Raw genomic sequence first — 57671 nt, 5'->3', positions numbered from 1 at the left:
TAAATCAAATGCGTGCGTAGATACTTTTTCTAAAGCTATTAAACCATTCTCAGCACACTCAACTTTTATTTTTGTATCGGCTAAAAATTCTTTCGCAACTTGTTGGTTGATCATATTATCTTCAACTAACAAAACTTTATAAGCACTTAAATTGGGAATGATAAGTTCTGATTGGCTGTTTTCCACGGTGACTCTTTTACTTTTTTTGCTCAACAGTTCAATAATAGCATCAACTAATACTGACTGGTTAATTGGCTTTTCAAGAAATTCATCAATACCAGAATTAATGGCTAACGCTTTAGCTTCATCTTTATCATAAGCAGATACCATTAATATATGTGGGTGTTTGTCTTGTGCTTGTGCTTGAATCTGTCGTGCAGCTTCAATGCCATCCATTTTCGGCATTTTCCAATCCATCAACACAATATCATAAGGGCGACCATTCTTTTCTGCAGATAATACCGCGGTTAGTGCTTGTTCACCATTTTCCACACCATCAGCAGAAATCTCCATATAAGCTAATGTTTCAATTAATACTTTTCTAGCAATATCAATATCATCAGCAACTAACACTTTTAAGTCGGTGAGCATTTGACGATCAACCATCGGCATGATTTCTTGTGTTTGCTCAGCATGCTCAAAGTTGGCGGTAAAGCTAAAAGTTGAGCCCGTGTTTAGTTCACTGGTGAGTGATATTTGCCCGCCCATAAGCTCAGTCAATTGTTTGCTGATTGCTAAACCTAGGCCTGTTCCACCATATTTACGGGTAACTGAATCATCGGCTTGAGTAAACGATTGAAATAGTCCTCGCTGTTGCTCCTTGCTCATACCTATGCCGGTGTCGTGAATTGAGAATTTTAAACAACACTTTTCCGTACTCTCGCTATGTTTTTTAATACAAACACGAATTGCACCTGATTGAGTGAACTTAACCGCATTATTGGCTAAGTTGATGATAACTTGCTGCAAGCGCAAGGGGTCGCCGATCAATATTTTAGGTACGTCAGGTGCGATATCAATAACTAACTCTAAGTTTTTTTCATGCACTTTAAAAGCACAAATATTCACCACACGTTGAAGAATTTCATCTAATGAAAACTGAATTTTTTCTAATGTGAGCTTTTGTGCTTCAATTTTTGAAAAATCCAAAATGTCATTGATTAAACCGAGTAATGACTTAGAAGAGTCTTGTATTTTTTCTAAATAGTCTTGTTGTGTTGCAGACAGTTTTGTTCGTAAAGCGAGTTGACTTAAGCCAATAACAGCATTCATTGGCGTTCTAATTTCATGGCTCATGTTTGCTAAGAAATTAGATTTTGCCTGATTGGCTTGTTCGGCTTTTATTTTTTCTGCGGCCAACTCTTTAGTGCGCTCATGAATTTGATTTTCGAGATTGCGACTATAACTAACTACTTGTTGATATAATTTGGCATTATCGAATGAAATGGCTGTTTGATCAGCAAGTAATTGTAAAACATTAACCCGCTCAGCACTAAAAGCTCCTTCAATATCATAATGTTCAAGGTAAACGATACCTTGCAGATTGCCTTTAACAATACTTGGTACACAAATAACTGATTTTGGTTGATGTTCAGTAAAGTAAGGATCAGAAAAAAATTGCTCCTCAATACTGGTTTGAGTTAGTACCTGTGCTTTTAACGTACGAGAAACAAAATTAATGATTGAGTAAGGTAATTGTTGTGACGTGTTACTAATACCATCACGAGATAAAGCGATTTCGGTATTTAAAATTCCGTCACTTTGTAACAATAAGGCGCCATTTTGTGCACCCGCATTTTCAATAATAATGACCATCATTCGGTGCAGGAATGCGGTTAAATCAACTTTACCACTTAAGGTTTCAGAGGCTTTTAATACTGAAGCTAAATCAAGTACTTGTGCATTATTACTCTGTTGCTGATAGCTTGGCAATTTATGACTGTGATGGCTGGGTTTAACCAAAAGTGATTGATGTAACTCGAGTAATTGTTGAGCTTTATGGCTAGCGCCCCATATTTGATAGTCATTGCAGGCTTGTTGATAATAATCTCTAGCTAATGATTTTTTATTGGCGGCTAACCAGTAATTGCCAGCTAGCTCATTGGCAAGTGCGGCATGGTGGTTTGCAGAATGTTGCTTAGCAAGAGCTATGGCTTGATCGTAGTTTTGCCATGCTGCGCAATCTTGTGATAAAAATTGTAGCTCTGCGCGAATTAACTTTGCTTTATGCTGATAATTTTCGGGAGCGCTAAGCGCCCATTGTTCAATTAAACTAAGGCTAGTGTTTATTGCTAGCATGTTTTCATCATTATGCTGTTGGCCAGATATGTGCTGGCGTGCATATTGCGTACGTATCAGTGCGGCATAAAAGTGAAACTCACCAAAATGGTATAAAGAGACCACGGAGTTTTGGTATGACTGTGCTAATTTAACTTGCTCATAGGCTTGGGCAATATCATTGAATAAATAAGCTTGTATCATTCGGGCTAAATGATAGGTGAAAAGTGTGGTGACGTTTTCACTTTCAATGAGCGCGGGAAGCTGTACCGATTCGTTAAAATGTTGCCCTTGTAAATTATTGGTATGGGTCTTTTCATCTTGCAGATTTTTAATCAACTGTTGCCATATTTGCATAATGCCTAATTGATAATACTGCTTTTTATTTCTCATAATATCCGTATGGCGAGCAAATATTTTTTGGCATGTGCTAAGGCCTTCACCGCAGAGCAAACTATGCATACTTTGAAATAGTGCTGAATGAAAAGCGTACTCAATACTGCTACATTCAACACCATGATAAAAATTATCTTCTAATGGTTTTAATGTGCTACTTAACGGAGCAGTCCAATGGGCAATTGAAACATTGCGAGTGAATTCTACTTCAACATGAATAGCTTCAGATGGATAGAGTTGATTAACTTTAGTGGCTAAGGCGGCAAAAGCTAAGCCTTCTTCAAAGCGAGAAAATGCCCCACATAACAGCAAACCATGAGTGACAAAGACTTTCGCACTCAGCGCTGATAGCCCACCAAGTAAACACAATTCAAGTGAGGTATAGGCTATTCGCATATACTCTACTGGACTCAATAAGTAAGCCGGTGTTTGTATCGCATTCAGAATATCAAGCGCTAATAATTGACGGCTATCAGTCATGGCAGATAAATTAGCTAACTTAGCAATGTTATCTCGTTGATAATATTTCTCTATCACTAAGTAGTTAAGTGTTTCTGATGCTGGCGGTAAGGTAATAGAGATAGCTTGTAATGTTGCAATACCTAAATCAAAAGCTTTTTGCATTTCATTTTGTGCAATCAATGCAAGTACTTGAACTTTTGTAAAATGGGCTTGATCAATAATATTACTAATCAGTGCACTATGTTGCTGAAAGTGTAAGTTGCCCTGTTGATAATCTTGAGTTAAATACAGCACATTGGCTTTACCTAAGGCGATACTTAGGCTGAGTTTATATTCTTGCTGCCAATGCTGCTTGTCTAAATAATGCTCTGCCTGCTCGAAATAATAAAGAGCGCTATTGTAATCATTACTCTCTAGCGCTTTTTGACCGGCGATATTATTAAAGTGTGCTAATAATTTTTCGTTGCCTTGTTCGATATATAAAGACGAAGCTAAATTTAAATGTTCGATGTAATCGAAAATATTATCATCAGTGTATGAGTTTTTTATTAATGTCGAGTTTATATTTGATAAATAATACTGCGCTACTTTGTAATGAATAAGCGACTTTGGTACTGGGTTAGCTAACAAATAGGCGGCTTGTTGTATTTTGTCATGAGAAAACTTAATTTGCTCTAATGTGTCAATTTGTTGATTTTGTGAGTAAGCAATCAACAAACCATCAGCGATTAAAGGGCGCAATGCACGTTCAATGTCCTTATTGGTTAAGTCAACAACATAAGTTAATAAATCAATTGAGACCACGCTGCCAATACATGCTGCATGGTGCAGTATATTTTGCCCTAATGTCGAGACATGAGTTAGCCGTATTGCCATTAATTCAATTACATTGTCGGTTGCGGTGAGTCGATGTGTTAACTGTTCGTCCCAATGCCATTGATTTTTTTTATTTTTAGTTAAAATACCTTGTTCATTTAAAGACTTTATAAACTCTATGATAAAGAATGGGTTACCAGCAGTCTTTTCGATAACTATATCAATTAAAGGCTGGATTTCTTGCAGTGTTAAGGATAATGATGCGGCAATAAATTCGCCTATTGCCGTTGCTTTTAGCGGTAATAAATTAATTTGGCTATTAAACGTTGTTGTTTTTTTTATATCTTCTAGGAACTGATTTAATGGATGTGTGGTGCTGATTTCATTATCGCGATAAGCCAAAATAAGCAATAAGTTGTTGCTATTCTTACTTTCAACTAAATGCTGCAATAACTTAATAGTAGCCACATCAGCCCATTGCATATCATCGATAAAAATCGACACAATTCTATTTTGTTGTCCAAGTGCCTGTAAAAAGCTCGCTAGTGTTGTATTAAAGCGATGACGAGCTTCTTTGGGAGGTAACTCTGTTGGTATCGGCTGCATACCAATAATTAATGCCAATTCAGGCACAAGCTCTATGAGTAATTGTCCGTTACCTTGTAGTGCCGTTTGAAAAACTTTTTTCCAGTTAGTCAGGCTCTCTTCACTTTCTCCTAAAAGCTGTTCGACTAGATCGGTAATCGCTTGAATTAATGCAAAATAAGCGGTGGTTTTTTTATATTGCTCATATTTTCCGGAAACAAAATAACCTTGCTTCTCAATAATAGGTCGATGTAACTCTTTAATAAGGCGTGATTTTCCAACTCCAGAGTAGCCGCTAACGACACATATTTGACTGTTTTTTTGCTGTTCAACGTGACGGAAGGCTTGCAGTAAAATGTCTTGCTCTTTACTGCGCCCGAAAAGGGCTGCAGAAAAAGTCAGTTTATTGCTAAAGTCATTTTTACCTAATGAAAATAATGGAATATTGTTGAGTTTTTTTAAATCGGTTGCACATCGAACAAAATCTGCTTTAAGCCCTTGTACGGTTTGATATCGCTGGTGTGGCTCTTTTGCTAATAAACGAGCAAGTATATGGGCGACCGCTTCAGGTAATTCCGCGTTATATACGTTTGCGAGTTTTGGTTTTTTAGCAATATGGGCATGAACCAACTCCATTTCATCGTCATAATTAAAGGGGAAACGGCTGGTAAATAGTTTGAACAAACAGGCACCGATAGAATACAGGTCAGAATATACTTCAACAGCACGATCCATTCGTCCGCTAGCTTCAGGAGATAGTGTCGCTAAATATTGGCGATCAACGCTGGTATTTGAAGCCCTTTTGTATAGCACCGAAATTTTTGTCGCAAAACTTAAGTCATATATTAATGGCTGAAAATTTTCATCAATAAAAATATGATCAGGACAAATGTTGTTAACAATAAAGCCCAGTTGATGCAATTGTGCATAAAGTTGGCAAATATTAATCGCAATTTCGAGTTTGTTTTCTAACGAAAGTGAAGATAAAGATAGTGCTGCTAAAGATTGAGTTTGTTGAGAAAAAGGAAATACAGCATAACAATATTGTTGTTCATCAAGGCGTTCGACGGGGGAAATTAATTGCTCGATTGGCAATTTACTCTGTAAAGATAAAAACTTTTTAAAGCGAGTAAGCGACTGGGTGTTTTTATTCTTTTTAAGTCGTTTAACTAAAAAGGTTTCTTCTTTTTCATTTTTAACAATAAATAATTGCACCGAGCTGGAAATTTCTTGCTGCGCCTTAACGAAGGTATATCCTTGAAAATGTAACATTTATATTACTTCAACCTTTATGTTCAAATGTTGTTGATTCGAGATAAATAAAGCATGAGTGTAATCTATTTTTGATTTCCAACTCTCCCCACTCGGGGTTATGAATGCTGTATTTTAAATTACATACGTTAATTAATAATGCACTAATGAGAGCGTGTTGTGGAACATTTTTATTGTTTAACGCCACTAAAGTAAACGAATTGATTGTCTTACTTTAGTTATCCTGAATTGAAATTAACTTATTGCTGTATCTAACTTAGCTTAGCACCACCGTATTTAATGTACAGATGAATTAAACACCGAATTTAAAATTCTTATTTGAATACCGAAATACTGTTTAATTTTGGCGGTAGTTGCTATTGTCCAGTTTTACTTAGATAATGAATCAGTATGTTTTCGCCCTCAAACCGGAATTGATAATAACTTTAAGGACATTGGTGATGATAATGATGTTACTTCGATAAATAGCGAAATTCATCGTTATTATTAACGCTACAAACATTTTAAGCCATGATTACCATGGTTAAAAAACAGTATTCTTGAAGGGAATTAAATGTTCAGGTCAAATCCACCATCGGTTGCTATTAGTGCGGCTTGTTTTACCTTATTACCATTTTTTGTATTCGCTGAAAATGAACTTGATAAGCAATCAAGTCAGTTACAAGCAAATGAAAACAGCATGGAAATCATTGAAGTTTACGCGCAAAAACGTAAACAAAAAATAAATGATGTCACCGTCGCTGTCTCGGTTCTTGAAGGTGAAGATATCGCGCGCCAGCAATTGAAAGATACTACGCAACTTTCTGCATTTGTACCCAATTTAAAAATTACCAATAATGCTGGCGAAGGCACTCCTCCTGCTTTTAACATTCGCGGTGTAGGTATGATTGATTACAACACTTCGACTATTTCGCCTATTGCTATTTATTCAGATGGTGTGGTCAGTGGCAGTGCAAATAATTTATCGGTAAATTTATTTGATTTAGAGCACGTGGAGGTTTTGCGTGGTCCGCAAGGCTCATTATTTGGGCGCAATACTACAGGTGGTGCTATTTTACTGCGCTCAAAACAACCAGATAAGGAATTTGCTGGCTATATTAATGCTAGTGTTGCTCAGCATGATACGCTTTCTTTAGCAGCGGCGGTGAATGTACCTATTAGCGAAAGCACGGCGATACGCTTAGCGATGAGCCATCAAGATTATAACTTTTCGACAGATAACCAAATGGCTGGTCAGCCTGATGGTGGTTTAAAACAAACTAATGTGCGTTTAATGGTGAAATCTGAGCTTGATGACTTAACTATAACGAGTAAGTTTCATGCCGAGGACTGGTCTGGTAAGCCAAAGCCTATTGCTAGCCTAGGCATGAGGCAAGTGGACGGTAGTGGTAATTGTCAGGCCTCGCAGCTAGGTTCAAGCCTATGTGCCGATAATTTTGGTAATCAAATTGATGATAGTGACTTTTGGCACGTCAATGCTGATACCGCAGATCGAAAGCATGATACTGATAGTTGGGGCGCTAGCGTTAAATTTGAATGGCAATTAAATGACGATATGCTTTTAACGTCAACTAGTGGTTATCGCTCATTAGAGCGCTTCCATTCTTGGGATTCTGATGGCCCAGGTAACTTCATTGAAGGTACGATGGGGACGGATAATACTTTATTTAGTCAAGAGTTGAGCCTTGCTGTTGATTTTGGCGATAACCATTTAGTGAGTGGTTTGTTTTATGTCGATGAAGATATCCAACAAAATAATAGTTTTGATTTATTTCGAGACTTTCGTCCAGTGCCCGGGTTTGAGGCGGTTGCTGCTCAATATATCTATGACAATCAATTAGAAAATAGCTCATTTGCTGTTTATTCACAGCTCGAGCATCGGCTTAATGACGTGTTTACCGTTACTGCTGGCATGCGTTATACCGACGAAACCACTAAATATCATGTCAATGCCGATAAAGACACGGTGGCTTTTGGTTTTGAAGTAGATAAATGGAATGAAAAGGGGCAAGTTAAAGATGATGAGTTCTCTGGAAAATTAGCATTAAATCAAAAGTTAAATGAGCATTCTTCAGTATATTATAGTTATTCTCGTGGCTATAAAAGTGGTGGTTATAATGCAGGTTATGCCACAAGCCAAGCACAGGCAATAGCGTCTGAGTATGCACCTGAGAAACTTGATGCTTATGAAATAGGTGCTTACTTACAGTTTTGGCAACGCAATGCCCGTTTACACTTAGCGGCGTTTTATTATGACTATAAAGATCAGCAAGTTTTTGTGAACCAAACTCAAGGTATTGCTGTTGATCACGTGTTAAAAAATGCTGGTGATTCGACTATTTATGGTTTGGAATCAGAGCTTGTACTGACCCCTAGTCACGATTGGCAGTTGCGGTTAAATGTTGGTTATTTACCTAAAGCTAATATGGGGGAATTCAATCAAAACGGTGTAGTTGTTGCGGATAATCGCCTACCTTTTGCTTCTAAGTGGAATGTTAGTGGGGCAATTCTTCATGAAATGATAGTGATGGAGCGAGAGTTAACGGCTCAGCTTAGTTTTGATTTTCAATCAGACTTCTATTTTGATCAAGAAGAAAATCCTTATGTTGAACAAACCGATTTTGTTGTTATTAATGGCCATATTAGTTACGAATTAAATCAAGCATTAACGTTAACGTTATGGGCTAAAAACCTAACCAATACTGAGTATAGCGAACTGAGGTTTAATTCTATTGCAGCGTTGGGGGCGGTCACGGAATTAAAGGCGGAAGCTCGACAACTAGGCATTGAAGCGAGTTATAGATTTTAGTTTTCTATCTGCCCTATAAGACAATATTGAAAGCTGAGTATTACTCAGCTTTTTTTATGCCTAATGTGCAGGTTTGGTAGAGTTATCTGCCGAGTTAACTTTGAAAATAGCCAGTGAAAGCATCAAAGTGGATTGATTTTTAACCTCTACTTGTGTGTTTTTTTCTCGGTTTACTTTGCTGACACTGCTTGGTACTTTAATTGTACAGATACTCGTTGTATCTATTAGCTCAACAACAATAACAAAAAGAGTACATACTAATGAAATGGAAACTACTTTGGCCAGTTTTACTGACCTTACTTATCCCGTTAATGGTTGCTTGGCTTGTTTATCCAAGCCATTTACCCCCCAAATTTGGTGAATTTCCACCACAGTTTGTTGCTAATGCACCAGGCTTTAGTCTGCCTTATTTTCTAGCTATGCTTGCCGGCGTTATCTATATTGGTGGCTTGATTTTAATGCCACAATACTTTGGCTTTAAAGGAGCTCCTGTTGAACCAAGAGCAAAGTCAACTAAATCACTGCCGTGGTGGTTTTGGGCTGGTGGTATTGTTATGGGCTTTTTTTGGTGGCTAATGTGGACACGTATCACGGTCTTTGGCGACTTAGTGCATTGGGCTTTTACACCGCTATGGTGGGGCTTTATTTTTTTGTTAGATGGCATTGTTTATCAACGAAATAATGGCGATTCATTATTCTCCAAAAAGCCGGTCACCTTATTGATCAGTGCAGGTATTTCGATATTAGGTTGGGTCTATTTTGAGTATTACGACTACTTTGTTTTAGGTAATTGGTACTACCCCAATGCTGAGCAGATGCCCTGGTCAAAAACCGTATTAACCCTAGAGTTCCTCGTTACCTATTCAACTGTTACACCGGTATTATTTCAGTGGTTTAATCTCTTGCATACCTTCCCAAAAATGAAGGTTAGATATCAGAACGGCCCCAAAATGGTGCTCAATGGTAATCAGATGATTTTTATCGGTTCAGTATTGATAGCAGCGATGGTTTATTGGCCCTATGCGTTATTTTGGGCGGTATGGATCGGACCATTTGCTGTGATGACCGGGATCTTAATGCGTTTAAATATTTGGAATCCGTTTACCGATATTGCGCAAGGTAATTGGACGGCCGGAGTGCTTATAGGTGTGTCATCTTTGTTAAATGGTTTGTTTTGGGAAATGTGGAATTACGGCAGTAATGTCAACCAGTCGTTACCTATCACCAATCCAAACTATTGGATTTATGATATTCCGTATGTCAATGTTATTCATATTTTTTCTGAAATGCCGCTATTAGGTTATTTTGGTTATATTCCTTTTGGGGTCTTGGTATGGCAAGTGTTTATTTGGAGTGGAAAATTTGCTGGTTTTGATACAAATATCTTAATTAAGCCAGTGCCGTCTAATCATATTAATTAGCGATATTGCGTCAAAACACTCCAATACATAAATACGATTATAAGGATAAAGAATGCAATCAGTGCCGGTACACTTTACTGTCGTTATCAACTTTATTTTGGCCTTTATTCCTTTTGTTTTGGCATTCTACTTATTTAAAGTTAGCCATCATCGCAGCGTTTTTTGGTGGTTACTTTTAGGTGTGTTTATTGTGTTTTTGCCAAATAGTGCCTATGTCTTGACTGATATAATTCATTTGATTGCTGCGATTAAATCACCTGAGATATCAAGTCGCTATTTATTGTTTGTCTTGGTACCGTTTTATGTAGTATTTTTGCTGATTAACTTTGAATTTTATGTCATTTCAATTCAATGGGCTGATCAATATTTAGCACAAAGTAAACTCGGTTCTTTAAGGAAAGCATTTGTACCGGTAATACATTTATTGGCAGCTATTGGCGTGTATCTGGGGCGTTTTCAACGTTTAGAAAGTAGTGATATTATCCATCAGCCCATTATGGTTTTTCGTGATGTTTTGTTTGATATCAGTGGCGGTAAAAGCGTGCTAGTGATTATTGCTTTGTTTGTATTGTTTTATGTTCTTTATCAGCTGGTTAGTCGAGTAAATAATGTTATAACGGCTAAATTAAAAGTACATATGGCATCACAACCAATGAATGTATCGACTTTGTAAAGCGTGTAAGTTAGATATAAAAAAACCGCTATTAATAGCGGTTTTTTTGTTTAAGTTTTTCTTCGACATATTATTTTTTAAGGCTTTAGCACATCCATCTAGGCAATGTTACGCTGAGCTAGGTACAACAATTAACGAGTATCGCTCAATACTCTGACCTATAAAACTTTTGCGATTGACTGTGCTAAGTAATCAACGTTGCGGTTTGCAATACCCGCAATACTCATTCGACTTGAACCTACCATGTAAATACTGTATTCGTCTTGTAACTGCTGTACTTGTTCAGGTGTTATACCTAAAAATGAGAACATACCTTTTTGACGAGGTATAAAGCTAAAGTCGCGTGTAACACCATTTTCGATAAGCTTATCAACTAATAGTTGACGATTACCATTAATGCGATCTCGCATTTCTTTTAGTTCGGCATGCCATTGAGTACGTAACTCATCAGAATGTAAAATAGTTTCAACAATTGCTGCACCGTGTGCCGGCGGCATTGAATAAATACAACGAATCACAGTGAGTAGTACAGAGTTTGCAATATCAACGCTGTGTGAGCTTTCACCGATGATAGTACAAGCACCAATACGTTCACGGTATAAACCAAAGTTTTTTGAACAAGAGCTACAGACGATCATCTCTTTAACGCTATCGGCCATTAGTCGAAGACCATAAGCATCGTCATCTAAGCTTTCACCAAAACCTTGGTAAGCCATATCAACAAGCGGTAAAAAGCCAATGTCTTTAGCAACTTCAGCAACTTGTTGCCATTGCTCTTTATTTAAATCCATACCACTTGGGTTATGGCAACACGCGTGTAGTAATACGGCATCGTCAGCTTTCACTTCTTTTAAAGCGGCAAGCATGCCATCAAAATCGAGGTTCTTGTTTTCGTAATCGTAATAAGGGTAAGTTTTAACGGTTAAGCCTGCGGCTTGAAATAGGCCGGTATGGTTTGCCCATGTGGGGTTGCTTACCCAAATAGTTGCGCCAGCTTTGCATGAATTAATGAATTCAGCAGCAACACGCAATGCCCCCGTTCCCCCTGGTGTAGAAACAGTGCGTGCGCGATTTTCAAGCAACACTTTGTGGTGACCGAAAACTAGTTTACTCATTTCTTCGTTAAACAGTGGTGAACCCGTAGGGCCAATATAAACTTTGGTATCTTCGGTATCGAGTCGATATTTTTCTGCGGCTTTTACACAATCTAAAACAGCGGTGTGGCCTGCTTCATTTTTGTATACACCAACACCTAAGTCGATTTTTTGAGGATTTGAATCTTCACGATATTTAGCCAACAAGCCTAAAATAGGATCGGCAGGCAACGCCGTTAAGCTACCAAACATTTCTGGGTTTACCTTTTACGAAGAGAGGGAGTTAAGCGATTTAACATTTGTGTTGACCTCGCGGTATTAGTCCCTGTGATTAAAGGGCAAGCATAACGGCAATAAGGCTAAAATTAAAGCATAAACGTTAAATAAATCGAGAGAATTTTACCGGCAAAAAAAAGCTGAATAACTCAGTACAATAGAGGTGAAAACTTATTGCTATCATTTAATCAACAGGAGCACATACTTGTGCTGGAAATAGTCAGTCGAGCTATCTTTATTATACCCAAGCCACTTGAAAATGCAGTTTCAGAGTTAAGCTAGGAAATCAGCGCAAGGCACAGCACGCAGATAATGGTTATTCCCTTATCAAGTGCTGCAACGCTGCACTGGTTTTCTAGCTTAGCTCCCGCAGGGCAAGGCGATAAAGGGTCATCTCCGGCGTTATTGATTTCGACAATGGAACAACCATTCCTTTCAATCAATGCCTTGGTGCTAACCCTTTTTCGACTTGCTGAATCCTGCGTTTTCAAGTGGTTTGGGTGTAAACAGTATACTGTTGTAGCGATGGATAATAAGCGCCGCTATTAAGAGAGTAATAGTGGCGCCATTTTTAGGCTTGATTTTAAAAATGCTAAAAAGTTTTTGAAATTGCAGCAATAAAACCAATAATACCGCCAAAAACACCGCCCCAAACCACTAACCAACCTAAGTGTTCGTGAATCATTTTTTGCACGATTTCTTTAACTAACTGTGGCGTTAATTCATTTAGGCGTTTTTCAATGATATCACTGACCTTTTCACGCATTCCCGCCATGATATTCGGTTGCTCTAGTTCAGTTCGCAGAATGTTATTAAACTCTTCACTTTGACTAATTTCAATCACCGAAGCGCGCATTTTTTCAATAAAAGGTTCGCGCATAGGTTGTAGTGCTTCAGTACCTCCAACCATAGCTAACATACCGCCAAAAGAAGATTGCTCAACCACACTGACTAAGTTGTCAAAAGCTGGCGATAGATCCACTTTATTAATCACCGGTGCTAGATCGATGCTAGAAGCAGGATTATCACTTCCAGCTAAAAATCGGTCTATATTTTCTTCAGTAAAAAACTGCTCCATCATCAAGCTACGAATTGCGATTTTAAAGTCTTCAAAGCGTGCTGGAATAACGCCAGAACCATACAAAAACGGCACACGTTCGAATAACATGTGAATAGCAAGCCAATTTGTAATGGCGCCTGATAAGGCAAATAAACCTATAGTGAAAATAATGTTGTTTGCAAAAATGTACCCAAAAACAATAGCAATTAAGGCTAAAAAATTAGTGATAAAGCTCTTATTCACAAAAACTCCGCGCTGAGATTAGTAATTAATTTAGTTATGGTATCAATTGCTTGTGTTGTCGCCAATCATTCATTTATTTAGAGGGGCATTAAAAATGCTAGCAGAGGAATCTAAGTTCTGCTTTACTAACAGGCAGAAAATAATAGCTAATATCTTTGATTATAATAACAACAAAAATGAAAAGGAATGTTATGCAAGTTCGGAAACTACTAGTAACTTCATTAGCTGTTTTTGGCAGCTTAAGCTTGGCGTTTAGCTCAGCATTCAGTGCAGAGCAAAGTGTTCAGGCGCAAATAATGGCGAAGGTTGCCGCAGAAAATGCGCTTAAAAATCCAGATGAGTGGCGCACGGTTGATATTAACAACATGGTTTTGCTCACGTTACCTCACGGCAACGTGGTGATTGAATTAGCGCCACAATTTGCCCCCAATCATGTTGAGCAGTTTATCCGCTTAACCAAGTCAGCGCATTATAATGGCAATAAATTCTATCGTGTTATTGATGGCTTTGTTGCTCAAGCTGGCCCTGAAGATGGCAGCCTTGCTGATCGCTCTGTTACCGAATTGGCACTTGAAGGTGAGTGGCCAACAGATAAAAACTGGTCATTTACCTTAGTACAAAAAAATGATTTATTTGCCGAGCAGACAGGTTTTAAAGATGGTTTTGCTTTAGGTTATAATCCAAGCGAAAACCGTGCTTGGCTAACACACTGCCCAGGTATTGTTGCGATGGCGCGGGGCAATGAGGCTGATTCAGCTTCTAGTCACTTTTATATCACCAATGGCCAGGCACCGCGCTATCTTGATCGTATTATGACGATATTTGGTCGAGTACTCTACGGAATGAATCAAGTGCAAGCTATCACGAGAACAGTAACCATAGAAGGTGATGATGCTGTTGCAAGTTCAGCTCATACACCGATAGTATCAATGAGAATGATGTCAGATGTACCCGCAGCAGAGCAAATACACTTAGAAGTAAAAAATACCGAAAGTGAATTATTTACTCGTAAATTGCAAGAGCGAATTAAGCGTGATCATGCGTTCTTTTTTAAGAAGCCACCACCGGTGCTAGACGTGTGTCAAACACCGGTTTTAACGCGCATAAAAGCGAGCTAAGTAAGATATGAATTAAGCTAAGTAAGGTGTACGAGTATGCTACTTCGTATTACCTTGCTTGTATTGCTCTTTGGCTTTACGCCCTTTGCGATAGAGTGCTGGACGTAATGCGCTTCGCAGTGCTGGGAAAAGGTACGATATAGTCGTTAGCCAACCACTGACTTTAGGTAATGATATTTCAACAGCCTCACCACGTGCGCAGCTGACAATAGCGTCAGCAACTTGCTGGGCACTGCTCATTGGTTGTGAGAATACTATGTCTTCTACCTGATCTATTTCTGACATAATAAAACCAGTATCAATAGGCCCCGGTGACACTAACCCGACATATATACCGGTATTTTTTAGCTCATCAGCTAGTGAATAAGTAAAGGCTCGAAGTCCTGCTTTTGTTGCCGCGTAAGTTGCTGCGCCCTGTAAAGGTGTTCGGCCAGCTAGTGAGCCTACATTCACAATGGCACCACCACCGGCTTGACGTAAATATGGCAATATTAATGTTGATAGCTGGATAGGGGCTCGTAAATTGACATCAACCATTCTTGCAAGGTCTATCGCTTGGTTTTTTTCTACATCGCCGCGTTGATGAAAGCCAGCATTGTTGACCAGCACATCTATAGAGGTAAATGCATCTGCGGCTTTTACTAGCATGGCCTCATTCGCTATAGGGTCATTAATATCCATGGCAATATTGATGACCGATGTTATTGCTTGTAGTTCCTCAGTTATCTTGTCTAATGCTGCCTGACCGCGAGCAACCAGCACTAAATTTGCTCCTAAGTTAGCAAAGGTTCTGGCGGTAGCTGCGCCAACACCAGCTGATGCGCCCGTAATGATGACCGTTTTATTTTTAAAATCATGCTTCATACGATAATTTCTCTTCATTGCCAGTGTTCAAGCATTTGTTGTATGTAATTTGTTACAGAATATTATGTAAATTAATGCTGAAAGTGGTGAAAAATTACAACCAATTTCATAAGATAGCAGCATATCAATAAAGGGAACGATAATGAAAATAAAATATTTAGCAGCGGCCATTGTAGCGAGTTTGACTCTTTCGGCTTGTGTTGCCACCCAAACCAATCAACATTCAACCGCTGAAAGTGCTGCGGTAGAAACCAATACTAACAAGGTATTCAGCCAAAACTATGTCTTTAAAGAATTAGATAATGGTTTACGTGTATTGATTGTAAAAACTGATTACCCTGATTTAGTGTCTGTACAAATTCCTGTTTCAGTGGGCTCGCGTGACGAAGATGAAGCGGGTCGAACTGGTTTTGCGCACTTTTTTGAACATATGATGTTTAAAGGCTCTGAAAAGTTTCCACAAGATGTTTACGCTGATTTATTTAAAAATGCTGGTGTTGATAACGGCGCGTATACCACTAATGACTACACTAATTATCACTTAGACTTTTCTAAAGACCATCTAGATAAAGTACTTGAAATTCAGGCTGACCATTTCAAAAACTTAACTTACACTGATGCACAATTTAAAACAGAGGCATTAACAGTAAAAGGTGAATATTTAAAAAATAATGCTAGCCCAATTCGTAAGTTGTTAGCAGCGGTGCGCAAAGAAGCCTTTGATACTCATACCTATAAGCATACCACTATGGGCTTTTTTGAAGATGTAGAAGCGATGCCAGAGCAAATTGCTTACGGTGAGAAATTCTTCAAACAGTTTTATAAGCCAGAATATGTTTCTTTAGTGATAGTGGGTGATGTTGAGCCCGATGCGACCATGGCTATGGTTGAGAAACACTGGGGCAATTGGCAAAAAGGCAACTTTGTCAACAATATTGCACAAGAGCCAGCACAAACTGCACCGCGCTATGTGCATGAAAAGTTTGATGGTTTGCCAGGTCACTGGTTATTAGTGTCTTATAAAGGCGCTGATTGGCAACCAAAAAAGAAAGACCGTGCCGCGTTAGACTTGATTTCTGAACTTTACTTCTCTAATAACTCGGCGTTGTACCAAGAATTAGTGGTTGATAAGCAATTGGCTAGTCAAATGTTTAACTATAACCCTGAAACTAAAGACGCTGGTTTACGCCATGTTTTTGTTAAAGTTAATGAAGAAAAAGATTTAGCAACGGTTCGTGATGCGATTAATCGTACGTATGCGCAAGCGCGCACAGAATTAGTTTCAACAGAGAAATTAGACAATTTAAAATCTAACTTAAAGTATAGTTTTGTTAATAGTTTAGACTCTTCTGAGTCAATTGCGGCAACACTTGCCAGCTATATGCATTTTGATCGCGATCCAGAAACCATCAACTATTTATATAATAGTTTTGATAATATTTCAGCCGAAGATATTCAGCGTATTGCTAACAAATATTTTATTGATGAAAACCGCACTACGGTAACTTTGTCAGCACTTGATAAAATAGCTGATTTTGAACAAGAAGTTAGCCTAAATGCAGCGGTAACTCAATTAAACACTAAGTCAGTGCAACCACGCAAAGCCCAGTTTACGGTATTAGATAAAACCAATGATTCACCTTTAATTGATGTTAACTTTTTATTCTATACTGGCGCAGCAGCAGATCCTGAAGGCAAAAAAGGTACGGCAGCATTAATGGCACGTATGTTGACTCAAGGTGGTTCACAAACGCGTAGTTACAAAGACATACAAAAAGGCTTGTATCCTTTAGCAGGCCAGTTTTCATCTCAACTTGATAAAGAGATGATATCGTTTACCGGTCGTGTTCATAAAGATAATGCAACGCAGTGGTATCAGCTGATCAGTGATCAATTACTGAATCCAGGCTGGCGTGAAGATGACTTTAAACGTCTGAAAAAAGAACTTATTGACGGTATACAGTCAGGCTTAAAATCATCAAATGACGAAGAGCTAGGTAAAGAAGTATTGTACAGTGAGCTGTATCAAGGTCATGCCTATGAAAACTTCAACAGTGGCGATTTATCTGACTTAGCAGCGATCACCATCGAAGATGTTAAAGCTTTTTATGCTGCACAATTAACGCAAGCAAAACTACATCTGGGCATGACAGGTGCTATGCCAAGTGATTTAAAAGCACAATTAATGACTGACTTAACGGCTTTACCAGTAGGTGATGAAAAACGTTTAAACATTGCTAAAGCACCGGTATTAAAAGGTCATCATGCCACTATTGTAGAAAAAAATGCCCAATCAACAGCGGTTTCTTTTGGTTTTCCAATCGATACTATCCGTAATGACAAAGACTGGGCTGCACTTTGGTTGGTTCGCTCATATTTCGGTGAGCACAGAAGTTCAAACAGCTATTTATATCAACAAATACGTCAAGCACGTGGTATGAACTACGGTGATTATTCATATATTGAATACTTCCCGCGCGGTATGTTTCAAACTAAGCCTGACGCCAACTTAGGTCGCTCTAGCCAAATATTCCAAGTATGGTTACGCCCATTACGTTCAAATAATGATGCCCACTTTGCAACACGTGCTGCGTTATATGAACTCGACAAGCTAATTAAAAATGGTATGAGCGAGAAAGACTTTCAAGCCACACGTAATTACTTAACAAACTATGCACCACAACTCGTTGCTAGCCAAGATCAACAACTAGGCTATGCACTTGATAGTGAATTTTATCAAACAGAAGAGTTTGTGAAATATGTACGTGAACAATTTGCCAAGTTATCGTTAGCAGATGTTAATCGTGTCATTAAAGAAAACTTACAAACTGATGATATTCAATACGTATTTATTTCTGGTGATGGTGAAGACATGAAAAAACGTTTGTTGTCTGAGCAAGTATCGCCACTTAAATACAACTCAGAAAAACCAGCCGAGCTATTAGCTACCGATAAAATTATTGAAAGCTATAAACTAACATTACCAGCTAAAAACGTTGAAGTAATTGCGGTTGACGAAGTCTTTAAATAATTAACGTCATTATTGGTTAATTATTTACCTCATCATTTTTCATTTCAATGTGAATGTGAATTTGAATGAGATTGATAGGTATCAACAGGATAAAACACCACGCTAGTCGTGGTGTTTTTTTATCTCAACTATGACAACACAATGCTGTTATTTTTCGGTCTCAGTAGATATAAAATATAACATTTAGCCGCTATTATTGGTCTAAAGCTAGATTAACGATAGTATTGCTGATACTCGCATTACTTTATCTTTAAGGTCGATTACAGTTCAAATTATGAAAACAAAATTAATTACCCGAGCAGGTTACGTTTTACTGCAAAATGAACTCAATAAACTTTGGCGTGAAGAGCGTCCAGAAACCACACGTAAGGTTTCATGGGCAGCAAGCCTGGGCGATCGCAGTGAAAATGCAGATTACCAATATAATAAAAAACGTTTACGCGAAATTGACCGCCGAGTGCGTTATCTGCGTAAAATTCTTGAAGAGCTGAAAATTGTTGATTATGGCCCACAGCAAGAAGGTAAAGTATTTTTTGGTGCTTGGGTGAGTTTAGAGAATGATGACAATGAAACACTAAAGTTTCGCATTGTTGGCCCTGAAGAAATCTACGGCCGTAATGACTATTCCTCAATTGATTCACCAATTTCGCGTGCGTGTTTGAAAAAAGAAATTGATGATGAAGTAGTGGTGAAAACACCGGCCGGAGAAAAGCTTTGGTATGTTACTGAAATTAATTATGAAAAATAAATATCTAGCTATAAAAAAAACCAGCGTTTTTTTGCGCTGGCTTTTTATGTTTATCGTCTCCCGTCCTGAAATGTATATACACATATAGGACGTGACATCGCGTTTAATTTATTGTGCGATTTTTACACGAATTTTATTGTTAGCTACTTTTGTTTCATGCAAGTTAGCTAGAGCTAATTTCGCTTCTTTTTCATTTGGCATTTCTATAAAGGCGAAGCCTTTTGATTTACCAGTTTCTTGGTCTAGCACTAAGTTACATTCAGTAACGGTACCGTGAGCAGAAAATAAAACACGAAGGTCTTGTTCTGTAGTTGAGCGAGAAAGATTGCGGGCTAAAAGTTTCATCATGAACCTTAGGTAGGTGATTGCTTAAGTGAATTGTCTCACAGTTTTGCTTTAGACCAAGCTATTTTTTTATTTAGCAAAAATAACTTGGTTAATTTAGTTTACTGTCAGTTAATGAACCTAATACCTTATAAAATTAGCTGCTGCAAGGCGACGTTATCAGCTCGATCGTTGACTTGTGCTAACAGTAATTCTGCTGTTGCAATTGCATCATTAAGCGCGTTATGGGCATAGTGATCGGGCAATTGGTAAGTTGCTCGCAAAGCAGAGAGCCTTAACTGTGAAGGGTCGTAAGCTACATCCCTTTTATCTAATCTTTTTTTAGCGACCACTAAGGTATCAATTATGGGTAGCGGTGGGGCCATACCATAAAGCTCTAAACAAGCTTGACGTAAAAACTGGCGCTCAATACGCGCAAAGTGCACCAGCATGACTTTACCGGCAAGGCGTTTAAGCAATTGTTCTATGACTTCGGCTAGAGGCTGTCCTTGGTCTTTTTGATCGTCGGTAATTTGGTGGATCGTAACATTATCGGCTTTTAATCGGCCTTTGGTGTTAATGATTTGATGGTAACTGCTGCCCAGCTTGATTTGATTGTGGCACAAGTCAACGCAACCAACACTGAGTAGTTTATCTTGCACGGCGTCTAAGCCTGTGGTTTCAAAGTCTACCGCCAAAATAGGAATTTGATCAAAGGGCGTATATAGCGCAGGAAATGGCACACGAAGAAAATCGCGTAAGGGGCCTTCTGGGGCTTTTTTTAGCATACGTTTTCTTTGCGCCTCATAGCCGAGTAACCAGCGAGTTAGAGGGTGATGATTAAACATAATAGTGGCTTATCGCTAGTAGGTGGATTGACGGCTGTCTTGCATAGTTTTGATCACTTTAAAGGCATCTTTTAAGTGTTCGCGCTCGAGTTTAGAAATTTCTTTTGGAGATAAGTAGTTATTTGGCTGCTTGCCCTGTTGTAATTTATTGGCTTGATGCATCATGCGTAGCATGCTTAAAAACTCATAAGCGTCGATTAAATTCGCTGCAGAGGCTTTTGTTAATGAAGGTGTGCCAGCTGCTTGCTGTAGGCGCTCTATGGTATTTACTGAAGCGATGCCCTCAGATAGCGCATAAATACGAGCAAGATCGACAATTGGCGCAATACCGTTATGTTTTAAATCGAGAGTTGCTTTATTTTCGCCATCTTGAATTAAAACAAAGTCACGGAAAAAGCCGAGTGGTGGCCTTAAGTTTAAGGCGTTTCGTGATAAGTGTGCGATAAACAGTGTGCTACGTTGCGTGGTTTTTAACATGTTTGTTTGTACTTGCTCGAGTAAGCTACTTTCGCCATAAACAGTGGTTAAATCAAAAAATATACTGCAATGCATTAATGCTTTCGGTTCAGGAGTATTTATCCACTTGGCAAAATACTGTGCCCAAACATCTTGTGTTTGACACCACTTGGGGTTGGTGGCCATAACATCGCCAGGACAATAGATAAAACCACAAGCCGCGAGACCATCAGAGACAAAGGTCGCAAGATCTTTAAACCAATAGCTATGTTGTGGCTGCATGTCGTTTGAGATAATCAGGGCATTATCTTGGTCTGAATGCGCAAATTGCTCTTGCCTTGCTTGCGATCCTGCTGCTAACCAAGCGTAGGGTACGGGTGGAGGACCTAATAACTTTTCTGCCATTTCAATTAATCTAATGGTGAAGGCCATAGTGATTGCGCTGATGCTTTTGCCGACATGATCAGCCGTTGTGCCCAATTTTGCCATGCGAATTTGTAACTTAGGTATCATTTGACTGATATCAGTTAATTCACTGACTGATTTTGCTTTATGGATCACGCTAGTGATATTGACGGCATTTTGTCCTTCGTTATTCATTAAGTCAGTGACCGTTACCATGCCTTTAAGCTGGCGGTTTGATGTAACAGGTAAATGATGAATATGCTTTTGCGTCATCATCATCAAAGCATCATAAGCGGTACTTTTAAGGTCGATGGTGGCCATATTGTCAGTCATAATGGTACTGACGGGCTGATCAATAGCTAGGCCTTGTGCGACGCAACGTCGACGAATATCTTTATCGGTAACTATACCTAAAGGTTGTTTATGGTTTGCGATGACTAAGCATGAAAAGCCTTTTTCGGTCATCAAAATTGCCGCTTGCTGAATACTAGCATCTGGCGCGATGGTCACGACAGGGCTGTGATAGAAGTTTGCAATTGAACTATTTAGTAATGAGGCATTTAATATTGCATCTTCATTGACCTGTAGCATTTTTTTATTAAGTCTTTGCTCCGAAGTGTGCTGAAAAAATGCCATTACATCAGAAAATTCACCGACGAGCTGATGGAAATTATGGTAGTTAATACTATAAAGTAAGGTATCTTCGTCAGTGGTTACTTTGATATTGTCATCATTGTTAAAGCAAAAAACGGTACATATTTCACCCTCACCATAGCGGCCTAATAGCTCATCATCAGCACTAACATAACTTAACGCACCTTTGCGAAGTATGTAGAGATTTTCATCAATAACACCCTTCGGGGGAAGAGATTCTCCTCGCCGCACATAGCAAATACTGATTTCTTTAACGACCTGCTCAAGAATATGACTCGGTAATAAATCCATGGGAGGAATCGCTTGAATAAATTCACTGATTTCGGTTAATGCTGAGTCCATGGCGATATCTCGAGTAAATAGTGTTCTTGTATTTAGGGGAATTACGATGCTTAAGTCAACTGTTTCAGTGGTGTCCTAGACTAAAGTTTAATAGGAGCGCTGAAAAAAGGTTGCTAGTGTGTACCTTAGAGTAGGTTAAGTATTAATTTATCCACCGGTTGGATTGAATGAATACTTAACCTCTCTTTAAACAACAGGTGAAAGCGTATAAAAATCATAAAACGCTGTGCCTATTAAGCTAAATAGACTTAATAGGAATAATTGCTAGGAGAGAATGATGGAAGGTAATGCAACATATTGGTCAGAGAATCTGCGCTTAATATTTATATGTCTTGCTATCTGGTTCGTAGTTTCATTTGGTTTTGGTCTGATTTTGGTCGAGCCACTAAATGCGATACGTCTAGGTGGGTATAAACTAGGTTTCTGGTTTGCACAACAAGGTTCAATTTACACATTTGTCGGTTTGATTTTTTGGTATACCAAAAAAATGAACGACCTTGATAAAAAATATAACGTGGAGGAATCATAATGGATGAGTTAAAAATCTATACATACATAGCCGTATTTGGTTCTTTTGCTATTTACTTTGGTATTGCTTGGTGGGCTCGTGCGGGCTCAACCAGTGACTTTTATGTTGCTGGTGGTGGTGTAACGCCAATGCAAAATGGTATGGCTATTGGGGCTGACTGGATGAGTGCCGCGTCATTTATTTCAATGGCAGGTATGATTTCATTTTTAGGATACGGGGGCTCTGTATTCCTAATGGGTTGGACCGGTGGCTACGTACTATTAGCTATGCTATTGGCTCCTTACATGCGTAAACATGGTAAGTTTACCGTACCAGAGTTTATTTATGATCGTTATTATTCTAAAACAGCGCGTGTCGTTGCCGTTGTGTGTTTAATTATCGCTTCTTTAACCTATATCATTGGTCAAATGAAAGGTGTGGGTGTTGCTTTCTCTCGCTTTTTAGAAGTTGATTATGACTTAGGCTTATACATAGGTATGTTTGTGGTATGGGTTTATGCTGTACTTGGTGGTATGAAAGGTATTACGTACACGCAAATCGCTCAGTATTGTGTCTTAATTTTTGCTTACACTATCCCGGCAGTATTTATTTCACTGCAATTGACGGGTAATCCAATTCCACAACTTGGTTTAGGTTCTACTTTAGCTGACGGTAGCGGTGTTTACTTACTTGATAAGTTAGACATGGTAGTAACGGATCTTGGTTTTAAGGAATACACTACAGATAACATGGGCGGTACAGTGAATATGTTCGCTTATACCATGTCATTAATGATCGGTACGGCCGGTTTACCTCACGTTATTATGCGCTTCTTTACCGTTCCTTCTGTGAAAGCTGCTCGTCAATCAGCAGGTTATGCATTAGTTTTCATCGCATTGTTATATACCGTTGCTCCTGCAGTTGGTGCTATGGCTCGTTTGAACTTAATGAACACTATTGAGCCAGCCGCTGGTCAAAACATGGATTATGCTGAACGTCCACAATGGTTTAAAGATTGGGAAAAAACTGGTCTATTACAGTTTGAAGATAAAAACGGTGACGGAAAAATTCAATACAATGCTGACAAAGCAACCAATGAAATGGTGAAAGTTGACCGTGACATTATGGTATTGGCGAACCCTGCAATTGCTAACTTACCAAACTGGGTAATCGCGTTAGTTGCTGCTGGTGGTTTAGCTGCCGCATTGTCTACCGCTGCTGGTTTATTGTTAGCAATATCGTCCTCAATTTCTCATGATTTAATGAAAGGTATCTTAACGCCAGATATGTCAGAGAAAAATGAATTACTTGCCGGACGTGTGGTGATGACCTTATCTATTATTGTTGCAGGTTATCTTGGTTTAAATCCGCCTGGATTTGCCGCAGGTACGGTAGCATTAGCCTTTGGTTTAGCTGCATCGTCAATATTCCCAGCCTTGATGATGGGTATCTTTGCTAAGAAAATGAGCGGTAAAGCAGCTGTAGCAGGTATGGTATCGGGTATCGGTGTGACTATGCTATATGTGTTCCAACACAAAGGTATTATGTTTATTCCAGGTACATCATTCTTGGGTGATATGGGACCAAACTGGTTCTTTGGTATCTCACCGAATGCTTTTGGTTCAGTAGGCGCATTGGTTAACTTTGCTGTAGCATTTGCAGTATTAAAAGTTACGGGTCCAGCACCAGCACATATTCAAGAAATGGTGGATAACTTCCGTACGCCACATGGTGGTGTGTCGGCAGCACATGATCACTAGAGTGTTGTAACGGTATTGAATACCACAGGAATAAAGGCTCCCCTTGTGGAGCCTTTAATTTTTTATTAACTCGATTTGAAAAACCAGTAAGTGTTGTCGTGATAACCACGGTAATATGCAGTATTGAAGAATAATTTTTACATTTGGATACTAAAGAAAATAAGGATGATTATGAACCGTCATACAAAAGTCGCTTTAATGGTGGCACCGTTTCTTATCTTAGGTGGCTACATAGCGTCAGATTTTTACCTTGAAAAACAAGCCGAAGAAACAAGAATATTTAAGCTTGTGCCTTTTGGTCATTGTGATGTTATCAATCAAAAATGTATTCTTAAATCAGGTGAGTTTGAGGTTAATATTTACGATAAAGCTGGAACAACTACAGTCAACTCAACTTTTCCGCTTGATAGCGCGACTTTATTTTTAGTTGATAACAGCAATCAAGCCAGTGCGTATCCATTGGGGATGATTGATAACCCTTATTATTGGCAAAGTCCAACACCGTTACGTGAGAGCATCAGTGCTCAAGGTGAAAAATACAAATTACGCGTTATTGCCAATATTAAAGGTGGGCAATATATTGCAGAGTTTTACACTCAAACCGTTAAGTAGCTTTAAAGGCTAATTGTTCAAATTTTAGCGGTGGCTGCCACCTATAAAGGCACTTTTTACATCAGTATACGTGCGCTTATCAGCGAAAACTTTTAAGCGGCGTATACAATATCAAGACCTTTCCCGTAGCATGTTATGCACATTTTCTTCCTATCACGGAACATTTTATCTAGAATAACCAATATCTATATCAAACGTTTTGACGTGACCAACTTTAATGACCAACATTTCTATTAAGCAAAAAGTAACACTCGCTCTAATTCTCTTTGTATTGTTAACTGCTAGTTTAGTGGGGGCGCTAAGTCAGTGGAGTGCTCGCAGTATTATTGAAGACAGAATGCTCAATAAAGAACTGCCCAACACCATTAAACAAATTAATGGTGAAATAGATAAAGAAATTTCCACCATGCGCGTTATTGCTCAGCAAATTGCTACCGATCCTTTTATAAAAGATTGGTTTGCGCAAGGACGTTCAGCAGAGGGCGAGGCGCATTTGTTAGCCAAGTTAAGTGCTATTTCAACTAGTCATAACTTAAGTAAAACTTCTTTTGCCGATCGTCTGTCAGGCCATTACTGGAATCAAGACGGGTATCTTAGACAGTTAAAGAACGATAATGTAGATGGTTGGTTTTTTGCTTATCGTGAAAGTGGTAAAGCAAGCTCTGTCAGTATTTATGCTTATCCAGATTCTGATCAAATTGATTTATTTGTAAATTATCAAGAGGTGAACGGCAAAGGATTAGCAGGCATTGCGAAATCATTTGAAGATATCGTGAACTTGCTAAGTCGTTTTACACTTGAAGAAACCGGTTTTGTTTATTTGGTTAATCAAGAAGGTATTATTCAATTACATAAAGATAAGTCGTTGGTCGGTACGTCTATTAATAGTATTTATTCGAAAAATATTACCGATACTATGCTTGATAAGTCGGCATTTAGTCTTGATGAAGCACAAGATAATAAGGTTGATGTTTTTGTTGCTGCAAGCTTTATTCCTAGCGCAGATTGGTATGTGGTGGTGCAAGTGCCAAAAGCTGAGGTTTTTGCCTCATTAAATGAGACCAATGTGCGCATGATCACATGGTCTTTGGTCGTGATAATTATCGCTATTTTTGTGGCACTTCTGATTGCTAAATCAATTACTCGTCCTATTGATTTATTGGCTCGATTATTTCTTCAACTTGGCCAAGGTAAAGCGGATATTGCTTATCGTATACCTGAAAGTGGCCAACAAGAATTAGTCAATGTCGCGCATGGTTATAATCAGTTTATTACCAAGCTTGAAGATGTGTTTTTGCAAGTGTCAAAAGCAACATTAACGCTTAAACAAACGGCTGAAGCATTGCAATATAAAGCTAACGAAACTATTACTAGTTCAGTAAGTAATGATGAAAACTCTCATCATATTTCGACAGCCCTAAGCCAGATCAGTGAAACAGTATCTGACGTAGCGCAGAATGCTATTCAAGCCTCTGATATTGCAGGTAATATTAAAGATAATAGCGATTCAATCAGTCAAGTAATACATAGCGCTAAGTTAGAAGTTGAAGAACTAGGTAATAAAATACATGACGTATCTAATGTAATTAATACCTTGGCAACGAATAGTGAAACAATTGCGGGTGCGTTAGGTGTTATTCAAACTATTTCTGATCAAACCAATTTGTTAGCATTAAATGCTGCTATCGAGGCTGCACGCGCTGGTGAACATGGCCGCGGATTCTCAGTAGTTGCGGATGAAGTAAGAACACTTGCCAGTAAAACGGTTGAATCAACGGCTGAAATTCAGGCTATTATGAATATATTAAAAGACACTTCTGCAACAGCCTCAAAAGAAATAACCCAGATTATTGAGCAATCAGAGAGCACGAGCCAGTCAATTGCCAAAGCAGAAGAAATTCTGCAAGTAAGTTTGACACTGACAGATCAAATACTCGATTCAAATCATTTGGTTGCAACTGCTACTGAGGAGCAAGCGTTTACCATTAATGATATTAATAATAATATGAGCAGTATCACTGATGTGGCTAAAGCGAATATGAATAATGTGCAAGAGATCGTTGATAATGCTGCTAATTTGAATCAATTAGCGGAAAACTTAGATAATTTAATTGTGCAATTTAAAGGTGGTAAAAGCTAAATTTTTTGCCACCAATAACCGTGATAATGATGGTTAGCTCAATATCGATAAGAAAAAACATGTTGAGCTACTGTTATTGTTACGTACTCGCTTCAGCTATATTCGATGTCTTGCGACTAAAGTATAGGCTTGGATATTTTCATTCGTTTGGCTAGCTTGCTATCGTAGAGTTGAAAATCACCATAACCAATCAATAAGAATAAAATAGAGAAATTTTATGTTTCCAAACTGGCAATTAGCAGGCTTAAGTTTTGCTTATATAGGCTTATTGTTTTTTATTGCCTACATGGGAGATAAGTATCGTCATAAATTAGTCAGAAAAAGTCAGGCAATAATTTATGCGTTAACCTTGGGGGTGTATTGTACTTCTTGGAGTTTTTTAGGTACCACAGGGCAAGCATCAAGCAATTTTATTTCTCATCTGCCGATATACCTAGGGCCAATCATACTGTTTACGTTTGCTTGGCCTTTTATTCAACGCATTATCCGTGTCAGCTTAAAATTAAACCTTACCTCAATTGCTGATTTACTTGCGGCCCGTTTTGGTAAATCACATAAGCTTGCTATTTTAGTTACTATCGTCGCATTAGTAGGGACCATGCCTTATGTTGGCTTACAATTAAAGGCTATTGTCTATTCATTTCAACAACTACAGGCAGAACAAAGCCTCGCCAATTGGCACTTTGGTTTGGTTGTTAGTCTAGTTTTAGCCGGTTTTACCATTGTCTTTGGTGTGCGTAATATTGACGTTACTGAACGCCACCCTGGCGTTATGTTAGCTATCGCTTTTGAGTCTTTAGTCAAACTATTTGCTTTTCTTGCGGTGGGTATTTTTGTTACTTATGTTTTATTTGACTCTCCGATGGAAATTTGGCGGCGTTCATCTGCTAATATTGAACTAGATCAACAGCTTAATTTTCCTAATGTTATGTCAATGTTTGCCATGTTAGTGATCACCATGGCAGCTTTTTTATCCCTACCTCGGCAATTTCAAGTAATGGTGGTCGAGCTCAAAGATGAAAGAGACACTTGGCTTAGCCGACGTATTTTTCCGCTGTATTTATTAGTGTTTGCCATATTTGCCGTGCCTTTAGGCTTAGCAGGGCACTTATTGCTGGGTGAAACTGTGCCATCAGATGCTTATGTTTTATTTTTACCTTGGTATCAGCAACAGCCTTGGTTGACACTCTTAACATTTTTAGGGGCTATATCGGCGGCGAGCTCTATGGTGATCATTTCTTCTATTGCCTTAAGCACCATGCTCAGTAACGAAATTGTTTTTCCTTGGTTATACCGTGCGAATAAGCATAGCCAAAGTCACAGTGATTACGATAACTTTCGTTTACGGTTGTTAACTATTCGTAAGGTGTTGGTATTATTTGTGATTTTATTAGGTTATGGCGTATTTCTTATGGCGTCACCTGATACTTTAAGCTCTTTAGGTGAAATCGCTTTTGGTGCTTTTGCCCAGTTAACCCCGGCCTTAATAGCTGCTTTTTATTGGCGTAGAGCAACGCTAACAGCAGTTTATGGCGGTATTCTTATTGGTTTTGGTGCTTGGTTGTTTCTTAACTTCATTCCACAGTTTGGGCTGTACCCTAACCCTTTTGAAGGCGGTTTTTTGCCAGCAAGTTCAATGGCAAGTTTGCTGTCTTTATCAATGAATATTATTTCAATGTGGTTGCTATCCCATGTTAGCCGTCAGAGTGTACAAGAGCGCATGCAGGCGTCTTTGTTTATGGAGTATCAAGCTCCTAAAGCGTTACAGTTGCAGCGAAATAAACAAATAAATATTCAAGAGCTTGAGCTATTGGTTTCACGTTTTGTTGGTGAAAAAAAATCAAGTATCAGTTTTACGCAGTTTCAGCGTTTAACGGTTAAATCTAAAATGAGTAATGTCGCTTATAACCAAAAATTATTACAACATACTGAAAACACCTTAGCGAGTGTTATGGGGGCATCGTCTGCTCGATTAGTATTGTCTTCAGCGTTAGAAGGGCGTGATATTGCATTAGATGAAATTGCTGTATTAGTTGAAGAAGCATCCAGCCAACGCCAGCAGTATAGCCAAGATTTATTGCAAAGTGCGATCGAGAATGCCAGTGAAGGCATTTCGATTGTCGATAGCGATCTCAACCTTGTGGCTTGGAATAAAAAATATGTCGATTTATTTGATTATCCACCTGAGCTTGTTTACCAAGGGAGCCCTGTTAGTGATTTAATTCGTTATAACGTTAAACGTGGCTTATGTGGTGTCGGTAAGGTGGATCAGCAAGTAAATAAGCGTTTAGCGCATTTACGTAATGGCAGTCCACATAGCTCTGAACGCGAGCATAGTGATGGTCGAGTGATACGCATTGAAGGCAACCCCTTACCTGGTGGCGGTTTTGTGATGCTGTTTTCCGATATTACGGCTTACCGTCAGGCGGAAAGAGGCTTAATTGAAGCTAATGTTGATTTGGAAACTCGTGTACTAGAGCGAACAAGAAAGCTAGAGCAAACCAACGATGCCTTGGCATTAGCGCGGGAAAAAGCTGAACAAGCACATGTGAAGAAAAGCTTATATTTGAAAGCCTGTAGCCATGATCTTATGCAACCATTAGAAGCCGCACGTTTGTTTACTTCGGCGTTAGCTAGCCAAGGCAATTTGACCGCTACACAACAACGACAAGTTGATAATATTGATCATTCTTTAAAAGTAGCCAATGATTTGGTTGCCGATTTGGCGGAAATAGCGCGTATTGAAAGTGGTAATATCAGGCCGAATATCACCACTTTTTCGATTAAGTCATTATTTGATGATCTGGCGAAAGAGTTTTCTGCCAGTGCGCTTGAGCTTAATGTTGAATTTCGTGTGCATAGTAACTCTTTGTGGTTGCGCTCTGATCGGAGCTTATTGCGTCGAATATTACAGAACTTAATTGGTAATGCCTTTCGTTATGCTAGCCCTGGTAAAGTGTTATTAGGAGCAAGAGCAAAAGGGTCATTGGTTGATATTCAGGTTTTGGACAATGGTCCGGGAATTCCGCTTGATAAACAAAGTATGGTTTTTGAACAATTTACTCAGTTAGATAATCAGCAAAGTGCTTCAGCAGGCGGTTTAGGTTTGGGGCTCAATATTACGCAAAGTTTAGCTAATTTATTGGCTCATCCTTTAGCATTACGATCGGAAGTGGGTATGGGTTGTAAATTTTCTGTTGGTGTTGACCGAGCGCAAGCCCAACAAGAAATGTCGGTGTCGAAACCTGCTGTTAATGTTGGTTTAAGCGATGTTACCGTCATGTGTATTGATAACGACTCAGACGTGCTTAGCGGCATGGTGGAGTTACTGTCGGCATGGGGCTGTAATGTTTTAGCGGCTGACTCATATGATCAAGCGATATCGCTTTATGACGACCACAAAAGTGACATCGAAATTTTACTGGTTGATTACCAACTCGATTATGACTTTAATGGAATTGGGCTCATTACTGAGCTAAGAAAGCTGAGTAGAAACTATGTGCCTGCGATCTTAATTACCGCTACCACAGATAGCGATTTAGAAGAAAAAACCTTAGCAGCAGATATAGGCTTTATGCGTAAATTGGTTAAACCTGCAGCACTTAGAGCAATGATGAGTGCGATGCTAACGAAAAAACTGCAAGAAAAATATTTACAATAATACTTTAGCAAATCATCAGCTAACTACTTTGTAGTTGCACATCAGCAATATCAAGTTGTGAAATAGCAATCACGGCTTGTGTGCGGTTGCGAACATCAAGTTTACGAAATATTGCTGTGGCATGAGCTTTAATCGTTGCCTCAGAAACATTGAGATCATAAGCAATTTGTTTATTAAGCATACCTTGAGCAAACATCATTAGAATGCGATATTGCTGTTGTGTCAGGCTTGCAACACGCTCGGCGATATCATTATTATCTTGCGTCGGTGCTGACTCATTGTAAGCCGCAGGGGTCCAAATATTACCTAACAATACGTGTTGAATAGCATTGTAAATATCTTCAACAGGTGTCGATTTAGGTATAAAGCCTGACGCGCCATAGCCCATTGCTTTATGTATAACTTCATGATCTTCGTGAGCCGAAACAATAACAACGGGAATTTGTGGGAAGTGATTTCGAACATGAATCAAGGTATTAAAGCCATGTGCGCCGGGTATATGTAAATCTAATAAAACTAAATCACTGTCACTGTTATCGCTGAGTTGTTGTTCTAATTCTGCAATCGTTTGTGCTTCTAACCACTGTGTTTGTGTGAGTTTTAATTTTAGTGTGGCCAATAACGCCTGTCTAAATAATGGGTGATCGTCAGCTATTATAATTTTTTCTGGCTGAATCATGTCATTTTTTCCTATAAAAACCCCAAGTTTAGCTTAGGTGGTTAAATCTAATTTAATAATTAGATGAGTGTCGACAATATGTGCTGCTGATTGTCTTAAGCATAGTTTATTGCAGCAGAAAGAAGAAGTAGCGCGTTATAAAAATAACGCGCGATAAGTGCAACTATGCCTTTTCAGGAATATTTGCTAACACAGCGATTAAAAGCTGCCAATATTGTTCAACCGTGGCTATTTGTACTTTCTCATCAGGTGAATGTGGGAACTTGATGGTTGGGCCAAATGATACCATGTCCCAGTGTGGGTAGGCTGTTTTGAATAATCCACATTCAAGACCGGCATGAATAACCATAATTTCTGGCACTTTATCAAAAAGCGACTGATAGGTATCTCGCACAGTTTGCATTAATGCTGAGCTTGTATCTGGCTTCCAGCCAGGGTAAGCCCCTGAAAACTTAATTGCAGCGCCTGCCAATTCAAATACCGATTGCACCATGGTTTGTGCATCTAAGCGGCCATCATCATGTAAACTGCGAATTAACGTCATAGCAACAAATTTGTTTCCTTTGCTGCGCATAACACCTAAATTTAATGAGGTTTCAACAATGCCTTCAATATCATCACTCATACGCAATACGCCGTTAGGGCATGCGCTTAACGCACGTAAAATGGTATTTTGTGTGTCGAGTGTCCAGCACTCATCAAAGGTTTCAGGTGAAATTAACAACATGTCAATATCAGTCTCAATTGCACCTAAAGACTGACGTAGTGTGGTTAAATATTCTGCCAATTTAGTTTTAAAGGCTGCTACTTGGGCTTTATTAATAACAAAACTCGCATCAGCTTCACGTGGTATGGCATTGCGTAAACTTCCGCCATTTAATTCAGTTAAACGCAACTCAAACTCGTTACTTGCAGCCAGGAGAAATCTAACTAATAGTTTGTTGGCATTAGCACGGCCGGTATGTATATCAACACCAGAATGACCGCCTTTTAAGCCTGAAATAGATAAGTTAAAAGACTCAACATCAGCAGGAGCATCTTCATTGGTAATCGCGAAGGTAGCTTCACCATCGATGCCACCAGCACAGCCCATATAAACTTCGCCTTCCTGCTCTGAATCGGTATTGATCAGTAATTCACCGTCTAACCAACCTGCTTCAAGACCAAAAGCGCCAGTCATGCCGGCTTCTTCATCAATAGTGACTAATACTTCTAATGGCCCATGAGGCACGTTGTCACTAGCTAAAACCGCTAATGCTGAAGATAAACCTATGCCATTATCAGCACCTAAAGTTGTGCCTTCAGCGGTAACCCAATCACCGTCAGCTTCAGTGATAATATAGGGTTTAATCGCATCAACAAGAAAGTCATGCTGAGTGTCGGCATTTTTTTGTGGAACCATATCCATATGGGCTTGTAAAATAACGCCTTTTTTATTTTCCATACCCGCAGTAGCAGGCTTCTTGATAATTAAGTTGCCAACTGCATCTTCTTTAACACTTAGACCTAATTCGCTAGCCCAAGATTGTATCCAAAGTGATATTTTTTGTTCATGTTTCGATGGATGTGGAATGCTACAGATTTGCTCGAAAATTTGCCACAGTTTATTAGGTTTTAGTTGTGCTAACTTGCTCACGATGCTTCCTTAGAGGTTTCATTGGCCAATACAGATTGGCGTATTGTCGAAAATGGCGTTAGACCGTTACTTATCAGCCATTAAAAATTGCCATTGTTCATTAAAGTCATTACTGGGTTTTTTGGTAAAATCAGAACGGACATACTGATTAATTTTACCTTCTGCGAAAGCCATTAAAATATTGGCTAAAGCTGGCTCTGAGATAGTAAAACCTTTACCTTCTCTGAGCTTGCGTTCGCGTAACACTTGTTTAAATTGTGATTCTAGCTTCTCAAAAAATTGATTAACCCGTGCTCGTAAACGTTCGTTTTCGCCCATTAAGGCATCACCCGCTAAAATACGGCACATACCAGGGTTACGTTCAGCAAAGATGAGTAAAACATGCAAAATATGGTGGCATCGAATCAGGGCTTCTTTATGGTCGGATAATATCAAATTGACACGAGAAAAAATCGACTCTTCAATAAACTCTATTAAGCCCTCGAACATACGTGCTTTTGATGGAAAGTGACGGTAAAGTGCTGCTTCAGATACGCCAACTTCTACAGCAAGTTTAGCTGTTGTGATCCGTTGCCCTGCGCTGGTTTGTAGCATATGAGCAAGGCATTCTAAAATTTGTTGTTTACGATTAGGTTTTTGAGTCGCCGACATAAAACTGATTCTCTTGTTTTTGTTATATTTTCAGTAGCACTTAATAGTAGAGCTACTGAATAATTAGCATGATTGTATAGCGTTATTTAGTTGATATTCAATAAAGAACTTAACGGCTACTCACTTATTTTTTGAGTGTATTTTTCAGCGTATGATGAATATGTTGCACCAGTTTCTTGGCCAATTCATTTTTGTTCATCAAGGGCAGCGCTTTTTCATCATTGGCAGTGAATACGGTTAAAGCATTGTCATCACTATTAAAGCCCTGACCTTCAGCCGCAACATTATTTGCGGCGATCATGTCGAGTTTTTTACGGGCTAATTTATCTCGAGCATAATGCTCAACATCTTGCGTTTCAGCAGCAAAGCCAACGGTAAAAGGTTTATTTGTCATCGCAGCCACATCTGCAACAATATCTGGATTTTTTATAAGATTGAGTTGCATGGTGTCGTGAGACTTTTTAATTTTCTCATTGGCGATATTGTCGAGGCGATAATCAGCCACAGCAGCGCAAGCAACAAAAACATCTGATGTAGCGGCGTGTTCTAAAGCTTGTTGATGCATTTCAATCGCACTTGTAACCGATATTTTATGACAATTTTCTGGTGTGGTTAAATTAACCGGGCCAGAAATTATCGTCACATCAGCCCCTAGATTTTGTGCTGCTCTGGCGATAGCAAAGCCCATTTTTCCAGAGCTGTGATTTGAGATATAACGTACTGGATCAATGGCTTCACGTGTTGGCCCTGCGGTAATTAACCATTTTTGGCCAGCTAAAGGCTGCTGCTTGCTAGCAGCCATCTCAAAATTGTTGGTAATGTATTGACGCGTTAGCTCGACTAATTCCGGTACGTCTAACATGCGTCCTAAACCAATATCTCCACAAGCTTGTTCGCCAGCGCCAGGGCCAAAAATAGCATAATGGCGTGCGATTAATGTTTCGATGTTTTTTTGCGTTGCTAGGTTATGCCACATCTGCTGGTTCATTGCTGGGGCAATGGCAACGGGTGCAGCTGTCGCTAAGCAAAGTGTGGTTAATAAGTCATTGGCCATGCCGGCAGCAATTTTAGCAATTAGATCGGCTGTCGCGGGGGCAATTAGAATAAAATCAGCCCATTTGGCCAGTTCAATATGGCCCATAGCTAATTCAGCTTGTGTATCTAATAAGCTATCAGATACCGCATTAGCAGAAACGGCTTGTAAGGTGAGTGGCGTTATAAATGCTTTTGCACCTTCGGTCATAACAACACGCACATCGGCACCCTGATCTTTAAGTCGGCGCACTAGCTCTGGCGTTTTATAAGCGGCAATACCACCACTAATACCTAATAGAATTTTTTTACCCTGAAGAATCTGCATAAACTGCTAATCTTAATAACAACAATGGGCGATAAGATAGCATTATTCACACTTTTTTTAAAACCACTTTGCAAGGATGCACTTATGTTAAAAGACTGGCCTACCGATGAAAAACCACGTGAGAAGTTATTACAGCAGGGTGCACAAAGTTTAAGTGATGCTGAATTATTAGCTATATTTCTACGAACTGGTGTTAAGGGCTGTCATGTTGTTGATCTATCGAGAAAATTGTTAAAAAGCTTTGGTAGCATATCTCAAATATATCAAGCTGATTTAACAAGCTTTTGTCAACATCATGGCTTAGGTGTAGCAAAGTATGTTCAGCTGCAAGCCTGTTTGGAAATGTCGAAACGTTATTTGGCTGAGCAAATGAACACGGGGCAGGCCTTAACATCTTCAGCAATGACACAAAATTTTTTGAAAGCGGAATTACGCCATGAAACTCGAGAAGTTTTCGCGGTGTTATTTTTAAATACTCAACACCAAGTCATTAAGTTTGAACGTTTGTTTCACGGCACTATTAATGCCGCTGCGGTGTATCCACGTATTGTGGTGGAGTTTGCAATAAAATATCAAGCTGGAGCGGTTATTCTGGCACATAATCATCCATCGGGCATAGCAGAACCCAGTATCGCTGATAATCAAATTACTACGCGCTTAGAGCAAGCGTTGGCGTTAATTGATGTTAAAGTGCTTGACCATATTATTGTGGCAGGTTGCTATTGTTACTCGTATGCAGAACATGGTCGTATTCACTTATAAGGTGTGGTTGTTTTTAACCTTAAGAGCTAACTATGTTTAATGAGAGCATGCTAGTGTTTAAAGCCAATAATGACCGAAGTTCGAGGTAAGCTAAACTATCAATGCTAAGGTTGTGGGGAAATCAGCATTGATGCAGGTAAAACTTATCATATTGACAATAAGCTATGCGGTAAATGTTATAAAAAAGTGACTAAAGTGATTATAAGCATTGCACTATACTCATTTCTTCACATATCCAGAGCGCAGGTAATAATAAGTAAAAAGTGCTTTAGCGACTGAAATAAGCGTTATTTTACTATTTTCGATATCACCAGTATTTTGCATTGCTAGTGCGCTTGAGTAGCGAAAAAGACAAATCAATGAAATGTTCGGTTGCTAAAATAGCCAGCTAATGATGGATTATTGCTCTACTCGGATAATAATACAGCATATAATCACCAGTTTTAGTTAGTTTTTTGAGTTTAACCTATTGAAAAATATGTGAAATAAAAACTCCTTCCTTAATTTTTGATTAATGCTGGTATTCGTTTTTCACTTTCACTATAATATGCCACCTTTTTCAGGATCCCGAGGCGACGGTCTTGGGGAAATACAGCATGACCTGAAATTAATTTTGGAGTACTCAATATGTCTAAAGTCTGCCAAGTAACAGGCAAAAAGCCAATGGTTGGTAACAACCGTTCGCACGCAAGAAACGCGACTCGTCGTCGCTTTTTACCAAACCTTCAAACTCACCGTTTTTGGGTTGAGAGCGAAAATAGTTTCGTTAAATTACGTTTAACTCCGAAAGGAATGCGTATTATCGATAAAAAAGGTATTGATGCAGTATTAACTGACATCCGTGCTCGTGGCGAAAAAGTTTAAGGAATTACAATGCGTGATAAAATTCGTTTAGTTTCTAGTGCTGGCACTGGCCATTTTTACACTACAGACAAAAACAAAAAAACTATGCCTGAAAAAATGGAGATCAAAAAGTTTGATCCTCGTATCCGTCAGCATGTTATGTATAAAGAAGCTAAAATCAAGTAATTGATAGCCTCTTATTTAAAAGCCCAGTTTTATACTGGGTTTTTTATTGCCTAAAGAAAATAACGTAGCCCTTCCTTACCTTTATACGGTAATACCACAGGTAAATTTATATTTGCTTACTTTTCTCTTTTTGGTGAAAGTTGCCATGACATTTTTATCTGATATACACTGAGAGCAAAGAATAAAGCGCTTTTAGCCAGTTTTTAAGGGGTTATTAAAGCCAATATACGTTTATTTCGGAGTTATTATCAGTACTTGTCAATCTATTCCAAGCATTATAGCCGGACCTATTGTTAGGCACGTTAGCCAACATCAATTGACCTTTTGGTTAGTGACTAGGCAAGCTTATCAGCTGCAGTTTCAATTATATGCTGAAGATGAACGGACGTTATTAGCTGATATGGCGTTAGATTGTCGACAAAACCAGCAAGTACGTATTGGTGAACAAGCTTTTATAAACTTAATCTCAATAAACTTTCAAGACGCTTTACCACTTAATACTTTACTCTCTTATAACTTTATTTTTGGTACTGGTGAGCAGCAGCAATTGTTGACTGAGTTAATGCCTGAATTGCTGTATGCTGGGCAGAAATATCCTAATTTTATGATTAAATCTGACCTTCAGCAGATACTACATGGCTCTTGTCGAAAGCCGCATTTCGATAGCGCAGATGGTTTAGTTCAAGTGGATAACGTGATTGCAAATTCAATTAATGATGGGCAATTACGGCCTGCGATGTTAATGATGTCAGGTGACCAAATTTATGCTGACGATGTTGCTGGCCCTATGTTGGTGGCTATTCATCAGGTTATTGAGCTATTAGGGCTATATGATGAAACTTGGCAAGGTACGGTTGTTAGCTCAAGTGATGAGCTGTTTGCTAGCCCTTTTTGTTACTATCAACGAGATCAACTACTGCCGAAAAATGATGTCAATAAAGCGGTTTATGAAAAAATATTCTCTGCCAGTAAAAAGCCGATATTTACTTCGGTTAATGCTAAAAATCATTTAGTCACCTTAGCAGAAGTCTTTGCAATGTATTTATTAACGTGGTCACCAATGATGTGGCGTTTGGTGGACTTAACCTCACATCGCGTGGCAGAGCCCTTTGCCGAAAAATATGGTATTGAAAGCAAAACTATTGAACAATTTTCGGCGGGCTTATCAGCTGTTGGGCGAGCATTAGCGCATATCCCAAGCTATATGATTTTTGATGACCATGATATTACCGATGATTGGAATTTAACCCGAGGTTGGGAAGAAGCCGCGTACCAGCACCCGTTTTCTAAGCAGATTATTGGCAATGCCTTAATCGGTTATTGGTTATGTCAAGGTTGGGGTAATGCCCCCGATAAATTTATTGAATTAAATCAAGAGGCTAACAATTACTTCACTGATAATGGTTATTTGCAGCAAGAGCAATTGATTGATGTCCTGTTGGCTTGGGATCAGTGGCACTATAGCTTAGCAACTAGCCCTAAAGTTATTGTCCTAGATACGAGAACTCAACGTTGGCGCTCTGAAAGTAATGCTAACAAGCCCTCAGGTTTAATGGATTGGGAGGCATTGTCTGAGTTACAGCAAGAGTTGATTAATGAGCCAGAGGTAATATTAGTTTCACCTGCGCCTATTTATGGTGTCAAAATGATTGAAGCCATTCAACGAATTTTCACCTTTATCGGCTTGCCTTTAGTGGTTGATGCTGAGAACTGGATGGCACATTCTGGTACCGCTAATGTCATGCTCAATATTTTTCGCCATCATAAAACACCACCAGATTTTATTATTTTATCTGGTGACGTACATTATTCCTTTTTTTACGAAGTTACCCATAGGTTTAGACGCAATAGCTCGCGAATTTTTCAGATCACGGCTAGTGGTATCAAAAATCAATTTCCTAGTGGCTTACTGAAATGGTTAGAGCGCTTGAATCGTTATTTATATGGTAGTCGTTCACCATTGAATTGGTTTACTAAACGCCGCCGTATGAAAATACAAGTGCGTAAGCCAGATCAGGCGCAACGAAATACTTTAGTCAACCAAAGTGGTATTGGCTTGATCACTCTAACGCATGATGAACAAGTGGTAAAAGCGGAACTGCTAACGGCAAATAATAAACGAGTATTGTTTCATCCCCTGAACACAAGAGAGTAGTAATGCAACTTATCTCTTAAAGCTCAACATGATATTTCAAGGAGGTTTTAGCCATTAAACAAGGAGAAAGTACGGTAGGCATTTTCTCCGGTTTGATGACTATCGATGCTTTGGACATTATATTTTTTGCTGTTTTATCCAATCCATTGTTAACTCTTCAAGTAAAGCCATTGGCAGGCTACCATTTTTCAGCATTTGATCATGAAACGCTCTAATATCGAACTTACTACCTAAGGCTTGTTCAGCTTTAGCACGCAGTTGACGAATTTTTATTTCGCCAATTTTGTATGACAATGCTTGTGCTGGCCAAGTAATATAGCGATCAATTTGACCAATAACGTCAGCCATACTAAGTGCCGTATTCTCGGCTAAATAATCAATCGCCTGTTGTCGAGTCCAGCCTTTAGCGTGAATACCAGTATCAACCACTAACCGACAGGCTCGCCAAGCTTCGTAAGTTAAACGACCAAAATCACTGTAGGGGTTTTGGTAAAAGCCCATCTCTTTAGCTAAACGTTCTGAATATAGTCCCCAGCCTTCACCATAAGCTGAATGGTAGAGGGTTTTACGAAACTCAGCCATTTCAACTTCTTGAGCGATGGCACTTTGTAGATGGTGACCAGGTTCGGCTTCATGAAAAGTCAGTGCTTCTAAGGTATATAGCGGCTGGCTGCTTAAGTTTTGGGTTTCTAAAAAATAAGTGCCGGGTGTTGTACCACTGCCATCAGAGGCAACATAATAAGCACCGCCGTTCGGGCTTGACTTAATATCAAAGGTAGAACGTGGCAATACTGAAAACCATTTGGGCAGCTGAGCAGCCATTTTACGAGTGATATAGCTGGCCTTCTCTAACATATCCATTGCACTATCGGTATAAAACTGCTTGTCGGTACGCAAAAATTGAATAAAGTCTTTAAACTCGCCTTTAAAGCCAGCTGCGTTGATAATTTGCTGCATTTCTTGGCGAATACGGCCCACTTCGTCTAACCCGATTTGGTGAATTTCGTCTGCTGATAATTGGGTTGTCGTGTAATATTCGATTAAGTATTGATAATAGTCATCGCCACCTTTAACGCTACTGATGCCCGCGGTTGTTCGACAGTTAGCCATATATTCTTGGGTGAAAAAGTCATAAAAAGCTTGGTATTGGGGTAATACGCTATCAGTAATTAAGGTTTTAACTTGCTGACGATATTTTGTTTGTTGCGCCGCTGAAATGGCTTTTGGCATTGTTAACATTGGCGCGTAAAAAACGCTGTCTTCAACATGTTCAACTAGGTGCTTGCTGATCGATTTTTCATAACCTTTAAAGCTTTCACAATAGTGGGTGTGGCCTAAAGTAATCGCTTGCTTGAGATCGATAATATGTTCTTGATTGTAACGTGGATAATCAGCAAGACTGAGTAAGTAATTACTATAATCTTCTTCGGTTAAAAAAGACATATTTGCTGGTGCGCCAGCAAAATAACTATGAAAGCCAGCATAGTAAGTTAACGGATATAAATGATCTTGAAATTGGTAGCTTTTTGCTTCGGCTTGACGCTCATATTTAAATAGGCGATAGGTTACTTGTTCAGCCGGCGATAGTTCATTAACATCAATAGTGGCAATACGCGTTAACAATTCACTATTGTATTTTGCTCTACGCTCTCGGCCTTTTTGTGACATTTCGGGCAACTTTCCATTCATACGAAAAGCATCGGGGTCTTTACGAAAGAATATTTGTTCTTTATTGGCTGTTTTCCAATGCTCATTAAGGAGTTGATTCAATTGTTTACTGGCGGGTTCGGCAGTTGCATTAATTGTTGTTAATAAGCTGCAGAGCATTAATGCGCTGATAGTGAATTGTTTCAGTTTCATAGGTAGCCTTATGCTAAGTGCTTTTTATTATTGCGATTAGTGTAAAGCTAAGTACAAATAAGCTCAATTTTTTCGTATGATAATCCCCTATTTAAAAATCTAGTGTTGTCTCATGATTAAATTATCAAAATCCGGTTGGAATAATGTCATTATTTTTGTGGTTATGGGCTTCATTTTACTTATTAATGTGGTGAATAAAAATACCTACTCGCCCGATGCTGAGCAAGTGGATATACATGCCAATCAAGCGTTGGCTATCCTTGGGGAAAATCAAGTGGTACTGACGTTGTCGATAGAGAATGTCGTACTCGTTGAGCGCATTGCTCGTACATGGCGAGCACGTCCAGCGAGTATTGCTGGCCAAGCATTGGAGCAAATGATGATGTCGTGGCAGCAAAGTAGTGGAGAGCTTATGATGCAAGCCCCAGAAATTGACCGACAATTTGCCTTGAATGTGACCTTAGATATTGCCGGACAACCACAACCTTTGCAGTTAAATGTCTATGCTACTGAACAGCAACTACTGGTTTTTAATCAAAACACACAACAATGGCTGGCGTTACCTATCGAGATGTATGGTCAGCTATTTCCACAAGAGATTTTTGCTAATTAGCCGGTTTAATAGCTATTACAGCCCAATGAGAGCGTAAAATTATGAGAAAATGTGCAATTTTATCCATGGACAGCTTAGCTGACTTTGAAGCGTATGATGACTTAATTGATCAGCCTATGTTAGCGTTAGGATGGCAAACAGAACTTGTGTCGTGGCGTAACAGCGCGGTGCATTGGTCAGATTATGACGTGGTGGTTATTCGTAGTCCGTGGGATTATCAAGACGATATGGCGAGCTTTGTTAAGGTACTTGAGAGCATTGAACAGTCAAGTGCTCGATTAGAAAATAGCTTAGCGGTTGTGCAGTGGAATATTAATAAAATTTACTTAACGCAACTAGAGGCTGATGGCGTGACTATTGTACCGACATTATGGCCAGAGACTTTTAATGCTGACAACCTTGCCGATTACTTTTCACATTTTTATACTGAGCAAATCGTATTAAAACCACGAGTTAGTGCTAATGCTGATAATACCTTTTGGTTAACTCAGGACAATTATCAAGATAAAGTGGCCGAGCTAAAGGCGGCATTTGCTCATCGTGAGTTGATGGTGCAACCTTTTATGGCGGATATTTGCCAAGAAGGTGAATTCTCTTTGTTCTACTTTAATGGTGTATTTAGTCATGCAATATTAAAAACACCAGCTAAAGGTGATTTTCGAGTACAAGAAGAGCACGGCGGTGGTTTGCTCTCTGTAATACCTGAGCCAGTATTGGAAGCGGCAGCAAATAAAACGATGCACGCGATTAGTAAACTCCATGGTGAGTTACTGTATGCGCGTATAGATTTTGTTCGCTATCAAGACAGCTTCGCACTGATGGAAGCTGAATTAATTGAGCCATCACTATATTTCAATATGGATGCCGCTTCGCCACAACGTTTTGCTAATGCGCTGGTAGCGCGTATGGCGAGTGCAGAAAACTAGCCTCAATAGGACTTATTTTAAGATGCCAGAGTTACCCGAAGTAGAAGTGTGTCGTTTAGGCATAACACCGCATATTGCTGGGCAGAAAGTTGCAGACGTAGTGGTGCGTAATGCCAAATTACGTTGGCCGATACCTGATGAAGTACATAGTGTGGTAGGAAAAACCTTAGAAAAAATAGAGCGTCGTTCAAAATATCTGCTGTTGAGGTTTTCTAACGGCACCTTATTACTGCATTTAGGTATGTCAGGCTCGGTGCGTATTTTAGAGCAAGATACTCCCGACATTAAGCATGATCATTTTGAAATGCTGTTCGATAACGGCAAAATGTTGCGGCTTAATGATCCTCGCCGTTTCGGCGCGGTACTTTGGTTTCCAGAACATCAGGATTTGCAGGGCCTACTCACCAAATTAGGCCCAGAGCCGCTGACCGATGATTTTGCCTATGGGCATTTATTTACTAAAGCAGGTAATCGGAAAGTGCCAATCAAGACTTTTTTAATGGATAACCATGTTGTGGTGGGGGTCGGTAATATTTATGCTAATGAGGCGTTATTTATTGCCAGTATTCATCCTGCAACCTTAGTGAATAGTATTAGCGAAGAAAAGTTTAACGAACTCACTGATATTATTAAGCAAGTATTAGCAGCGGCAATTGAACAAGGTGGCACAACGTTAAAAGACTTTACTCAAGCTGATGGTAAGCCAGGCTATTTTGCGCAAAAGCTTTTTGTTTACGGCCGAGCAGGTGAAAAGTGCGATGGTTGCCAAAGCGTATTGGAAGAAATTCGTCAATCGAATCGCAGTTCAGTATTTTGCCCACAATGTCAGGTTATGCCGGTAGTAAAACCTAAGAAAAAATCACCAACTAAAAAAGCGCCTAAAAAATAACAAAGCTGCTAAGTAACTTTAATGTTGGCGTATACTCTGACTACTTTTTTTCGGCATTTTGTACAGGTAAATTGGTGATTTATAAAAGTCATCTAAGGTGATCTTTTTACTTGCCTTCGCTGTCGGTAAAGCAAAGTTATTACTGATCAAAAAGTCTATTTGGGGTTGTTCTTGGCTAAGTTTTTCAGCTACTTTCGTCATCGCTTCAGGGTGTAAGTAGCATACTAATACTGACGCTTTTGCTAAGTTTTCACTAAAAAAGTCTTTTCTGTACAAATGTAAATTTTGTAAGCGTAACAGTTTTTTTAGTCCGACTGAGACAATCCAAGGCATAAAAGAAAGCTCATAGCCAATGACCTGCCTTTGTGGTTGAGACTTGGCTAAACGAACAACAAAATTTCCCCAGCCACTGCCTAAATCAATAACCGTTCCTGTGCCCGTGTTATTAACAAGCGCTAGCATTGCTTGATAAGCCGTATTTGAGCTTGGCATCGGCGATATGCCTAGCTTCACGGTATGGTAAATCAATGAAAGGGCGATAATGGCGACAAAAATCAGTAGTAAAATATCGAACGTTTTCAACGTTAACTCCAAGGTAGTAGACAGGTAAGAATGAAATGAGAATTTTACATTACTTGTTGATATTACTTTTATTATTCTTAGCATATTGATAAAAAATGTAATCACTACTTTGTTTTACATGATAATAGAGCCGCTGTATTGGTGGTGTTATTTAAGCTGAGTAAGCATTAACTGTGTTTAAAGCTAGCTAAACATCGGCACATTTTTCATCTCAAGTATTAATGATTTTTTCTTGATGCCAGCAAACCGATAATGAATCAGGGGCGATAGCAAAAGCTAGCGCTATTTACTCTTTAGCATTCACGTTATAATAAACCCTTAAATCTGATGAAAACAATAACGTTGGCTTTTTGGTCAACGTTTTTTGATATTATCAGCCCCTATTTGTTAAGAGCCAAACAACAGTATGAAACCCTACGAAAATATTGCCGAACTTATTGCGAATTTAGAAGCTGAAATTGCCGCACTGACAAAAGATATTGCAACATTAAAAGAGCAGCCGCAAAGCTTTAATGAGCAAGTTATTTTTAAGTATATTGACACCTGTAGTACCGGAAAAACTAAAGATTTTGTTCGTTCACTTGGTGTTAAATCAGAACGAGGTTCATTTTTCTCGTCTGGCGATGTCAGTAAATTAATTAAAGATGGCGCTGATGATATTTCACCAGAGCTATTGGCTATAGCGCGTAAAGTGGCGAGCATGAAGAATAAGCATGGCAAACATCGCTAGCGTGTAGAAGGGGATTTTTGCAGGTATGCCATCAGCGCTCACCGCACAGAGTGAGCGCACTTTTGGTCATTTATCTAGCTTTATAACCTCTACAATTTATATAGCTAACGTTATATTTTACGCTGAGATATTGCTAACTAGTCTTGTTTACGGTAATTATTTTCCTGTTTTTATTTGCATGCTATTCTCAAGAGCTTGCTTAACAACAGGGTGAACAAACTGCCCAACGTCGCCATTATGCAAGGCTACTTCTTTGACTAAGGTTGAAGAAATAAAAGAATTTTTTTCCGCAGGGGTTAAAAATACTGACTCTAAATCAGGTGCTAAACGGCGATTCATGTTCGCTAATTGAAACTCATAATCAAAGTCAGAAACCGCACGTAAACCACGAATTAACACTTGTGCTTGGTGTTCACGGGCAAAGTCTATTAATAAGCCAGTAAAGCCAACTATCGTAACATTAGGTAAGTGCTGAGTAACTTCTTCCAGTAAAGCAACGCGTTGTGCTAAGTCAAAATGTGGTTTTTTGCTTGGACTAGCAGCGATACCAACCACAACCTCACTAAATAAGCGACTTGCGCGCTCGATTAAATCGGCATGACCATTGGTGACAGGATCAAAGGTACCCGGATAAATTGCTTTTACTGACATAATTTTAGCGCTTTCAATAGTGTAAAGATCTTATTGTAAATGCCCCGCAACCTAAATTCAAAGCTATCTTACTTGACGGCTTGTTGTTGTAGCGTTGCCAACATGGCGGTCATTTGGTCATTAATCATATTGAGTGCCTTGTATGGGCGGATCATGACTTTAAACTCGGTAATTTTCCCCTCTTCATTCCACGTGATCATGTCAATACCGTTGATATCGATACCGTCGATGTTTAAGGAGAACTCTAATACGGCAGCATTATCTGCAATAAATTCTCTATCGTAGTTAAAGGTACCATTTAAAAAAGTATGAAAAGCTGCGGTTAAATACATGCTGACCATCTGTTGACCTTGTATCGGTGTATGAATAACAGGTGAAAACAAGGTCACGTTGTCTGCAAGTAACGTTGATACTTGATCAACTTGCTTGTTTTTAATCATGGTGTGCCAATTATTAAGCATTTTTCTCGTCCTTTTGATTGATTTTTATTCATTGTTAGTTAAGATGCCGTCAAATCTGACAGCTGTCAACATTAATGTTACTTAAAGTATTTACTCGAAATACTTTAATGTTAGTTAATTTTGATAGTATGATGTGAAAATATATGTCGACAAATACAAGAAGTAGTATCAATGAAAACTCGGGATAAAATAATTCAAGCCAGCATTGCATTATTTAATGAACAGGGAGAACGTAATGTCACCACTAATCACATTGCTGCCGATCTTGGTATCAGCCCTGGTAACCTCTATTATCATTTTCGCAATAAAGAAGACATTATTCTGTCTATATATGAAGAGTATGCACGTAATTTATTGATCGATACTATGCCTGAAGTCAGTCCTGACGTGAAACCACTTGATGCTATTATTTTATATATGGACGCGGTGTTTCAAACCTTAATGAAGTTTCGATTTTTTTACAGCAACTTACCGGTATTGTTGGCAAAAAACCCCTTATTGCATGATAAATATGTTGAAGTACAGGGCTTTATTGCACAACGCGTCAGTGAGTTATTAATGTCTTTACGTGATGCTAATATGATGGAGTTTTTAGACGAAGACTTACCCGATATTGTTAGTATTTTGCGTTTAGTAAATACCTTTTGGTTAAGCTTCTATCAAACGCAAAATAATGAAAATGAAATTAATGATGCTGTATTTTATCAAGGCGTACTGAAAATTTTAGTGATTATCCAACCCTATATCAGTGACTCTGCAAAAGAAGAGTTTTTAGAAGCACGCGCAATGTATCGTCAACGCTGCCAAGACAGCTTAGCAGCGCAATAAGCCTTCTTGTAATGGTATTTTAAGCGTGTTGTAAGCGCTTAAATGTTAAGACTGGTAACCGTTTAATAGCGCTTGCCAGTTTTTTTCAGCCCACTGAAAGTTCGTTACTCTTTGCTGTTCTTTGCGAAAAGATCTCAGTAACCTGGCCATATTCTCTTCAGGCCATTGATTTTGCTTTGCTCGTTGCTCACCTTGATCAAAGTCGATCAACCAAACCTTATTTGCATCATCAACTAAAATGTTATGAGCATTCAAATCATGATGGTAAATTCCCCGTTGATGGAAAGATTTAATTACTTTGCCTATTTCCTGCCAAAGGCTACCACGAATTGGTGCTTTACTAAGCATGCCGACTAAATCCTGAGCATTATCGATACGTGATGACAGCAAATCAGCACGGTAAAATAACCCCTGTCTCATCACACGAAAAGCGATAGGTTTGGGCGCTGGCAAACCTAAGGCACGCATTGAGGTTAACAGGGCAAACTCACGCGCTGCACGAGTATTTTTGTATCCAGTAAATAAGTATTGATCATGAATAACTTTGCCAATTAAGCCCCCGCGATAGTAATGACGCAAGACCCAGTGACGCTCAACGTTATCGGCATTTTTGCTCGCGATAAACCATGTGGTACCGCGTCCTTGTGCACTGCCAACAATGGCATTTTTCTCTTGCCAATATTCACTGTTAAGCATGTCTGGTAAAAAAGAGGTTATTTCATCGCTGTCATATTGGCAGTAAATATTGCCTTGTTGAAAAGTTTTTTCGTGACAGGGTTTTACAATTGCGGGCTGGTTCAAGATAATAGGCCTATATTATATTTCTGCTCCTATTGTGGTGAATCCTTTATGCTGGGTCAATTATCTGCTCCGAAAAATTTATGTTTATTGCGATTATCAGCCATTGGTGACGTATGTCATGCCGTAGCTATGGTGCAAAATATTCAACGACAATGGCCTGAGACTAAAATCACTTGGGTGATAGGTAAAATAGAAGCTAGCCTGTTACTTGGTATGGAAGGTGTCGAATTTGTCATTTTTGACAAAAAAGCTGGCTTAAAAGGCTACCGTGATCTGCGAGAACAGCTTAAAGATCGACAATTCGATATTTTATTGCATATGCAAGTGGCGTTGCGTGCCAGTCTTGCAAGTTTGTGTATTCCAGCAAAAGTAAAAATTGGCTTTGATAATCAAAGAGCCAAAGAAGCACAGGGGTTATTTACGAATAAAAAAATAGCTGCACAAGCTCAACCTCATGTTTTGGATGGTTTTATGGGCTTTGCCGAAGCTCTCGGCTTAATGGTAACTGAGCCATTATGGCATATGCCATTGACCGATAGTGAGCAACTGTGGGCGAGTGAAAAGCTTAGTGCAGAAAATGCTGCAGGTAAACCGATCGCGGTTATTTGCCCAGCTGCCAGCAAAGCTGAACGTAACTGGCATGCTGAAGGCTATTCACAGGCAGCTGAACATTTAAATGCTCGTGGCTTTAAAGTGGTGATATGCGGTGGGCCGACCACCATGGAGAAATTACTTGCTGAAGCAATAATCAGCCGGAGCAACTTGAGCCAAAGCGGTAACAAAATACAAAACTTGGTTGGCCAAACGAGCTTAAAGCAACTGTTGGCAGTATTAAAGCTTGCACATCTCGTTGTGGCACCCGATACCGGCCCTGCGCATATGGCCGTTACCGTAGAGACACCGGTTGTTGGATTATATGCTCACAGTAACCCTAAACGTACAGGGCCTTATTTATATCCCCAGTATGTGGTAAGTGCTTATGAATCAGCAATACAGCGTCAGTATAAAAAAACTGCTGAGCAAGTGCCGTGGGGAACTCGCGCGAAAGGTAAAGACTTGATGATGCAGATCAGCATCACTGACGTAAAAAGAACTATCGACCGAGTTATTCATGATAACTATAGTGAGTTGCTATAAAAAGTCAGCAAAGGAAATAGCTGTGAAAAAATATGTTACGGGTTTTTTATTTTCTGCAGATAGTGCTCAGATTGTCTTGATTAAAAAAATAAATCCGCAATGGCAACGTGGTTTATTTAATGGCATTGGCGGAAAAGTTGAAGCGAATGAAACTTCGATTGATGCGATGGTAAGAGAGTGCGCTGAAGAAACGGGAGTAATAACGCAACCAGCCGATTGGCAATGCTTTGCTAACGTATTTCGTGAAAATAGTTATGATGTTGATCTTTATTTTGCACGCACTGATTTAGCGTTAAGTGCTAAAACCATGGAAGCAGAAGAAATACATATTATGAAAGTATCGGCAATACCGAAAAATATCATTCCGAATTTACAATGGTTAATCCCGCTGGCGTTAGATAGCCAAGCTGACTTTTCTACGCCTGTTTGTATTAAAGAAATAGCACAAGAGCGCTTAAAAGCCTAAGCCGCTTTATAGTAATAATTATCTAAAAATATTGGCTTTTACGATAAATGTCATGCCTTTTTACTCCTTAAAAAGAAGCTTAATGTGATTAAAAGTAACAAACTACACAAAATAATTGGTCTGATTTTAGTCCTACCTATGTTGGGGTGGACTATCACCGGTATGATATTTTTTATCAAACCTGGTTATCAAGCGGCTTATGAGTCACTGACAATTAAAACCTATCCATTGAATGATTCGTTTACGATCAGCCCAAAGAGTGACTGGCAAAAAGTCAGCTTAGTGAATACCATTTTAGGTGAGCATTTATTAGTAAAAACAGCAGATAAAACCATGCACTTAGCGCCAGAATCGTTAGTAGATAAAGCGCCACCATCCGAGCAAGCATTTAAAGCATTATTGCGTGATGCTTTTAATGGCAGTAACAGGTACGGTGATATAGTAAGCGTTAATGGCCTGTCGGCTTTAACAAGTACAGGTGTCGAGATAAAGCTTGATTGGAAGAATCTTAGATTAAGCCAAAAAGGTCAAGATACTGCGTTGATCAACTTGTTGTATAAAATTCACTATTTACAGTGGACAGGCCATAAGGTACTTGATCAGTGTCTCGGTATTTTAGGACTGATTCTATTGCTCTCGCTAACGGTTTTAGGTGTCAGGTTATATGTTAAAAAACGCGTTTAAAGAGGGTAAATATTAAGTCTATACGCGTAATAATGTTTGTAGAGCCGTTAATGAACGGGCGGTAGCGCCTTGGTTGGCTTGTACAACTTTATAGCCATTTTCACCCACGCGTTGTGCGTTGTTTTCATGGCTAAATAAAGCCAGCACTTCATCTGCTAAAGTTTGCGACATATTTTCATTCTCAGCAATTTGCACTATAGCTTGCTCAGACTTTAGCTGCAGTAAAATTTCGCTAAAATTGCTCATATTTGGGCCAACGATCACTGGTTTTTTAAATAATGCTGGCTCTAATGGGTTATGACCGCCAATTTCGTTAAAACTTCCCCCCATTGTCACAACGTCGGCTAGTGCACATGTTGCAAGTAATTCACCCAAAGTATCGATGATCCAAACATCCGTTTGTTGAGTTACTGAGTGTTGAGTGCTGCGTTTAACTACTTGATAACCATCAGTTTGTGCTAGCTTTGCTACTTGATCAAAGCGTTCAGGGTGGCGAGGCACTATGATCAATAGGGCATCATGCTGTTGTTGTTTTATTTGTGCAAAGGCTTGTAATGCTAATACTTCGTCACCGGGGTGTGTACTGGCAATTAGCCAGACTTTGCGTTGTTGGCTAATTAAACTCGCGAGTTCCTGCTGTTTAGCTGCCACATCAAGATTAACGCTAATATCAAACTTCAAATTACCTGATAACTCGCAATGTTTAGCGCTCGCGCCCATAGCGAGATAATTATCTTGATTAACTTGGCTTTGCGTTAATATTTTGTCAAAACGTTGAATCGTTGGCGTGATCAACCAAGCAATTTTTTGGTAGCTACGCATGGATTTGTCTGATAATCGTCCGTTGATTAAGAGTAATTTTATTTGCTGCTTTTGACATTGAGCTATGATGTTCGGCCATAACTCAGTTTCCATAAAAATCATCACTTTAGGCTTTAAGCGTGCTAAAAATACCTGCGTAGAAAAAATATTGTCTAGGGGCAAGTAGCAATGCTGCACTTTATCGGAAAATAATTTTTTTACTTGTGCTGAACCCGTTGGCGTAAATGTGGTTACCGTGATCGGTAAATCAGTATAATTATTAAGTAGTTCGGTAATAAAAGGTTTTAAAGCGATCACCTCACCAACACTGGCTGCATGCACAATAATACCACCAGGTTGCAGTGCGCTTGAAGTAAATCCAAGGCGTTCTAATAAGCGTTGCCGATAAGCTCGATGATTAATTGAGCGTAGCAGTAACACCACCAAAAGTAGTGGTGTTAAGAGTAGGAATAATAATTGGTATAACACTAAAGCAAGAATAAAGCGCACTTAACAAGCTCAAAAATCGGTAATCAATATCGGAGAGTATACCTAATAAGTTGCTTAAAAAAATCAAGCAAGATATAAAACAGTGATATGGCATACTTTTTAACCATATTTTGTTAGATACCTTCGCCGTAACAATATAAAGTTAACTAGCAATAGGCTATTCGGGAGAAGCTAAGAAAGTGTTAAAAAAAATTGTACTGAGCAACGTTAGTTATGCAATTCGAGGCTTGCTTGTTGCATTGATGCTATTGAGTGTTGCACCATTTTTATATGCTCAAGCGCTTGCTGAAAAAACTGTCGAGATAACCACAGCCGATCAATTTACGCTCTCGGCGCAGCTTTTCTCTGCGGCCCCTAGCGCTAGTGGCGTGCTATTTTTGCATGACTGTCAACATTCAGCTCAAGATTATCAACCCTTGTATGCTGCACTTGTTAAGCAAGGGCTTACTGTTTTAGCACTTGACTTGCGGGGTTATGGCGATAGTCAAAGTGAACTCTTTTCTGAGCAAAAAATTAGACGGCAAAGTGAGGATATTGTTAGTTATCAAGGTCAGTTAGCTGGCTTGATGTTACATTGGCAAAAAGATGTGCTTAGCGCATTGCACTATATGCAACAAGCTTTGGGTAATCAACAAGCTATTAGCGTGGTAACCAGTGGTTGCAGTAGTAATCAGGCAATTTATTTGGCAGAAACAAATGCCATAAACAGTATTGTGATGTTTGCACCAGAACTAAGCCCTGCCGACAAAGAGCAATTTAAACAGTTAAATGACATGCCTATTTATTTGCTTAGCTCCAAACATCAAACAGAGGCAATGCTTAATGCTAAAGAGTTATTTGACTGGAGTGTTGATAAAAATACTGTCTTACAAGTATTAAAAGGTGATCTTTCCGCTTATCAATTATTAAAGCAACAACCGTACCTTAATGAGCATGTTGCAACTTGGCTGCGCAATACACTTAAAGACCATTAGCGTTCAAATATAGTATCAAGAATGATCGAGGAGTTTGTTCTTGCTACGCCTTCAAGTGAACACACCATATTCAGTACTTCACTGAGTTTTTCTAGTGTAGCAGCTTGAATAGTAACTAATAAATCATACTCGCCACTGATAGAATAAATATGGCTAATTTGATGCACTTTTCTTAACGCCAAGCAAATAGTTTTTCTAAGGTTAGGGTTTACTTTTAATGAAACATTCGAAGAAATTAATCCGCTAGTATATTCACTACCTAAAACAACACTGTAGCCTTCGATAACATTGTTATTTTCAAGTTTAGTTAGCCTATTTTGTATTGCTGTTCGCGACACACCCGTAGCTCTCGCCATATCAGAGACACTAGCGCGGGCATTTAAGCGCAATATAGATAATAACTCTTCATCTTTTTCAGTTAATAACAAATGCTAGTCCTGAGTGGTAGTAGGCAAAAAAACACCTTGGATATTACACTTTGACATATCTACATGTCAATTTGACTACTAAAAATGACAAATTACTAAGTAATGTCACTTTTCTTGTTGAGTCGTCTAGGCTGATAATACGATGATTGCAAGACTCTTACTTTTTAAGGAATTACCGTGACCGATTCTGCTAGCACTAATAACTTTTATGACCATTTAACTGCGCAAATAAACCAAGTTAAAGAAGATGGTTTATATAAAGCTGAACGTATAATCACCACCGCTCAACAACCACAAATAGCGGTTAACACCGGTGAAGATGTAGTGAATTTTTGTGCCAATAACTATTTAGGTTTAGCCAATCACCCAAGCTTAATCGCAGCGGCTAAAGAAGGCTTAGATGAGCATGGTTTTGGCATGGCGTCAGTACGTTTTATTTGTGGTACGCAAGATATTCATAAGACCTTAGAGCAAAAATTAAGCGCGTTTTTAGGTATGGAAGATACTATTTTGTATTCTTCTTGTTTTGACGCCAATGCTGGCTTGTTTGAAACATTATTAGGCCCTGAAGATGCGATTATTTCTGACTCGTTAAACCATGCATCAATTATTGATGGCGTGCGTTTATGTAAAGCCAAGCGTTTTCGTTATGCAAATAATGACGCCGCAGAACTTGAAGCACGTTTAATTGAAGCTGATGAAGCTGGAGCGCGTTTCAAGCTAATAGCCACTGACGGCGTATTTTCAATGGACGGTGTTATTGCCAACTTGAAAGCGGTTTGCGATTTAGCTGATAAATACAACGCCATGGTCATGGTTGATGATTCACATGCTGTGGGTTTTGTTGGTGAACAAGGCCGTGGCAGCCATGAATATTGCGATGTTATGGGCCGTGTCGATATTATTACTGGTACTTTAGGTAAAGCGATGGGTGGTGCGTCTGGCGGTTATACTGCGGCTAAAAAAGAAGTGGTTGAATGGTTACGTCAACGTTCACGTCCTTACTTATTCTCAAACTCTTTAGCGCCTGCAATTGTTAATGCATCAATTAAGGTGATTGATTTATTAGCCGATGGTGACGAGTTACGTAAAACCTTGAAAGACAATGCTTCATATTTTAGAACACAAATGGAAGCGGCTGGCTTTACTTGTGCTGGTGCAGACCACGCTATTGTGCCAGTGATGTTAGGTGATGCGAAAGTGGCAAGTGCTATGGCTGATCGCTTATTAGCAGAAGGTATTTATGTTATTGGTTTCTCATTCCCTGTAGTACCAAAAGGCCAAGCGCGTATTCGTACGCAAATTTCTGCTGCTCACACGAAAGCTGAATTAGATAAAGCGATTGAAGCCTTTATCCGTATCGGCAAAGAAATGAAAGTGATTGAGGGTTAATCATGAAAGCTTTAGCAAAATTAAAGGCAGAACCGGGTATTTGGATGACTGACTCTCCTAAGCCTGAGTTAGGACATAATGACCTGTTAATCAAAATTAAAAAAACCGCTATTTGTGGTACTGATATTCATATTTACAACTGGGATGAATGGTCACAAAAAACTATTCCGGTACCTATGGTTGTAGGTCATGAATATGCCGGCGAAGTGGTTGGTATTGGCCAAGAAGTTCGTGGTTTTGCCTTAGGTGACCGAGTTTCTGGTGAAGGTCATATTACTTGCGGCCATTGTCGTAATTGTCGTGGTGGCCGTACACATTTATGCCGTAATACCGTTGGTGTTGGTGTTAATCGTGAAGGTTCATTCGCTGAGTATTTAGTTATTCCTGCTTTTAACGCCTTTAAATTACCCGATGAAATTTCTGATGATTTAGCCGCTATTTTTGACCCATTTGGTAATGCTGTGCATACCGCATTATCATTTGATCTTGTTGGTGAAGACGTTTTGATCACTGGTGCTGGACCCATTGGCATTATGGCGGCAGCTGTGGCTAAGCATGTAGGTGCACGTCATGTGGTTATTACCGATGTTAACGAATACCGTTTAGACCTAGCCCGTCAAATGGGCGCAACGCGCGCGGTTGACGTTAGCAAAGAAAAGTTAACCGATGTCATGGCTGATCTAGGCATGACAGAAGGTTTCGATGTTGGTATGGAAATGTCGGGCGTGCCATCGGCATTTACAGATATGTTAGCGAATATGAATAATGGCGGAAAAATTGCCATGCTAGGTATTCCTGGACAAGACATGGCGATTGATTGGAGCCAAGTGATATTTAAAGGTTTAACCATTAAAGGTATTTACGGCCGAGAAATGTTTGAAACGTGGTATAAAATGGCCAGCTTGATTCAATCGGGCTTAGATTTAACGCCAATTATCACTCATCACTTTAATATTGATGATTTTCAGCAAGGTTTTGATATCATGCGCTCAGGACATTCAGGCAAAGTTATCTTAAATTGGGAATAATGAATAATGGCAAGTAGCGAAGAGAATTTTAAACATATGCAAATCAGTGAGCTGCATAGTGTATTAGCTGATGAATCACATGTGGTAGTTGACATTCGCGACCCAGCGTCATATCAAGCTGGCCATATTCCTAACGCTTTACATTTAAGCAATGAAAGCTTACCTGATTTTTTACGTGATGCTGATTTTGACGCACCTGTAGTTGTTTGTTGCTATCACGGTATTTCAAGTCAACAGGCAGCACAGTTTCTGATCAGTCAAGATTTCACTGAGGTGTATTCACTTGACGGTGGTTTTACTGATTGGCAATTACAGTACCCGGATGCTGTTGACCGTTAATGCTAAACAATGAATTGCAACCATTAGTAAAAGTAACGCAACATAGTATTGCGTTACTCTTTTGTGATTACCTGAAAACCTTACAGATTCAAACGCAAGTTGAAAAAGCCGATGATGGCTACGTTATCTATTGTCAGTCAGACAAGCATGATTTTGCGCAACAAGAGTTTGAACAATTTATTCATCAGCCTGATCAAGCGAAGTACCAACAAGCTGCTTGGCAAAATGGTGATGTAACTAAGGTTAGTTCAAGTTTTCCTACTTTGACGAGTAGCTTTAAAAGCCAGTTTTTCTCACATGCGGGCTTAGTGACTTTAATCGTTTTCGCAGCTTGCTGGCTGGTGTTTCTTGCCAGTAACTTCGGCTGGGGTAATGTTGTATTTCATCACTTACAGTTTTATCCACAATTAAGTATTGATTCGGTGCTAGCAGCACCTCATCGTTTATTAGGACCCGCTTTTTTTCACTTTTCATGGCTTCATCTTGTTTTTAATACGATGTGGTGGTGGCAGTTGGGCGGGTCTATAGAGCAGGTAAGCGGAAAATTTAGCCTATTGAATTTATTAGTCGTTTCTGCGGTAGTATCTAACGTTGGCCAGTTTCTGGTTGATGGTCCTAATTTTGGTGGCTTATCGGGCGTGGTATATGCACTGGTTGGTTATGTTTGGTGGATGGGCTGGCTAATGCCTGAAAAAGGCCTGTCACTGTCAAAACCTATTATCGGCTTTATGTTGTTTTGGTTATTACTTGGCTATACCAGTTTAATGCCGATAAATGTCGCTAATACCGCGCATTTATTAGGTTTAATTAGTGGCTGTTTGCTGGCTTTGTTTCAGGTTTTAAAAACAAAAAAACACACGCATTAATAATCTTGGGTGTGTTCTCAGCGCACTTAGTTGTGCAATTAACGGGTGTGTTATAAACGCTTAATTATCGAGCCATTGAGTAAATAAAAGCTTTTTAATTAATGGCTTGCCAGTTTCTTTCTCTAGTAATTGTTTAACTCTTTCTTCGCATAATCGTTGTATTTCATGACGGCCATTGATTGATTTTACTTTTGACTCCGGCTGCTGACCAATAATGTTAATAATGGCATCGCGTAATAAGGGTGCATGATGTTCAACAATATCGTAATTTGAAGCGTCTTCAATCATAAGCTCTACGGTTAAGCGTACATAGCCCATTTTTTTCTTCACTGCGACATAGTTAGTAACAATAGAAGGTTCAAAGCCAAAGTAAGCGTAATCAGCTGCTTTAGCAAAAGGTGAACCCAGTAGTACTAACAATAAAATAATGGATGTTTTCATACACTAGAACTCAAATTAGGAAGTTAGTTAAACATATTGGTGATATTAAATGATAACGCGAATTTTGATCAAGCGCTGTATTATTTGGCTATTTTTAAAGTATTCATGATTTTATAAAGAAAATTTAACTTTATTAATAATCAGCTAATCGTTATTGATTACACGGAGTAAGCTGTATTTTTGTTATGCTAAACGCTATCATAGCTCGTTTTTCGTTAAATAGTTTTCAGGTATGACAACAGAACATTCATTATTTCCCGTGCAAATGCTCGCCAATTGGCAGTCGCCAGATCTCCAGACACTTTCTGACCATTTACGTGATTGGTTACTTGATCCGAGTTCATTAACCGCCCGTTTAAAGGCGCATTGCCAAGACTTTCGTGTTGAAGTGCTAGGTCAAGAAATTATTGCCTGTGGTGCGGCTGAGGCGAATGACGATATTATTGCCGGAGAGCAAGTGCTGGTGCGAGAAGTGTTATTATATTGTGATGATGTTCCACACGTATTTGCTCGTAGCTTATTGCCACTTAGTTCTTTAACCGGTGAGCAGCAACAATTAGCGCATTTAGGAACACAATCTTTAGGGCAGGTGCTGTTTAATCACCCTGATTTATTACGTAAAAAAATTGAAGTAACAGCGTTTAATGCACAGTCGAGTGTTGCTAATTTGGTTAATTACTTAGCAATGCCGACACATCAGCAACCACTATGGGGTCGTCGTTCGGTATTTGTCTTGGATGCTAAGCCACTGATGGTAGCTGAAGTTTTTTTACCCGGTGCGATGGCATATCTGAAATAAAAGGGCATTATCTTGAGTGAGTTAACGAAAAAGCTAACGGCGATTAAGCAAATTACCCGCATGGATAAACCTATTGGCACCTATTTGTTGTTATGGCCGACCTACTGGGCATTATGGATAGCTTCTGATGGCTGGCCTTCACTACATATGCTGTTGGTGTTTAGCTTAGGTGTTTTCTTTATGCGCAGTGCTGGCTGTATTATTAATGACTATGCCGATCGAAAAATTGATGGTGCAGTCAAGCGTACGCAAAATCGTCCTTTAGTAACTGGAGCGCTATCTAGTAGTGAAGCTTTACAGTTATTTGCTAGCTTTATTCTTTTGGCTTTTGCTTTAGT

The 57671-nt window shown here is 39.1% G+C and carries 50 protein-coding genes (2 of these 50 only partly in view); 31 read left to right on the top strand and 19 right to left on the bottom strand.

Annotated features, from left to right (window positions below):
* Positions 1 to 5808 carry the 5' portion of a response regulator gene (locus B0169_RS02310; RefSeq protein WP_077284278.1) on the bottom strand. 885 nt of this gene lie to the left of the window's left edge, so only the first 5808 of its 6693 coding nucleotides appear in the window; its start codon is at positions 5806 to 5808; the stop codon falls past the left edge of the window.
* A gap of 553 nt (positions 5809 to 6361) precedes the next feature.
* Here B0169_RS02310 and B0169_RS02305 point away from each other — a divergent pair.
* The 3 genes from B0169_RS02305 to B0169_RS02295 all read left to right on the top strand — a co-directional run bounded on the left by B0169_RS02305 (position 6362) and on the right by B0169_RS02295 (position 10711).
* Positions 6362 to 8617, top strand: coding sequence for a TonB-dependent receptor (locus B0169_RS02305; protein WP_077284276.1), 2256 nt, complete (start codon positions 6362 to 6364; stop codon positions 8615 to 8617).
* Positions 8618 to 8877: 260 nt separating this feature from the next.
* On the top strand, positions 8878 to 10038 hold the full coding sequence (locus tag B0169_RS02300) for a mechanosensitive ion channel protein MscS (RefSeq protein WP_077284274.1): 1161 nt from the start codon (positions 8878 to 8880) through the stop codon (positions 10036 to 10038).
* 52 nt (positions 10039 to 10090) lie between these two features.
* A complete protein-coding gene (locus B0169_RS02295; RefSeq protein WP_077284272.1) occupies positions 10091 to 10711 on the top strand; it encodes a DUF1361 domain-containing protein in 621 nt (206 codons plus the stop codon).
* A 158-nt stretch (positions 10712 to 10869) separates the two neighbouring features.
* Here B0169_RS02295 and B0169_RS02290 read toward each other — a convergent pair whose 3' ends face one another.
* Complete coding sequence (locus tag B0169_RS02290; RefSeq protein ID WP_077284270.1) at positions 10870 to 12057, bottom strand: amino acid aminotransferase; 1188 nt, start codon at positions 12055 to 12057, stop codon at positions 10870 to 10872.
* A 336-nt stretch (positions 12058 to 12393) separates the two neighbouring features.
* Between B0169_RS02290 and B0169_RS19195 the strand changes: the two genes are divergently transcribed.
* Positions 12394 to 12630, top strand: a complete 237-nt coding sequence (locus B0169_RS19195) for a hypothetical protein (RefSeq protein WP_077284268.1) — start codon at positions 12394 to 12396, stop codon at positions 12628 to 12630.
* A 43-nt stretch (positions 12631 to 12673) separates the two neighbouring features.
* Here B0169_RS19195 and B0169_RS02280 read toward each other — a convergent pair whose 3' ends face one another.
* On the bottom strand, positions 12674 to 13384 hold the full coding sequence (locus tag B0169_RS02280; RefSeq protein ID WP_077284266.1) for a DUF445 domain-containing protein: 711 nt from the start codon (positions 13382 to 13384) through the stop codon (positions 12674 to 12676).
* 191 nt (positions 13385 to 13575) lie between these two features.
* On the opposite strand from B0169_RS02280, the gene B0169_RS02275 reads away from it, so the two are divergent.
* Entirely contained in the window at positions 13576 to 14502 is a 927-nt protein-coding gene (locus B0169_RS02275; protein ID WP_235838439.1) for a peptidylprolyl isomerase, read from the top strand.
* 39 nt (positions 14503 to 14541) lie between these two features.
* Here the strand turns inward: B0169_RS02275 and B0169_RS02270 are convergent, their stop codons facing one another.
* Positions 14542 to 15366: an SDR family NAD(P)-dependent oxidoreductase gene (locus B0169_RS02270; RefSeq protein ID WP_077284264.1), complete on the bottom strand. Its 825-nt coding sequence runs from the start codon at positions 15364 to 15366 to the stop codon at positions 14542 to 14544.
* Positions 15367 to 15508: 142 nt separating this feature from the next.
* On the opposite strand from B0169_RS02270, the gene B0169_RS02265 reads away from it, so the two are divergent.
* Together B0169_RS02265 and greB are read left to right on the top strand one after the other, a co-directional pair.
* Positions 15509 to 18397 carry a M16 family metallopeptidase gene (locus tag B0169_RS02265; protein ID WP_077284262.1) on the top strand — a complete coding sequence of 963 codons (2889 nt, stop codon included), beginning with the start codon at positions 15509 to 15511 and terminating at the stop codon, positions 18395 to 18397.
* Between the two features lie 274 nt (positions 18398 to 18671).
* Complete coding sequence (greB, locus tag B0169_RS02260) at positions 18672 to 19145, top strand: transcription elongation factor GreB (RefSeq protein WP_077284260.1); 474 nt, start codon at positions 18672 to 18674, stop codon at positions 19143 to 19145.
* A 108-nt stretch (positions 19146 to 19253) separates the two neighbouring features.
* Here greB and B0169_RS02255 read toward each other — a convergent pair whose 3' ends face one another.
* From B0169_RS02255 to B0169_RS02245, 3 genes are all read right to left on the bottom strand, one after another.
* Positions 19254 to 19490, bottom strand: a complete 237-nt coding sequence (locus B0169_RS02255) for an RNA recognition motif domain-containing protein (RefSeq protein WP_077284535.1) — start codon at positions 19488 to 19490, stop codon at positions 19254 to 19256.
* Between the two features lie 128 nt (positions 19491 to 19618).
* Positions 19619 to 20317: an exonuclease domain-containing protein gene (locus tag B0169_RS02250; protein ID WP_077284258.1), complete on the bottom strand. Its 699-nt coding sequence runs from the start codon at positions 20315 to 20317 to the stop codon at positions 19619 to 19621.
* 15 nt (positions 20318 to 20332) lie between these two features.
* Positions 20333 to 22174, bottom strand: a complete 1842-nt coding sequence (locus tag B0169_RS02245; RefSeq protein WP_077284256.1) for a putative nucleotidyltransferase substrate binding domain-containing protein — start codon at positions 22172 to 22174, stop codon at positions 20333 to 20335.
* 277 nt (positions 22175 to 22451) lie between these two features.
* On the opposite strand from B0169_RS02245, the gene B0169_RS02240 reads away from it, so the two are divergent.
* The 5 genes from B0169_RS02240 (at position 22452) to B0169_RS02220 (ending at position 30855) form a co-directional block, all read left to right on the top strand.
* A complete protein-coding gene (locus B0169_RS02240; RefSeq protein ID WP_077284254.1) occupies positions 22452 to 22703 on the top strand; it encodes a DUF4212 domain-containing protein in 252 nt (83 codons plus the stop codon).
* Positions 22703 to 24442, top strand: a complete 1740-nt coding sequence (locus B0169_RS02235; RefSeq protein WP_077284252.1) for a sodium:solute symporter family protein — start codon at positions 22703 to 22705, stop codon at positions 24440 to 24442. Before B0169_RS02240 ends, B0169_RS02235 begins: the two co-directional genes overlap by 1 nt.
* Before the next feature lie 171 nt (positions 24443 to 24613).
* The gene (locus tag B0169_RS02230; RefSeq protein ID WP_077284534.1) at positions 24614 to 25054 is read left to right on the top strand and encodes a hypothetical protein; all 441 of its coding nucleotides are present in this window, start codon (positions 24614 to 24616) and stop codon (positions 25052 to 25054) included.
* A gap of 217 nt (positions 25055 to 25271) precedes the next feature.
* Positions 25272 to 27194: a methyl-accepting chemotaxis protein gene (locus B0169_RS02225; RefSeq protein ID WP_077284250.1), complete on the top strand. Its 1923-nt coding sequence runs from the start codon at positions 25272 to 25274 to the stop codon at positions 27192 to 27194.
* Positions 27195 to 27411: 217 nt separating this feature from the next.
* A complete protein-coding gene (locus B0169_RS02220) occupies positions 27412 to 30855 on the top strand; it encodes a hybrid sensor histidine kinase/response regulator (RefSeq protein WP_077284248.1) in 3444 nt (1147 codons plus the stop codon).
* 19 nt (positions 30856 to 30874) lie between these two features.
* Here the strand turns inward: B0169_RS02220 and B0169_RS02215 are convergent, their stop codons facing one another.
* The 4 genes from B0169_RS02215 to coaBC all read right to left on the bottom strand — a co-directional run bounded on the left by B0169_RS02215 (position 30875) and on the right by coaBC (position 35181).
* Positions 30875 to 31534, bottom strand: coding sequence for a response regulator (locus B0169_RS02215; RefSeq protein WP_077284246.1), 660 nt, complete (start codon positions 31532 to 31534; stop codon positions 30875 to 30877).
* 163 nt (positions 31535 to 31697) lie between these two features.
* A complete protein-coding gene (locus tag B0169_RS02210; RefSeq protein WP_077284244.1) occupies positions 31698 to 33170 on the bottom strand; it encodes an aminoacyl-histidine dipeptidase in 1473 nt (490 codons plus the stop codon).
* A gap of 66 nt (positions 33171 to 33236) precedes the next feature.
* A complete protein-coding gene (slmA, locus tag B0169_RS02205; protein ID WP_077284242.1) occupies positions 33237 to 33821 on the bottom strand; it encodes a nucleoid occlusion factor SlmA in 585 nt (194 codons plus the stop codon).
* A gap of 124 nt (positions 33822 to 33945) precedes the next feature.
* Entirely contained in the window at positions 33946 to 35181 is a 1236-nt protein-coding gene (coaBC, locus tag B0169_RS02200; protein WP_077284240.1) for a bifunctional phosphopantothenoylcysteine decarboxylase/phosphopantothenate--cysteine ligase CoaBC, read from the bottom strand.
* Positions 35182 to 35265: 84 nt separating this feature from the next.
* Here coaBC and radC point away from each other — a divergent pair, with 84 nt between their 5' ends.
* The 4 genes from radC to B0169_RS02180 all read left to right on the top strand — a co-directional run bounded on the left by radC (position 35266) and on the right by B0169_RS02180 (position 39127).
* On the top strand, positions 35266 to 35943 hold the full coding sequence (radC, locus tag B0169_RS02195; RefSeq protein WP_235838438.1) for a RadC family protein: 678 nt from the start codon (positions 35266 to 35268) through the stop codon (positions 35941 to 35943).
* Between the two features lie 627 nt (positions 35944 to 36570).
* Positions 36571 to 36807 (top strand): 50S ribosomal protein L28, encoded by a 237-nt coding sequence (rpmB, locus tag B0169_RS02190; protein WP_077284236.1) that lies wholly within the window; start codon positions 36571 to 36573, stop codon positions 36805 to 36807.
* Positions 36808 to 36816: 9 nt separating this feature from the next.
* Positions 36817 to 36972: a 50S ribosomal protein L33 gene (rpmG, locus tag B0169_RS02185; RefSeq protein ID WP_070375415.1), complete on the top strand. Its 156-nt coding sequence runs from the start codon at positions 36817 to 36819 to the stop codon at positions 36970 to 36972.
* 316 nt (positions 36973 to 37288) lie between these two features.
* Complete coding sequence (locus B0169_RS02180) at positions 37289 to 39127, top strand: metallophosphoesterase family protein (RefSeq protein ID WP_235838437.1); 1839 nt, start codon at positions 37289 to 37291, stop codon at positions 39125 to 39127.
* A gap of 117 nt (positions 39128 to 39244) precedes the next feature.
* Here B0169_RS02180 and B0169_RS02175 read toward each other — a convergent pair whose 3' ends face one another.
* Complete coding sequence (locus B0169_RS02175) at positions 39245 to 40987, bottom strand: DUF885 domain-containing protein (RefSeq protein ID WP_077284231.1); 1743 nt, start codon at positions 40985 to 40987, stop codon at positions 39245 to 39247.
* 112 nt (positions 40988 to 41099) lie between these two features.
* Here B0169_RS02175 and B0169_RS02170 point away from each other — a divergent pair, with 112 nt between their 5' ends.
* The 3 genes from B0169_RS02170 to mutM are packed head-to-tail and all read left to right on the top strand — an operon-like array spanning position 41100 to position 43415.
* Entirely contained in the window at positions 41100 to 41600 is a 501-nt protein-coding gene (locus B0169_RS02170; protein ID WP_077284230.1) for a hypothetical protein, read from the top strand.
* A gap of 41 nt (positions 41601 to 41641) precedes the next feature.
* Entirely contained in the window at positions 41642 to 42526 is an 885-nt protein-coding gene (locus tag B0169_RS02165) for an ATP-grasp domain-containing protein (protein WP_077284228.1), read from the top strand.
* Positions 42527 to 42548: 22 nt separating this feature from the next.
* On the top strand, positions 42549 to 43415 hold the full coding sequence (gene mutM, locus B0169_RS02160; RefSeq protein ID WP_077284226.1) for a bifunctional DNA-formamidopyrimidine glycosylase/DNA-(apurinic or apyrimidinic site) lyase: 867 nt from the start codon (positions 42549 to 42551) through the stop codon (positions 43413 to 43415).
* Between the two features lie 18 nt (positions 43416 to 43433).
* Here mutM and B0169_RS02155 read toward each other — a convergent pair whose 3' ends face one another.
* Entirely contained in the window at positions 43434 to 43997 is a 564-nt protein-coding gene (locus tag B0169_RS02155) for a class I SAM-dependent methyltransferase (protein ID WP_235838436.1), read from the bottom strand.
* A gap of 406 nt (positions 43998 to 44403) precedes the next feature.
* On the opposite strand from B0169_RS02155, the gene B0169_RS02150 reads away from it, so the two are divergent.
* Positions 44404 to 44727, top strand: coding sequence for a hypothetical protein (locus B0169_RS02150; protein ID WP_077284224.1), 324 nt, complete (start codon positions 44404 to 44406; stop codon positions 44725 to 44727).
* Between the two features lie 156 nt (positions 44728 to 44883).
* Here the strand turns inward: B0169_RS02150 and coaD are convergent, their stop codons facing one another.
* Both coaD and B0169_RS02140 read right to left on the bottom strand, forming a co-directional pair.
* Entirely contained in the window at positions 44884 to 45378 is a 495-nt protein-coding gene (gene coaD, locus B0169_RS02145; protein WP_077284222.1) for a pantetheine-phosphate adenylyltransferase, read from the bottom strand.
* 68 nt (positions 45379 to 45446) lie between these two features.
* On the bottom strand, positions 45447 to 45839 hold the full coding sequence (locus tag B0169_RS02140; RefSeq protein WP_077284220.1) for a nuclear transport factor 2 family protein: 393 nt from the start codon (positions 45837 to 45839) through the stop codon (positions 45447 to 45449).
* Between the two features lie 171 nt (positions 45840 to 46010).
* On the opposite strand from B0169_RS02140, the gene B0169_RS02135 reads away from it, so the two are divergent.
* A complete protein-coding gene (locus B0169_RS02135; RefSeq protein ID WP_077284218.1) occupies positions 46011 to 46667 on the top strand; it encodes a TetR/AcrR family transcriptional regulator in 657 nt (218 codons plus the stop codon).
* Positions 46668 to 46712: 45 nt separating this feature from the next.
* On the opposite strand, the gene B0169_RS02130 is transcribed toward B0169_RS02135, so the two are convergent.
* A complete protein-coding gene (locus tag B0169_RS02130; RefSeq protein ID WP_235838435.1) occupies positions 46713 to 47468 on the bottom strand; it encodes a 3-deoxy-D-manno-octulosonic acid kinase in 756 nt (251 codons plus the stop codon).
* A 48-nt stretch (positions 47469 to 47516) separates the two neighbouring features.
* Here B0169_RS02130 and B0169_RS02125 point away from each other — a divergent pair, with 48 nt between their 5' ends.
* From B0169_RS02125 to B0169_RS02115, 3 genes are all read left to right on the top strand, one after another.
* Complete coding sequence (locus tag B0169_RS02125; protein WP_077284216.1) at positions 47517 to 48605, top strand: glycosyltransferase family 9 protein; 1089 nt, start codon at positions 47517 to 47519, stop codon at positions 48603 to 48605.
* A 22-nt stretch (positions 48606 to 48627) separates the two neighbouring features.
* Positions 48628 to 49071 carry an NUDIX domain-containing protein gene (locus tag B0169_RS02120; protein WP_158077033.1) on the top strand — a complete coding sequence of 148 codons (444 nt, stop codon included), beginning with the start codon at positions 48628 to 48630 and terminating at the stop codon, positions 49069 to 49071.
* 84 nt (positions 49072 to 49155) lie between these two features.
* On the top strand, positions 49156 to 49755 hold the full coding sequence (locus tag B0169_RS02115) for a PepSY domain-containing protein (protein ID WP_077284212.1): 600 nt from the start codon (positions 49156 to 49158) through the stop codon (positions 49753 to 49755).
* 18 nt (positions 49756 to 49773) lie between these two features.
* On the opposite strand, the gene waaA is transcribed toward B0169_RS02115, so the two are convergent.
* Complete coding sequence (gene waaA, locus B0169_RS02110) at positions 49774 to 51066, bottom strand: lipid IV(A) 3-deoxy-D-manno-octulosonic acid transferase (RefSeq protein ID WP_077284210.1); 1293 nt, start codon at positions 51064 to 51066, stop codon at positions 49774 to 49776.
* Between the two features lie 179 nt (positions 51067 to 51245).
* Between waaA and B0169_RS02105 the strand changes: the two genes are divergently transcribed.
* Positions 51246 to 52040, top strand: coding sequence for a serine aminopeptidase domain-containing protein (locus B0169_RS02105; protein WP_077284208.1), 795 nt, complete (start codon positions 51246 to 51248; stop codon positions 52038 to 52040).
* Here the strand turns inward: B0169_RS02105 and B0169_RS02100 are convergent.
* Positions 52037 to 52468 carry an Lrp/AsnC family transcriptional regulator gene (locus B0169_RS02100; RefSeq protein ID WP_077284206.1) on the bottom strand — a complete coding sequence of 144 codons (432 nt, stop codon included), beginning with the start codon at positions 52466 to 52468 and terminating at the stop codon, positions 52037 to 52039. The two genes, B0169_RS02105 and B0169_RS02100, sit on opposite strands and share 4 nt — an antisense overlap.
* Before the next feature lie 177 nt (positions 52469 to 52645).
* Here B0169_RS02100 and B0169_RS02095 point away from each other — a divergent pair, with 177 nt between their 5' ends.
* The 4 genes from B0169_RS02095 to glpG are packed head-to-tail and all read left to right on the top strand — an operon-like array spanning position 52646 to position 56093.
* Positions 52646 to 53860 (top strand): glycine C-acetyltransferase, encoded by a 1215-nt coding sequence (locus B0169_RS02095; protein ID WP_077284204.1) that lies wholly within the window; start codon positions 52646 to 52648, stop codon positions 53858 to 53860.
* Between the two features lie 2 nt (positions 53861 to 53862).
* The gene (tdh, locus tag B0169_RS02090; protein WP_077284202.1) at positions 53863 to 54888 is read left to right on the top strand and encodes an L-threonine 3-dehydrogenase; all 1026 of its coding nucleotides are present in this window, start codon (positions 53863 to 53865) and stop codon (positions 54886 to 54888) included.
* Between the two features lie 6 nt (positions 54889 to 54894).
* Positions 54895 to 55227 (top strand): thiosulfate sulfurtransferase GlpE, encoded by a 333-nt coding sequence (glpE, locus tag B0169_RS02085; protein ID WP_077284200.1) that lies wholly within the window; start codon positions 54895 to 54897, stop codon positions 55225 to 55227.
* Complete coding sequence (gene glpG / locus B0169_RS02080) at positions 55227 to 56093, top strand: rhomboid family intramembrane serine protease GlpG (RefSeq protein WP_077284198.1); 867 nt, start codon at positions 55227 to 55229, stop codon at positions 56091 to 56093. Before glpE ends, glpG begins: the two co-directional genes overlap by 1 nt.
* Before the next feature lie 60 nt (positions 56094 to 56153).
* Here the strand turns inward: glpG and B0169_RS02075 are convergent, their stop codons facing one another.
* Positions 56154 to 56534: a flagellar basal body-associated protein FliL gene (locus B0169_RS02075; RefSeq protein WP_077284196.1), complete on the bottom strand. Its 381-nt coding sequence runs from the start codon at positions 56532 to 56534 to the stop codon at positions 56154 to 56156.
* Positions 56535 to 56766: 232 nt separating this feature from the next.
* Here B0169_RS02075 and B0169_RS19085 point away from each other — a divergent pair, with 232 nt between their 5' ends.
* Positions 56767 to 57333 carry a chorismate--pyruvate lyase family protein gene (locus tag B0169_RS19085; protein ID WP_143323436.1) on the top strand — a complete coding sequence of 189 codons (567 nt, stop codon included), beginning with the start codon at positions 56767 to 56769 and terminating at the stop codon, positions 57331 to 57333.
* Between the two features lie 9 nt (positions 57334 to 57342).
* Positions 57343 to 57671 carry the start of a 4-hydroxybenzoate octaprenyltransferase gene (gene ubiA / locus B0169_RS19080; protein WP_143323435.1) on the top strand. 535 nt of this gene lie beyond the right edge of the window, so the window shows 329 of its 864 coding nt (coding positions 1-329); it begins with the start codon at positions 57343 to 57345; its stop codon lies beyond the right edge, outside the window.

The organism is Cognaticolwellia aestuarii, from assembly GCF_002000025.1.
GTDB classification, from domain to species: Bacteria; Pseudomonadota; Gammaproteobacteria; order Enterobacterales; family Alteromonadaceae; genus Cognaticolwellia; species Cognaticolwellia aestuarii.
Note: the sequence above shows the minus strand (reverse complement) of the source record. Positions and strands in the feature narration are given on the sequence as shown.

Coding starts and splice junctions, on each gene's coding strand:
- B0169_RS02075 (WP_077284196.1), bottom strand. CDS start 56,534: ATGAAAACATCCATTATTTTATTGTTAGTACTACTGGGTTCACCTTTT.
- B0169_RS02170 (WP_077284230.1), top strand. CDS start 41,100: ATGATTAAATTATCAAAATCCGGTTGGAATAATGTCATTATTTTTGTG.
- B0169_RS02125 (WP_077284216.1), top strand. CDS start 47,517: ATGCTGGGTCAATTATCTGCTCCGAAAAATTTATGTTTATTGCGATTA.
- B0169_RS02275 (WP_235838439.1), top strand. CDS start 13,576: ATGCAAGTTCGGAAACTACTAGTAACTTCATTAGCTGTTTTTGGCAGC.
- greB (WP_077284260.1), top strand. CDS start 18,672: ATGAAAACAAAATTAATTACCCGAGCAGGTTACGTTTTACTGCAAAAT.
- rpmB (WP_077284236.1), top strand. CDS start 36,571: ATGTCTAAAGTCTGCCAAGTAACAGGCAAAAAGCCAATGGTTGGTAAC.
- rpmG (WP_070375415.1), top strand. CDS start 36,817: ATGCGTGATAAAATTCGTTTAGTTTCTAGTGCTGGCACTGGCCATTTT.
- B0169_RS02220 (WP_077284248.1), top strand. CDS start 27,412: ATGTTTCCAAACTGGCAATTAGCAGGCTTAAGTTTTGCTTATATAGGC.
- mutM (WP_077284226.1), top strand. CDS start 42,549: ATGCCAGAGTTACCCGAAGTAGAAGTGTGTCGTTTAGGCATAACACCG.
- B0169_RS02250 (WP_077284258.1), bottom strand. CDS start 20,317: ATGTTTAATCATCACCCTCTAACTCGCTGGTTACTCGGCTATGAGGCG.
- B0169_RS02165 (WP_077284228.1), top strand. CDS start 41,642: ATGAGAAAATGTGCAATTTTATCCATGGACAGCTTAGCTGACTTTGAA.
- B0169_RS02150 (WP_077284224.1), top strand. CDS start 44,404: ATGAAACCCTACGAAAATATTGCCGAACTTATTGCGAATTTAGAAGCT.
- B0169_RS02270 (WP_077284264.1), bottom strand. CDS start 15,366: ATGAAGCATGATTTTAAAAATAAAACGGTCATCATTACGGGCGCATCA.
- B0169_RS02255 (WP_077284535.1), bottom strand. CDS start 19,490: ATGAAACTTTTAGCCCGCAATCTTTCTCGCTCAACTACAGAACAAGAC.
- B0169_RS02240 (WP_077284254.1), top strand. CDS start 22,452: ATGGAAGGTAATGCAACATATTGGTCAGAGAATCTGCGCTTAATATTT.
- B0169_RS02175 (WP_077284231.1), bottom strand. CDS start 40,987: ATGAAACTGAAACAATTCACTATCAGCGCATTAATGCTCTGCAGCTTA.
- B0169_RS02295 (WP_077284272.1), top strand. CDS start 10,091: ATGCAATCAGTGCCGGTACACTTTACTGTCGTTATCAACTTTATTTTG.
- tdh (WP_077284202.1), top strand. CDS start 53,863: ATGAAAGCTTTAGCAAAATTAAAGGCAGAACCGGGTATTTGGATGACT.
- coaD (WP_077284222.1), bottom strand. CDS start 45,378: ATGTCAGTAAAAGCAATTTATCCGGGTACCTTTGATCCTGTCACCAAT.
- B0169_RS19085 (WP_143323436.1), top strand. CDS start 56,767: ATGACAACAGAACATTCATTATTTCCCGTGCAAATGCTCGCCAATTGG.
- B0169_RS02290 (WP_077284270.1), bottom strand. CDS start 12,057: ATGTTTGGTAGCTTAACGGCGTTGCCTGCCGATCCTATTTTAGGCTTG.
- B0169_RS02265 (WP_077284262.1), top strand. CDS start 15,509: ATGAAAATAAAATATTTAGCAGCGGCCATTGTAGCGAGTTTGACTCTT.
- B0169_RS19195 (WP_077284268.1), top strand. CDS start 12,394: ATGGTTATTCCCTTATCAAGTGCTGCAACGCTGCACTGGTTTTCTAGC.
- slmA (WP_077284242.1), bottom strand. CDS start 33,821: ATGTCGGCGACTCAAAAACCTAATCGTAAACAACAAATTTTAGAATGC.
- coaBC (WP_077284240.1), bottom strand. CDS start 35,181: ATGCAGATTCTTCAGGGTAAAAAAATTCTATTAGGTATTAGTGGTGGT.
- B0169_RS02305 (WP_077284276.1), top strand. CDS start 6,362: ATGTTCAGGTCAAATCCACCATCGGTTGCTATTAGTGCGGCTTGTTTT.
- B0169_RS02140 (WP_077284220.1), bottom strand. CDS start 45,839: ATGCTTAATAATTGGCACACCATGATTAAAAACAAGCAAGTTGATCAA.
- B0169_RS02215 (WP_077284246.1), bottom strand. CDS start 31,534: ATGATTCAGCCAGAAAAAATTATAATAGCTGACGATCACCCATTATTT.
- B0169_RS02235 (WP_077284252.1), top strand. CDS start 22,703: ATGGATGAGTTAAAAATCTATACATACATAGCCGTATTTGGTTCTTTT.
- B0169_RS02135 (WP_077284218.1), top strand. CDS start 46,011: ATGAAAACTCGGGATAAAATAATTCAAGCCAGCATTGCATTATTTAAT.
- B0169_RS02245 (WP_077284256.1), bottom strand. CDS start 22,174: ATGGACTCAGCATTAACCGAAATCAGTGAATTTATTCAAGCGATTCCT.
- glpE (WP_077284200.1), top strand. CDS start 54,895: ATGGCAAGTAGCGAAGAGAATTTTAAACATATGCAAATCAGTGAGCTG.
- B0169_RS02230 (WP_077284534.1), top strand. CDS start 24,614: ATGAACCGTCATACAAAAGTCGCTTTAATGGTGGCACCGTTTCTTATC.
- glpG (WP_077284198.1), top strand. CDS start 55,227: ATGCTAAACAATGAATTGCAACCATTAGTAAAAGTAACGCAACATAGT.
- radC (WP_235838438.1), top strand. CDS start 35,266: ATGTTAAAAGACTGGCCTACCGATGAAAAACCACGTGAGAAGTTATTA.
- B0169_RS02300 (WP_077284274.1), top strand. CDS start 8,878: ATGAAATGGAAACTACTTTGGCCAGTTTTACTGACCTTACTTATCCCG.
- B0169_RS02225 (WP_077284250.1), top strand. CDS start 25,272: ATGACCAACATTTCTATTAAGCAAAAAGTAACACTCGCTCTAATTCTC.